This window comes from Pseudonocardia sp. CA-142604, assembly GCF_050948475.1.
Taxonomy (GTDB): Bacteria; Actinomycetota; Actinomycetes; order Mycobacteriales; family Pseudonocardiaceae; genus Pseudonocardia; species Pseudonocardia alaniniphila.
The window spans coordinates 8,007,415-8,063,574 of sequence record NZ_CP192045.1 but is presented as its reverse complement, the minus strand read 5'-3'; the positions used below and the strand labels follow the sequence as shown (position 1 = coordinate 8,063,574).

The 56,160-nt window shown below is 70.3% G+C and carries 56 protein-coding genes, 1 pseudogene and 1 riboswitch (2 of these 58 cut by a window edge); of the genes and pseudogenes, 31 read left to right on the top strand and 26 right to left on the bottom strand.

Annotated elements, in window-relative coordinates; genetic code table 11:
• The 4 genes from ACQPZQ_RS36500 to ACQPZQ_RS36485 all read right to left on the bottom strand — a co-directional run.
• Positions 1–527 carry the start of an ABC transporter substrate-binding protein gene (locus tag ACQPZQ_RS36500; protein WP_433288602.1) on the bottom strand. The gene continues 541 nt to the left of window position 1, outside the view, so the window shows 527 of its 1,068 coding nt (coding positions 1–527); its start codon is at positions 525–527; its stop codon lies beyond the left edge, outside the window.
• Positions 528–566: 39 nt separating this feature from the next.
• Entirely contained in the window at positions 567–1,397 is an 831-nt protein-coding gene (locus ACQPZQ_RS36495) for an ABC transporter permease (RefSeq protein WP_433288600.1), read from the bottom strand.
• 85 nt (positions 1,398–1,482) lie between these two features.
• Entirely contained in the window at positions 1,483–2,256 is a 774-nt protein-coding gene (locus tag ACQPZQ_RS36490) for an ABC transporter permease (RefSeq protein WP_433288598.1), read from the bottom strand.
• On the bottom strand, positions 2,253–3,080 hold the full coding sequence (locus ACQPZQ_RS36485; RefSeq protein ID WP_433288596.1) for an ABC transporter ATP-binding protein: 828 nt from the start codon (positions 3,078–3,080) through the stop codon (positions 2,253–2,255). The genes ACQPZQ_RS36490 and ACQPZQ_RS36485 overlap by 4 nt, the downstream gene beginning before the upstream one ends.
• Positions 3,081–3,195: 115 nt before the next feature.
• On the opposite strand from ACQPZQ_RS36485, the gene ACQPZQ_RS36480 reads away from it, so the two are divergent.
• From ACQPZQ_RS36480 to ACQPZQ_RS36455, 6 genes are all read left to right on the top strand, one after another.
• Entirely contained in the window at positions 3,196–3,807 is a 612-nt protein-coding gene (locus ACQPZQ_RS36480; RefSeq protein WP_433288594.1) for a TetR/AcrR family transcriptional regulator, read from the top strand.
• 102 nt (positions 3,808–3,909) lie between these two features.
• Positions 3,910–4,503: a nicotinate-nucleotide adenylyltransferase gene (gene nadD / locus ACQPZQ_RS36475; protein ID WP_241037695.1), complete on the top strand. Its 594-nt coding sequence runs from the start codon at positions 3,910–3,912 to the stop codon at positions 4,501–4,503.
• 34 nt (positions 4,504–4,537) lie between these two features.
• The gene (locus tag ACQPZQ_RS36470) at positions 4,538–5,386 is read left to right on the top strand and encodes a phosphotransferase family protein (RefSeq protein WP_433288591.1); all 849 of its coding nucleotides are present in this window, start codon (positions 4,538–4,540) and stop codon (positions 5,384–5,386) included.
• Positions 5,387–5,599: 213 nt separating this feature from the next.
• A complete protein-coding gene (locus ACQPZQ_RS36465; RefSeq protein WP_433288589.1) occupies positions 5,600–6,262 on the top strand; it encodes a hypothetical protein in 663 nt (220 codons plus the stop codon).
• 128 nt (positions 6,263–6,390) lie between these two features.
• Entirely contained in the window at positions 6,391–6,840 is a 450-nt protein-coding gene (locus ACQPZQ_RS36460; protein ID WP_433288587.1) for a hypothetical protein, read from the top strand.
• 19 nt (positions 6,841–6,859) lie between these two features.
• Positions 6,860–7,456 (top strand): hypothetical protein, encoded by a 597-nt coding sequence (locus ACQPZQ_RS36455; RefSeq protein ID WP_433288585.1) that lies wholly within the window; start codon positions 6,860–6,862, stop codon positions 7,454–7,456.
• Positions 7,457–7,527: 71 nt separating this feature from the next.
• Here ACQPZQ_RS36455 and dhaK read toward each other — a convergent pair whose 3' ends face one another.
• The 5 genes from dhaK to ACQPZQ_RS36430 all read right to left on the bottom strand — a co-directional run bounded on the left by dhaK (position 7,528) and on the right by ACQPZQ_RS36430 (position 12,791).
• Positions 7,528–8,523, bottom strand: coding sequence for a dihydroxyacetone kinase subunit DhaK (gene dhaK, locus ACQPZQ_RS36450; RefSeq protein ID WP_433288583.1), 996 nt, complete (start codon positions 8,521–8,523; stop codon positions 7,528–7,530).
• Positions 8,524–8,578: 55 nt separating this feature from the next.
• Positions 8,579–9,232 (bottom strand): dihydroxyacetone kinase subunit DhaL, encoded by a 654-nt coding sequence (gene dhaL / locus ACQPZQ_RS36445; RefSeq protein WP_433288581.1) that lies wholly within the window; start codon positions 9,230–9,232, stop codon positions 8,579–8,581.
• A gap of 2 nt (positions 9,233–9,234) precedes the next feature.
• On the bottom strand, positions 9,235–10,038 hold the full coding sequence (locus ACQPZQ_RS36440; protein WP_433288579.1) for an HAD-IA family hydrolase: 804 nt from the start codon (positions 10,036–10,038) through the stop codon (positions 9,235–9,237).
• Positions 10,039–10,041: 3 nt separating this feature from the next.
• Positions 10,042–10,902 (bottom strand): class II fructose-bisphosphate aldolase, encoded by an 861-nt coding sequence (locus tag ACQPZQ_RS36435; RefSeq protein ID WP_433288577.1) that lies wholly within the window; start codon positions 10,900–10,902, stop codon positions 10,042–10,044.
• 71 nt (positions 10,903–10,973) lie between these two features.
• Positions 10,974–12,791 (bottom strand): response regulator, encoded by a 1,818-nt coding sequence (locus tag ACQPZQ_RS36430; protein WP_433288575.1) that lies wholly within the window; start codon positions 12,789–12,791, stop codon positions 10,974–10,976.
• 347 nt (positions 12,792–13,138) lie between these two features.
• On the opposite strand from ACQPZQ_RS36430, the gene ACQPZQ_RS36425 reads away from it, so the two are divergent.
• The 5 genes from ACQPZQ_RS36425 to ACQPZQ_RS36405 are packed head-to-tail and all read left to right on the top strand — an operon-like array spanning position 13,139 to position 18,703.
• A complete protein-coding gene (locus ACQPZQ_RS36425) occupies positions 13,139–14,182 on the top strand; it encodes an autoinducer 2 ABC transporter substrate-binding protein (protein WP_433288573.1) in 1,044 nt (347 codons plus the stop codon).
• Between the two features lie 4 nt (positions 14,183–14,186).
• Positions 14,187–15,752 carry a sugar ABC transporter ATP-binding protein gene (locus ACQPZQ_RS36420; RefSeq protein ID WP_433288571.1) on the top strand — a complete coding sequence of 522 codons (1,566 nt, stop codon included), beginning with the start codon at positions 14,187–14,189 and terminating at the stop codon, positions 15,750–15,752.
• The gene (locus tag ACQPZQ_RS36415; RefSeq protein ID WP_433288569.1) at positions 15,749–16,747 is read left to right on the top strand and encodes an ABC transporter permease; all 999 of its coding nucleotides are present in this window, start codon (positions 15,749–15,751) and stop codon (positions 16,745–16,747) included. The genes ACQPZQ_RS36420 and ACQPZQ_RS36415 overlap by 4 nt, the downstream gene beginning before the upstream one ends.
• Positions 16,744–17,814: an ABC transporter permease gene (locus tag ACQPZQ_RS36410; RefSeq protein WP_433288567.1), complete on the top strand. Its 1,071-nt coding sequence runs from the start codon at positions 16,744–16,746 to the stop codon at positions 17,812–17,814. Before ACQPZQ_RS36415 ends, ACQPZQ_RS36410 begins: the two co-directional genes overlap by 4 nt.
• Positions 17,815–17,836: 22 nt before the next feature.
• Positions 17,837–18,703: a sugar phosphate isomerase/epimerase family protein gene (locus ACQPZQ_RS36405; RefSeq protein ID WP_433288565.1), complete on the top strand. Its 867-nt coding sequence runs from the start codon at positions 17,837–17,839 to the stop codon at positions 18,701–18,703.
• 8 nt (positions 18,704–18,711) lie between these two features.
• On the opposite strand, the gene ACQPZQ_RS36400 is transcribed toward ACQPZQ_RS36405, so the two are convergent.
• The 8 genes from ACQPZQ_RS36400 to ACQPZQ_RS36365 all read right to left on the bottom strand — a co-directional run bounded on the left by ACQPZQ_RS36400 (position 18,712) and on the right by ACQPZQ_RS36365 (position 28,234).
• The gene (locus ACQPZQ_RS36400; RefSeq protein ID WP_433288563.1) at positions 18,712–19,578 is read right to left on the bottom strand and encodes an NAD-dependent epimerase/dehydratase family protein; all 867 of its coding nucleotides are present in this window, start codon (positions 19,576–19,578) and stop codon (positions 18,712–18,714) included.
• Between the two features lie 3 nt (positions 19,579–19,581).
• Positions 19,582–20,871 (bottom strand): mandelate racemase/muconate lactonizing enzyme family protein, encoded by a 1,290-nt coding sequence (locus tag ACQPZQ_RS36395; RefSeq protein WP_433288561.1) that lies wholly within the window; start codon positions 20,869–20,871, stop codon positions 19,582–19,584.
• A 1-nt stretch (position 20,872) separates the two neighbouring features.
• Positions 20,873–21,706 (bottom strand): RraA family protein, encoded by an 834-nt coding sequence (locus ACQPZQ_RS36390; protein WP_433288559.1) that lies wholly within the window; start codon positions 21,704–21,706, stop codon positions 20,873–20,875.
• Positions 21,707–21,742: 36 nt separating this feature from the next.
• Positions 21,743–22,531, bottom strand: coding sequence for an IclR family transcriptional regulator (locus ACQPZQ_RS36385; RefSeq protein ID WP_433288557.1), 789 nt, complete (start codon positions 22,529–22,531; stop codon positions 21,743–21,745).
• The gene (locus ACQPZQ_RS36380) at positions 22,528–24,537 is read right to left on the bottom strand and encodes an ABC transporter permease subunit (RefSeq protein ID WP_433288555.1); all 2,010 of its coding nucleotides are present in this window, start codon (positions 24,535–24,537) and stop codon (positions 22,528–22,530) included. Before ACQPZQ_RS36380 ends, ACQPZQ_RS36385 begins: the two co-directional genes overlap by 4 nt.
• Positions 24,534–25,955 (bottom strand): extracellular solute-binding protein, encoded by a 1,422-nt coding sequence (locus ACQPZQ_RS36375; protein ID WP_433288553.1) that lies wholly within the window; start codon positions 25,953–25,955, stop codon positions 24,534–24,536. The genes ACQPZQ_RS36380 and ACQPZQ_RS36375 overlap by 4 nt, the downstream gene beginning before the upstream one ends.
• A 272-nt stretch (positions 25,956–26,227) precedes the next feature.
• On the bottom strand, positions 26,228–27,415 hold the full coding sequence (locus tag ACQPZQ_RS36370) for a Gfo/Idh/MocA family protein (protein WP_433288551.1): 1,188 nt from the start codon (positions 27,413–27,415) through the stop codon (positions 26,228–26,230).
• A 75-nt stretch (positions 27,416–27,490) separates the two neighbouring features.
• Positions 27,491–28,234 (bottom strand): FadR/GntR family transcriptional regulator, encoded by a 744-nt coding sequence (locus tag ACQPZQ_RS36365; RefSeq protein WP_433288549.1) that lies wholly within the window; start codon positions 28,232–28,234, stop codon positions 27,491–27,493.
• A gap of 440 nt (positions 28,235–28,674) precedes the next feature.
• Here ACQPZQ_RS36365 and ACQPZQ_RS36360 point away from each other — a divergent pair, with 440 nt between their 5' ends.
• The 6 genes from ACQPZQ_RS36360 to ACQPZQ_RS36335 all read left to right on the top strand — a co-directional run bounded on the left by ACQPZQ_RS36360 (position 28,675) and on the right by ACQPZQ_RS36335 (position 34,505).
• Positions 28,675–29,976, top strand: coding sequence for an extracellular solute-binding protein (locus ACQPZQ_RS36360; RefSeq protein WP_433288547.1), 1,302 nt, complete (start codon positions 28,675–28,677; stop codon positions 29,974–29,976).
• Positions 29,977–30,127: 151 nt separating this feature from the next.
• Positions 30,128–30,916, top strand: a complete 789-nt coding sequence (locus tag ACQPZQ_RS36355; RefSeq protein ID WP_433288545.1) for a carbohydrate ABC transporter permease — start codon at positions 30,128–30,130, stop codon at positions 30,914–30,916.
• Positions 30,904–31,788, top strand: a complete 885-nt coding sequence (locus ACQPZQ_RS36350; RefSeq protein WP_433288543.1) for a carbohydrate ABC transporter permease — start codon at positions 30,904–30,906, stop codon at positions 31,786–31,788. The genes ACQPZQ_RS36355 and ACQPZQ_RS36350 overlap by 13 nt, the downstream gene beginning before the upstream one ends.
• A 33-nt stretch (positions 31,789–31,821) precedes the next feature.
• The gene (locus ACQPZQ_RS36345; protein ID WP_433288541.1) at positions 31,822–32,571 is read left to right on the top strand and encodes an SDR family NAD(P)-dependent oxidoreductase; all 750 of its coding nucleotides are present in this window, start codon (positions 31,822–31,824) and stop codon (positions 32,569–32,571) included.
• 45 nt (positions 32,572–32,616) lie between these two features.
• The gene (locus ACQPZQ_RS36340; protein WP_433288539.1) at positions 32,617–33,774 is read left to right on the top strand and encodes a mandelate racemase/muconate lactonizing enzyme family protein; all 1,158 of its coding nucleotides are present in this window, start codon (positions 32,617–32,619) and stop codon (positions 33,772–33,774) included.
• 17 nt (positions 33,775–33,791) lie between these two features.
• Positions 33,792–34,505 carry an RraA family protein gene (locus ACQPZQ_RS36335; protein ID WP_433288537.1) on the top strand — a complete coding sequence of 238 codons (714 nt, stop codon included), beginning with the start codon at positions 33,792–33,794 and terminating at the stop codon, positions 34,503–34,505.
• Between the two features lie 60 nt (positions 34,506–34,565).
• On the opposite strand, the gene ACQPZQ_RS36330 is transcribed toward ACQPZQ_RS36335, so the two are convergent.
• From ACQPZQ_RS36330 to ACQPZQ_RS36320, 3 genes are read right to left on the bottom strand one after another with little or no spacing between them, the layout of a single operon-like run.
• Complete coding sequence (locus ACQPZQ_RS36330) at positions 34,566–34,997, bottom strand: ATP-binding protein (protein WP_241037733.1); 432 nt, start codon at positions 34,995–34,997, stop codon at positions 34,566–34,568.
• Positions 34,998–35,011: 14 nt separating this feature from the next.
• Positions 35,012–35,389 (bottom strand): STAS domain-containing protein, encoded by a 378-nt coding sequence (locus ACQPZQ_RS36325; RefSeq protein ID WP_344726702.1) that lies wholly within the window; start codon positions 35,387–35,389, stop codon positions 35,012–35,014.
• A gap of 25 nt (positions 35,390–35,414) precedes the next feature.
• Positions 35,415–35,591 carry a hypothetical protein gene (locus ACQPZQ_RS36320; protein ID WP_433288534.1) on the bottom strand — a complete coding sequence of 59 codons (177 nt, stop codon included), beginning with the start codon at positions 35,589–35,591 and terminating at the stop codon, positions 35,415–35,417.
• A 190-nt stretch (positions 35,592–35,781) separates the two neighbouring features.
• Here ACQPZQ_RS36320 and rsfS point away from each other — a divergent pair, with 190 nt between their 5' ends.
• The 7 genes and pseudogenes from rsfS to ACQPZQ_RS36285 form a co-directional block, all read left to right on the top strand.
• Positions 35,782–36,195: a ribosome silencing factor gene (rsfS, locus tag ACQPZQ_RS36315; protein ID WP_433288532.1), complete on the top strand. Its 414-nt coding sequence runs from the start codon at positions 35,782–35,784 to the stop codon at positions 36,193–36,195.
• On the top strand, positions 36,192–36,812 hold the full coding sequence (locus tag ACQPZQ_RS36310; protein WP_433288530.1) for a histidine phosphatase family protein: 621 nt from the start codon (positions 36,192–36,194) through the stop codon (positions 36,810–36,812). Before rsfS ends, ACQPZQ_RS36310 begins: the two co-directional genes overlap by 4 nt.
• Positions 36,813–36,831: 19 nt before the next feature.
• The gene (gene octT / locus ACQPZQ_RS36305) at positions 36,832–37,593 is read left to right on the top strand and encodes a diglucosylglycerate octanoyltransferase (RefSeq protein WP_433288528.1); all 762 of its coding nucleotides are present in this window, start codon (positions 36,832–36,834) and stop codon (positions 37,591–37,593) included.
• A gap of 17 nt (positions 37,594–37,610) precedes the next feature.
• Entirely contained in the window at positions 37,611–38,465 is an 855-nt protein-coding gene (locus tag ACQPZQ_RS36300) for a DegV family protein (protein WP_433288526.1), read from the top strand.
• 192 nt (positions 38,466–38,657) lie between these two features.
• Positions 38,658–39,140 carry an Ig-like domain-containing protein gene (locus ACQPZQ_RS36295; protein ID WP_433288524.1) on the top strand — a complete coding sequence of 161 codons (483 nt, stop codon included), beginning with the start codon at positions 38,658–38,660 and terminating at the stop codon, positions 39,138–39,140.
• A gap of 172 nt (positions 39,141–39,312) precedes the next feature.
• Positions 39,313–40,338, top strand: coding sequence for a helix-hairpin-helix domain-containing protein (locus tag ACQPZQ_RS36290; protein ID WP_433288522.1), 1,026 nt, complete (start codon positions 39,313–39,315; stop codon positions 40,336–40,338).
• 80 nt (positions 40,339–40,418) lie between these two features.
• Positions 40,419–42,746, top strand: a pseudogene (locus ACQPZQ_RS36285) (ComEC/Rec2 family competence protein); the annotation flags it as partial.
• Positions 42,747–43,076: 330 nt separating this feature from the next.
• Here ACQPZQ_RS36285 and ACQPZQ_RS36280 read toward each other — a convergent pair.
• Positions 43,077–44,459, bottom strand: coding sequence for an MFS transporter (locus ACQPZQ_RS36280; RefSeq protein ID WP_433288520.1), 1,383 nt, complete (start codon positions 44,457–44,459; stop codon positions 43,077–43,079).
• A gap of 665 nt (positions 44,460–45,124) precedes the next feature.
• Here ACQPZQ_RS36280 and ACQPZQ_RS36275 point away from each other — a divergent pair.
• A complete protein-coding gene (locus ACQPZQ_RS36275) occupies positions 45,125–45,538 on the top strand; it encodes a hypothetical protein (protein WP_433288518.1) in 414 nt (137 codons plus the stop codon).
• A gap of 193 nt (positions 45,539–45,731) precedes the next feature.
• Here ACQPZQ_RS36275 and thrC read toward each other — a convergent pair whose 3' ends face one another.
• On the bottom strand, positions 45,732–47,003 hold the full coding sequence (gene thrC, locus ACQPZQ_RS36270) for a threonine synthase (protein WP_433288516.1): 1,272 nt from the start codon (positions 47,001–47,003) through the stop codon (positions 45,732–45,734).
• A gap of 8 nt (positions 47,004–47,011) precedes the next feature.
• A riboswitch (SAM riboswitch) is annotated at positions 47,012–47,128 on the bottom strand.
• Between the two features lie 128 nt (positions 47,129–47,256).
• On the opposite strand from thrC, the gene holA reads away from it, so the two are divergent.
• On the top strand, positions 47,257–48,234 hold the full coding sequence (gene holA / locus ACQPZQ_RS36265; RefSeq protein ID WP_433288514.1) for a DNA polymerase III subunit delta: 978 nt from the start codon (positions 47,257–47,259) through the stop codon (positions 48,232–48,234).
• Between the two features lie 86 nt (positions 48,235–48,320).
• On the opposite strand, the gene rpsT is transcribed toward holA, so the two are convergent.
• Positions 48,321–48,581, bottom strand: a complete 261-nt coding sequence (gene rpsT / locus ACQPZQ_RS36260) for a 30S ribosomal protein S20 (RefSeq protein ID WP_433288512.1) — start codon at positions 48,579–48,581, stop codon at positions 48,321–48,323.
• A gap of 161 nt (positions 48,582–48,742) precedes the next feature.
• Between rpsT and ACQPZQ_RS36255 the strand changes: the two genes are divergently transcribed.
• Positions 48,743–49,495 (top strand): alpha/beta fold hydrolase, encoded by a 753-nt coding sequence (locus tag ACQPZQ_RS36255; protein ID WP_433288510.1) that lies wholly within the window; start codon positions 48,743–48,745, stop codon positions 49,493–49,495.
• An 18-nt stretch (positions 49,496–49,513) separates the two neighbouring features.
• On the opposite strand, the gene ACQPZQ_RS36250 is transcribed toward ACQPZQ_RS36255, so the two are convergent.
• Entirely contained in the window at positions 49,514–51,403 is a 1,890-nt protein-coding gene (locus ACQPZQ_RS36250; protein WP_433288508.1) for a GGDEF domain-containing protein, read from the bottom strand.
• A gap of 300 nt (positions 51,404–51,703) precedes the next feature.
• Here ACQPZQ_RS36250 and ACQPZQ_RS36245 point away from each other — a divergent pair, with 300 nt between their 5' ends.
• The 4 genes from ACQPZQ_RS36245 to ACQPZQ_RS36230 all read left to right on the top strand — a co-directional run bounded on the left by ACQPZQ_RS36245 (position 51,704) and on the right by ACQPZQ_RS36230 (position 55,409).
• Positions 51,704–52,303: a maleylpyruvate isomerase N-terminal domain-containing protein gene (locus tag ACQPZQ_RS36245; protein WP_433288506.1), complete on the top strand. Its 600-nt coding sequence runs from the start codon at positions 51,704–51,706 to the stop codon at positions 52,301–52,303.
• A 92-nt stretch (positions 52,304–52,395) separates the two neighbouring features.
• Positions 52,396–54,243: a translation elongation factor 4 gene (lepA, locus tag ACQPZQ_RS36240; protein WP_433288504.1), complete on the top strand. Its 1,848-nt coding sequence runs from the start codon at positions 52,396–52,398 to the stop codon at positions 54,241–54,243.
• A 69-nt stretch (positions 54,244–54,312) separates the two neighbouring features.
• On the top strand, positions 54,313–54,744 hold the full coding sequence (locus ACQPZQ_RS36235; protein WP_433288502.1) for a hypothetical protein: 432 nt from the start codon (positions 54,313–54,315) through the stop codon (positions 54,742–54,744).
• Positions 54,744–55,409: an MOSC domain-containing protein gene (locus ACQPZQ_RS36230; protein ID WP_433288500.1), complete on the top strand. Its 666-nt coding sequence runs from the start codon at positions 54,744–54,746 to the stop codon at positions 55,407–55,409. The genes ACQPZQ_RS36235 and ACQPZQ_RS36230 overlap by 1 nt, the downstream gene beginning before the upstream one ends.
• A gap of 74 nt (positions 55,410–55,483) precedes the next feature.
• Here the strand turns inward: ACQPZQ_RS36230 and ACQPZQ_RS36225 are convergent, their stop codons facing one another.
• Positions 55,484–55,900: a MarR family winged helix-turn-helix transcriptional regulator gene (locus ACQPZQ_RS36225; RefSeq protein ID WP_241037769.1), complete on the bottom strand. Its 417-nt coding sequence runs from the start codon at positions 55,898–55,900 to the stop codon at positions 55,484–55,486.
• A gap of 148 nt (positions 55,901–56,048) precedes the next feature.
• Positions 56,049–56,160: the 3' portion of a zinc-binding dehydrogenase gene (locus ACQPZQ_RS36220; protein WP_433288497.1), read on the bottom strand. Its footprint extends 854 nt past the window's final position; 112 of the gene's 966 nt are visible here — the last part of the coding sequence; its start codon lies off the right edge, out of view; it ends in the stop codon at positions 56,049–56,051.

Genomic DNA, 56,160 nt, shown 5'->3' with positions numbered 1-56,160 from the left:
TGGTACTCGATGGGCACGCCTGCCAGCCGCATCGCGGCATCGATGTAGGGCTGCAGGCCCTGCTGGCCGAGCACGCGAGCGCCGACGAGGTCCTTTGCGGTGCGTACGGGGCGGCGCGCCAACGACAGCAGTCCTGCGGGCGTGTTCTCGTACGTCGTGCCGTAGGTGACGAAGTCGTTGCCCGCGTTGACCGCGGACAGGAAGGCCTGCAGGCCCACGGGGATCGCGATCTCGGCGCCGTGTCCGGCGAGGGTCTGGGTCGGATCGGGTGCGTTCGGGCCGCCGGGGAGGAAATCGACGTCGAGGCCCTCCTGTTTGTAGTAGCCGCGGTCGTCGGCGATCCAGAAGCCGGCGAACTCCACGTTGGTGATCCAGCCCAGCGCCACGCGGACGGGGGCGCGTGCACCGTCCCCGCCGGAGGTATCGCCGCCGGTGCCACAGGCGGCGAGCGCGGCGAGGCCCAGGCCGGAGATGCCCGCGGTGCGCAGCAGCCGGCGGCGGGACCAGAGGGTGGGGACGCTGGACATGGGTCTCCTCGGAGTGGGTCGGGAGCCGTGCAGGAAGGCTCAGGTGAACCGGGCGATGCCCCAGCGCTCGACGGCGCGTGCGCCCACGAAGCAGGCGACCGACACGACCGTGGCGACGAGCGCGGTGCCCCAGGCCCGGTCGACCTGGTAGAAGCTGACCGACTGCGCGAACAGCGTGCCCAGGCCGCGTCCGCCCATCAGGTATTCGGCGAGCATCGCGGCGAGCACGGCCGTGGGCGCGGTGAGCCGGAAAGCAACCAGCAGCCCGGGCACGGCATGCGGGAGCAGCAGCAGGCGAAGGACGGTGGAGCGGCCCGCGCCGAGCACCGCCATCAGGTCGGATGTGGCCTTCGGCGCGGCGCGTAGCCGGGAGCCGACGAACACGAAGGCGGGGAAGAACGAGACCACGGATGTGATCACCAGGACCGTCACCCAGCCGTAGCCGAGCACCCTGGCAAGCACCGGGATCATCGCGACCACCGGCACCGACCGCATGACCAGCGCGAGGGGCGTCATCATCCCGGAGACGATCCGCGACGCCCACACCGCGACTGCCATCCCCGTGCCCAGCACCATCCCCGCGACGAGGCCGCCCGCCGACATCGCCAGCGTCCAGGCCAGGTCGGGCAGGTAGGCGCCGAGGTTGCCGGCGACGTCGGTGAACACCAGTGCGGGCGGCGGCACGACGATCTGGTTGAAGCCGCTCAGCCAGGACCACAGCTGCCACGCGACGACGAACGCGGCCACCGTCCAGTAACGGGAGACGACCCGGCCGAGCCCGCGGGTGATCAGCCGCACCGGCGAGGGCCGGGTGGCGTCCGTGTGCTCGACCCGCCGCGACGTGGATGCGGGCAGCACTTCGGTGCTCATCGCAAGTCCTCGCTGCGCTCGATCGGCCCATCGGGAGACGTCACAGGGCACAGGCGCAGTGTCGATGGTGTGCTCGCAAGCTCGCTCACTGGAACCTCCGGGTCACTGCGGCGCGCAGGGCTACCAGCAGCACGTACGCGAGCAGGGACAGGGCGGCCGCGGTGAGGGCGGCGGCCCAGAGCTGGTCGATCCGGACGTTCTGCATGGAACTGACGAGCAGCACGCCGAGCCCGCGGCGCGCACCGAACCACTCGCCGATGACCGCGCCGAGCACCGCGGCCGGCGCGGCGAGGGTGAGGCCGTCGACGATCAGAGGGAGCCCGGCCGGTAGCTGCAGCCGGAGCAGGGTGACGATCCGGCCGGCGCCGAGCACGGCGAACACGTCGCGCTGGGCCTCGCTCGCGGCCCCGAGCGCCGACGTGGCAGCCACGAAGAGGGCGAAGCCCGCGGCCAGCGCGGCGACCAGAGTGGGGGTGGCCTCCCGTCCGGCGGTGGTGATCAGCAGCGGACCCAGGGCGATGAGCGGCACCGCGTGCACGACGGCGGCGAGCCGGTCGAGGCCCGGGCCGGCGGCAGGCACCAGCGCACTGAGCACCGCGACCAGCAGGGCGACGACGCTGCCGAGCAGGAACCCGGCCAGCGCCGCGGTGCCGGTGGCGATGAGAGCGCGCCCCAGCAGCTGCTGGGCGGCAGGCTCGGCGACGTAGCCGAGCACGGCCGTGAGCGGCGGCCAGCCGGACCCGGCCAGTCCCAGACGCCCGATCAGCTCGACGAGCACGAGCAGCGCGACGACCCCGCAGGCGGCGAGCCACGGGCGCCGGGGGAGGGTCGCCGCCGCGGATTCGACGGTGCGGCTCATGCCGGGGCCGCGGCGGGCTCGGGGTCGTCGAGCATCCCGGTGAGCCGGTCGACGAGGGCGTGGAACTCCGGGTCGCGGGTGACCTCGCTGTCGCGCGGGTGCGGGATCTCCACCTGCTGCACGTGGCGCACCCGGCCCGGCCGGCCCGTCATCACGACGACGCGGTCGGCCAGCAGCACGGCCTCGTCGACGTCGTGGGTGACCAGCAGGGTGGTGATCTGCTGTTCCATCCAGATCCGCGCGAGTTCGAGATTCATCCGCCGCCGGGTGACCGCATCCAGCGCGCCGAACGGTTCGTCGAGCAGGAGCACATCGGGTTCCAGGGCGAGCGCGCGGGCGATCGCGACGCGCTGCCGCATCCCGCCCGAGAGCTGGCGGGGGCGCGCGTCCTCGAAGCCGGCCAGGCCCACCAGTTCGAGCAGCGCGTCGACACGTTCGCGGTCGACCGCGCGGCCGGCCACTCGGAACGGGAGGGCGACGTTGTTGCGCGAAGTGGCCCACGGCAGCAGCGCGTGCTCCTGGAACGCCACGCCGAGCCGGTGGGCCGTGATCAGCTCGGCCGGGCTGCGTCCCTCGACGAGCACTTCACCCTCTGTGGGGCTCTCGAGGCCGGCGGCCAGCCGCAGGACGGTGGACTTCCCACAACCGGACGGGCCCAGGATCGCAACGAACTCCCCGTGGGCGATTTCCAGGTCGAGACGTTCGAGCGCACGCACCGCCCTTCCGCGCCGGAGCGGGAAATCCTTCACGATTCCGTGCAGGGCGATGGCGGTGTCGGTCGAGCTTTCGATGGGCATGGGGGTGACGCCGTTTGGTGCTCGCATGTCGGGCTCCGGTGAATCGAGCGGTTCACACACGCTAGGAAGCGACCGTTGCTGCCGTGTTGCGGCTGCGACGCCCGGAGGTAACGGCAGCGGGCCAACGGTAGCGTGTCCGCCCATGGCGAACCCGCGTTCGGAGCGGGACCGGCTGCTCCGGCTGGCCGCCGATCACGTGCTCGAGCAGGGCATAGCCGACATGACGCTCCGCAGCCTCGGTGCGGCGATCGGCACGAACAACCGGATGCTCCTCTACTACTTCGGCTCGAAGGAGAAGCTGATCGGGGAGACGCTGCTGGAGGCGTCCGGTCGGTTCCCGGCCTTCACGGCGGCGATGACCGCCCTCGACGATCCCGGCACCCCGCTGGTCGAGAGGCTGCTGGCGTGCTGGCGCGGGATCGCCGCGCCGGAGAACCTCCCGTTCCTGCGGCTCTTCTTCGAGATCTTCGGTCAGGCGGCCCACAACCCCGGCCGCTTCGACGACTTCCTCGCCAGGGTCGGCCACGACTGGACCAACCAGGTGGCCGCTGCGCTGCGAGTCGAGGGCGTTCCGGCTGTCGTCGCGGGTCGGATGGCCCGCGAGATCGTCGCGCTGTGGCGCGGCCTGCAGTTCGACCTCATTTCCACGGGCGACGCCGACGCCGTGGCGGCGAGCTACGCCGTGACCGCCGCGGCGTTCGCGCAGCGCTGCCGGACCGCGATCGAGGAGCGGGCTGCCCACCCGGCGAGCTGAGGACATGGCGACGCTCTGACGTGCGGGGAACCGTGTGGTTCACAGCACGTTACGGATGCTGGATCGCCCCTGACCACCGGCTCGCGCACTACTGTTCCATTGATGAGTCCCAAGATCGGGGTGATGGGCGGGACGTTCGATCCCATCCATCACGGACACCTCGTTGCGGCCAGTGAGGTCGCCGACCGCTTCGGTCTCGACGAGGTGGTCTTCGTGCCCACCGGTCAGCCATGGCAGAAGTCGGAGCGCGAGGTGAGCGCCGCCGAGGACCGCTACCTGATGACAGTGGTGGCCACGGCGTCCAACCCCCGGTTCACGGTCAGCCGCGTCGACATCGACCGCGGAGGGCTCACCTACACCTCGGACACGCTCCGGGACCTGCATGAACAACGGCCCGGCGCCGACCTCTACTTCATCACCGGCGCCGACGCGCTGGCCCAGATCCTGTCCTGGCAGAAGCTGGACGAGCTGTTCAGCCTGGCGCACTTCGTCGGGGTCACCCGCCCGGGTTACGAGCTGGACGGCCACCACCTGCCCGATGGTTCGGTCACGCTCGTCGAGGTACCGGCGTTGGCCATCTCGTCCACCGACTGCCGGCGCAGGGTCGCGGAGGGCCATCCGGTCTGGTATCTGGTGCCGGACGGGGTGGTGCAGTACATCTCGAAGCGCGGCCTCTACCGCGAAAAGGACGAGTGACCAGCGTCCACCGCTGTAGCCCTACCATCCCCTCGTGGATCCGGGTGGCGATCAGCTCACTCAACGCCAACGGGAGCTCCTGCACGACTGGCTGCCTGGGGCCGAGGTCGTGCAGGACCACAGCTGGGGACTCGTCGGCACCACCGTGCTGGAACTGGTCCATCGCGGCGCCCGCTACGTCGCCAAGGCGGGCGACGCGAAGGACCACCACCTGGCGCGTGAAGTGTGGGCGCACCGCAACTGGCTCGGCCCGTGGACCTCACGCGGGCGGGCGCCGCAACTCGTGCACGCAGACAGCGAGGCCAAGCTGCTCGTGACGCGTTACCTGCCGGGCGAGTTGGTGCAAGGCAGCGAGCACGAGTTCCGTCCGGACATCTACCGGCAAGCCGGCGAGTTGCTGGCACGGTCGCACGAGCAGGTCGCGATCGAGGGCGAGGAGTTCGAGGCCAGAGAGAAGGTGAAATCGCTCGCGTGGCTCGACGGGCCACACCGCATCGCCGCGGACGTGGTGGAGCGGCTCCGTGAGCTGGTGGAATCGTGGCCGACGCCGCCGGCGACTCTCGTGCCGACGCACGGTGACTGGCATCCCCGCAACTGGCTCGTGCACGAGGGCGTCGTGAGCGTCATCGACTTCGGACGGGCTGACCTGCGTCCGGCCTTGACGGACTTCGCCCGGCTCGCAGTCCAGCAGTTCCGGGCCGATCCGGCGCTCGAGTCGGCGTTTCTGGACGGGTACGGCAGCGACCCGCGGGAAGCGGCTGCGTGGCGTCGCAACAGGGTTCGAGAGGCGATCGGTACCGCGGTGTGGGCCTACCAGGTGGGCAACGAGCCCTTCGAGCAGCAGGGGCACCGGATGATCGCCGAGGCGCTGGCGGACGGCTGAGCGGCAGTTCCGACCCGCTCGTTGACGGCCGGGCACCTCGTAGCTTCCTTCTCGCTGCTCATCGCGGTCGGCCAGTGACTCATGGCCGCAGACGTACGCCAACCGGCCCATTCCTCGGACGGCCGAACAGTCCGATCACTGCCGCCGAAAGGGCTGAAGATCATTCAACCTGAGGGATGGGGCAAACTCCACAGAGCGGAAGGATTTCTGCTGGTGACGATTCGCGACATGGTCCTCGGCCTGCTCGATCTGCCGGGCTCGAGGTACTCCTGTGTGGCCGAGCGGGAAAGCGGTCAGATACTGATCGAGTCCGGCGTGGCGACGGTCAACCCGGCCGTTGTGCTGCGCTGGGGGACGGAGGCGACAACCGTTCTCGAGGCGGCAGCCGATGGGGGTTTGGAAGACGTCATCCTGACCTCGGGCTACCTTTATCACCTCGTTCGTCCGCTCGGTGTGTCGCGCTCGTTGCTGGTTTATCTCTGCGTGGACAGGGCACGGGCCAACCTGGCGTCGGCCCGGCGGGAACTGGCCGCCGTCCGGTTCGAGGATCGGGCCGTCACGGTGGCGGCTCCCAGGCCGCCGCCGGAGTCGTTGCAGGGTCTCTCACCTGTGATTTCACGCGCCGCTTCCGCAATGCCGCCCGCGCCGGCCCAGCCCGCCCGGCAGCCGGCCGATGCAACGACGAAACCCGCGGCCGTCTCGGTTCCGCTGCCCCGCAGAGCCGGCCCACGAGCAATTCCGGGCTTTGCTCCGCCGCCTCAGCAGCGGTGGTCGGCCGACCCGGTACTCGGTAGACAATGGGCTAATGACGTCGCGACGATGAGCCGACTGTTGACGGCTCTGCGCGCATGGGGCGACGATGTCGAATCGCCCTGAGAAAACGTTGTTACAACCCCACTGAATGACGCCCTGCAACCTGTACGTTACGGTCTTCCGTACCCGATGAGAAAAGGCTGTCCCACAACTCCCCGACCGTGTGGCGGCCTGCCCTGGAGGCTCTGGCAATGAGCAGTATCGAATACACGCTGGACTTGGCTGCCAACATCAAGGGCGCCTTCGCCGTCGCGATCGTCGACTACGACAGCGGGATGACCCTCGGCTCGCGCGGCGGAAGCCCCGAGTTCGACCTCGACGTCGCCGCGCCCGGCAACAGCGACGTCGTGCGCACGAAGCTCGAGGTCATGCAGAAGCTTGGCTTGCGGGAGTCGATCGAAGACATCCTGATCACCCTCGACACGCAGTACCACCTCATCCGGCCGATCCGCGGAAACGCCGAGGAGAAGCTGTTCTTCTACCTGGTGCTGAACCGGGCGCAGGCCAACCTGGCCATGGCCCGTCGCGACCTGCGGATGATCGAGCAGCAGTTCTACATGACCAACCCGACGCCCGGGCGGCCGGTGCCGAGCCAGCAGGACGGCTCCGCGTACTTCCAGGCCAACGCCGGACACCGCTGATCGAGGTCGGCGACAGGTCGTGGTGCGCCACCGGCGCCCGGTCAACATCCGGGACGACGGTCTTCCTGCCGTCATCGGCCCGCTCGTCACGGCCGGTGGGGTCGATATGGCCGTCGTCCTTGATGTCGACAGCGGGATGGTGCTGGACGCGTGGGTTCGCGGGGGCCTCGGTGATGCGGAGGCGCTCGGTGCCGGGCACGCGGACGTCGTGCGGGCGCTGCTCGCTGTCGCCGGCCACCCGGTGCGGGAGCTGATCCTCTCCGAGGACCGCCACCGTCACCATCTGGTCCGTTGCGTCCCCGACCCGTTCGGCGGGCGGCTGGCTCTCGCAGTCGTCGTCACAGGGTCGTCGAGGATCGTCAGACGGATGCGCAGGCGCCTGCGTGAGCTCCCCGATGCCTGCCTGACGACGGGACCCTGGATCCCGTCGTCAGGCCTCGGGGGTCCGCCGCCCGCACAAGGCGTACCTGTCGAATGGGGTCCCGCGCTCGCGCTGGCCGACACCGCCGTGATCCAGCGGGTCGGCACGGGCGCACCGGCGCCCGCCCCGCGCCGCGGTCCGGCCCCGCCCTCAGCACTCCCGCCCGCTCGTCGGGGCGACGGATGGCCACCGTGATCCGGTGCCTCGTCGAGCACGGCGCGCCGCCGCCGCTCTCAGCGGCACGGCCCAGCTAGGCCTGCCACCGTTCAGAACACCCGGATTGCGATCTCCGCCGGGTCGCCGAGCAGGGACTCGATCTCGTCGTCGAGCCGGACGAGCGTGATCGACACGCCTGCCATGTCCAGCGACGTGCAGTACTCGCCGACGTAGTTGCGCCCCACCGTGATGCCGCGGTCGGTGAGCTGGTTGTGCGCCCGCCGGTAGACGATGTACAGCTCGCTGATCGGGGTGCCGCCGAGGCCGTTGACCATCAGGGCGACCCGGTCGCCGGACTCGAACGGCAGGTCGCTCACCACGGCGTCGAGCAGCTCGTCGACGATCGCGTCTGCCGGCATCAGCTTCACCCGCCGGCGCCCGGGCTCGCCGTGGATGCCGACACCCATCTCGATCTCGTCGGCAGGCAGGTCGAACAGCGGTGATCCCTTCGCGGGTGGCGTGCATGCGGTGAGGGCCATGCCCATCGTGCGGGTGACGCTGTTGACCTTCTCGCCGATCCGGCAGATCTCGTCGAGGTCGGCACCGCGCTCGGCCGCCGCTCCGACGGCCTTCATCACGAAGAAGTTGCCCGCCACACCCCTGCGGCCGACGGTGTAGGTCGAGTCCTGGACCGAGACGTCGTCGTCGATGAACAGCGTGCGGACGGTGATGTCCTCGGCCTCGGCGAGCTCCTGGGCCATGTCGAAGGCCATCCGGTCGCCGGTGTAGTTGTTCACCAGCAGCAGCACGCCCTTGGGCGAGGCGAGCAGCTTGATCGTCTCGTAGACGTAGTCGGTGGGCGGAGCGGCGAACACGTCACCCGGACACGCGGCGTCGAGCATGCCCGTGCCGACCGTCATGACGTGGGCGGGCTCGTGGCCGGATCCGGACCCCTGGATGATCGAGACCTTGTCCTCACGCGGGGCGTCCGTCCGCATGATCAGGTTGTAGTCCGGGACGTAACGGAGGGTGTCCGGATTGGCCAGTGCGAGGCCCTCCAGCATCTCCGGAACGTAGTTCTTCGGGTCGTTGACGAACTTCTTCATCCGGTTCTCCATCGGTCTCGTCGTCGAGGGACTCGCCGTCCCGTCGTCGGGCTGCTCAGGAGCTCACCGACCCGGCCCAGGTCTGCGCGACACGTTCGGCCATCACCGCGACGGCGACAGCACCCGCGTCGGGTGACCCGATGCTGCGCTCACCCGTGTAGCTCGCACGGCCGCGCATCGCCTGCATCGATGTCGTCGCGTCGGCGGCGGCCCGAGCGGCGCCCGCGGCGACCTTCGCGACCTCGGGGGCCGGGGCCGACGGGTCGGCTGCGAGCTGCACGGCGATCGCGTCCGTCATCGGGACCAGCGCGTCCAGCAACGTCTTGTCGCCGACGTCGGAGTTGCCCCTCTTCTTGATCCCCTCGGCGGCTCCCCGGAGCATCGCGACGGCGTCCTGGCCGGTCAGCTCCGTCTTTCCCTTGACCGCCGCGGCCGCACGCAGGAACGCCGTGCCCCACAGCGGGCCGGATGTGCCGCCCACCCGCTTGGAGATCGTCAGGGCGATCTTCTGGAGGAAGACCGATGGCTCGCTGCGGTCGTAGGTGTCCCACTCGGCCAGCACGATCTCGAACCCGCGAGCGAGGGAGTAGCCGAAGTCGCCGTCGCCCACGACGGCGTCGAGCTCACCGAACTCACGCTCGTTGTCGACGGCTGTCTGCGCGATCGTGCGGACGACGAACTCGAGACTCGCTGATGGCGGCGACGTCATGCTCACTCCCTGCTGGACGGTCGGGCCGGGTGCGGCGCAGCCTCGGTGAGGAGCGTCCGGAGGTGGTCGAGGCGGACGAAGGGAGTGGGGTCGAGCGCCAACGGGTCGTCCAGCACGCGCGTGGTCTCCTGCGGATCGCCCAGCGACGACACCACGAGCGTGGCGCCGGTGAAGTCCTCGCCACCGGTGTAGCTGCTCGGGGTGACCACGCAGAAGAGCCCGGCATCGAGCGCGGAGAGCAGCCCGTTGCGGCTGTCCTCCACGACCACGACGGAGCCGGGTGGGGTCCCGATCTCCGACAGGGCGAGCAGGTAGATGTCCGGCGCGGGCTTCTTGTGCGCGACGACGTCGCCCGCGAAGACCGAGAACCGAGGCGTCAGCGCGTCGCCCATCACGTGTTCGAGCACGCTGCGCACCGATGCCTCGGCGGAGGTGGACGCGACGGCGAGCGACCAGCCGGCGTCGGCGGCCTCCTCCGCGATGCGCCGCACCCCCGGCCGCGGCGGGATCGTCCCGCTCGCGATGATCCCGGTGTAGATCTCGGTCTTGCGACGGTGCCAGCGCGCCACGTGGTCGGCCAGCTCGGCAGGGTCGGAGGGGAGCCCTGCCGAGCTGATGAACTCAGGCGTCAGCATCGTCGCCATTCGTTCCTTGCCGCCGCCGACCAGGAGCTTCTGGCCGTACTCGGCCTCGCTCCAACGGACCGGCAGGTCGAACTCCTCGAACATCGCATTGAACGCAGGTAGGTGGCCGTAGCGCTCGGTGTCGGCGAGGACACCGTCGCAGTCGAAGACGAGGGCGGGCACGGGTCAGCCGACTCGGCCGGCGCTGCCGAACAGATCCATCAGTGACCCGGTCATGTCGACGGCCTGCTGACGCACCGAACGGAACAAAGACGGCGGGTCCCATTTGTCCTTGGCCGCCGTCTCCTGCAGGAATGCGAGGCTCGACTTCATGAAGGTCTCCTTGAGAGCGGTGGAGATGTTCACCTTCGCGCAGCCGCGGTCGATGAGATCGCGGAACTGCTCGTCGGAAAGGCCGCTCCCACCGTGCAGCGCGATGGGGATCGGATGGGCCGCGACGATGTCGGAGACGCGCTGAAAATCGAGCGTCGGCGCTGCCTTGTACGTGCCGTGCGCATTGCCGATCGACGGTGCGAAGACATCGACCTGGGTGGCGTCGAGGAAATCGAGTGCGACCTGCAGATCCTGCCTCCTCGCCTCGGTGTCGGAGCCGATCCCGTCCTCCACACCGGTGATCGACTCGATCTCCCCCTCGACGTGCGCGCCGTGCCTGCGCGCTTCCGCGACGACCTCGATGGTCTGCCGGGTGTTCTCCTCGACCGGCAGGTGAGAGGCATCGAACAGCACCGAGTTCCAGCCGCGGTCGAGGCACATGGTGATGACCTCGCGCTCCGGGCAGTGGTCGAGGTGCAGCGTGACCGGGACCTCGATACCCGCGGTCATCGACGTCCACATGGAATACAGCACGTCGACGCCGATCGACTTCACGGTCTTCACCGACGTCTGCACGATCAACGGCGACGACTTCTCGACGGCCGCCGCAAGGACGGCCTCGAGAGTCAGATCATTGAACACGTTGATCGCCGGTACGCCGTACCGTTTGTCGAAGGCGTCGGAGAGGATGTCGTCGAGCGACACGACAGGCACGGTTCGATGCTAGCCAGGTGGTATTGCAATTCCAGGCGTGGTTCTCCCCATCTTCGCCTGGGGGAAATCCCCTACCTCGGGGCTTCGGACAGGTCCGTCCAGCGGGCGAGGGCCGTCCGGTTGGGCGCCCCGGTCTTGCGCAGCAGCGCTCCGACATGCTTCTCGACGGTCTTCGCCGAGATCCCGAGCCGGTCGGCGATCTGCTTGTCACGCATTCCGAGCTCCACCAGCGTGCGGACCTCGCGCTCCCGGCTGGTGAGCCGGTCGTTGCCGGCGCGGTCGCGCCCCCGAACGGCGCCGATCACGCTCTCGGTGAGCAGCGCGTCCCGGCGGGCCGCAGCCAGTACGGCGCGGGCGAGCGCGGCGCCGTCCAGGTCGGTCCCGATACAGCCGCTGGCCCCGGCGTGCACGGCGTCGCGCAGCAGTTCGTCGGAGAGGTCGTCGGTCATCACGAGCACCGAGACGCCCGGTACCGCGGCCCGCATGTAGGAGGTCAGCCGGGCGCCGTCGAGCACCGGCATACGCAGGTCGAGCAGCACGACGTGAGGGTCGAGCACCCGCACGGCGTCGACCACGTCACGGGCGTCGCTGATCTCACCCACGACGAGGATGTCGGGCTCCGCCTGGCCCAGCAGCCGCACGAGGCCCGCCCGCACGACGGGCCGCGCGTCGGCGACGAGCACCCGCCACGGCACGTCCGCGCGTGCCGCGCTGCCCGTGTCGCGCGGCTCGTAGGGGATTCGCGCCCGGATCCGCGTGCCCCACCCCGGCGTCGACTCGATCTCCAGTTCGGCGCCGAGCCGATGCGCCCGGGCGACGATCCCGTGCAGCCCGAGGCCGGACCGGCGGCGATCGGTGAGAACCGCGGGGTCGAACCCGACGCCGTCGTCCTCGACGACGACCGCGACGTCCTCGGCGCCGTACATCATGCCGACCCGCACCGACGCCGCCCTGGCGTGCGTGATGACGTTGGTGAGCGCCTCCTGGACCAGACGCAGTGCCTGCTGGCCGATCTCGGGCTGCAACGCAGGCGGCTCGCCGGTGACGACGAGGTCGGTGCGGATGCTCGTGGTCGAGCGGGCCCATGCGAGCTCGACGGCGATGGCGTCCTCCAGCGAGTGCAGCTCGAGGAGAGCCGGCCCGAGGCCGAGTACGGTGCGCCTGGTCTCGGTGAGCGCGGCGCGGGCCGCCTCCCGTGCGGCGGAGATGTGCTCCGAGCCCGGCTCCTCGGATGCGTCGAGGTGTAGGAGGATCGACCCGAGGGCGCGGGCCACGGTGTCGTGGACGTCACGCACGACCCGCTCCCGCTCGGCGCTCACGGCCAGTCGCCGGGCCCGTTCAGCGGCTTCGGCGTGCAGCCTCGCGTTGACGATGGCGATGGCGGCGTGGGTGGCGAACAGACCCAGCAGGCCGATGTCCTCGTCGCGGAACCGGACCTGCGGGTCGGTGCTGAACACGACGCAGGCCCCGATGATCCGGCCGCCCCACTCGATGGGCACCGCGACGGTCGCGTGCAGCCGGGCCCGATCGGGCGGGGCGACGTGGCCCCCGCGGACCTGGGAGTAGCTGTCGAACACCACCGGCGCCCGGTTGGCGACGACCGCGCCGGTGGCGCCCTCCTCCAGCGGGAAGACCTTGCCCTCCTGGCAGCCGACGCCGAGGTCGACCTCCTTGCGGTAGGTCCCGGCCCGCTCGTCGACGGTGGAGATGGAGCCGGCGTCGCCGCCGAGGAGGACGACTGCACGCCGCAGGATGCGCTCCAGCAGCGGCTGCAAGCTGAACTGGCCCGCGAGGTCTTCGACGGCTCCGGTCAGAGCGTCGACCTGGTCGTGCGGACTGACCCGGGCGCGTCGTCCGTTGGTGACGGCCAGGGCTTCCTCGCTGCTCACCCCGGAGGCCAGGGCACGCAGTGGCGTGAGGCGCGCATGTTCGGATGGTATCCGCGATGACGCCTGCCGACTTCCCGCGAACGGCGGCCGTCGAACGGTCCGGCAGGCGCCTCGGCGCGTTCCGTCTCGTTGACGGGTGCGGGCAGGTTTCCTAGTGTCCGGCGCGGGGTGATCGGGGTCACCCTTCCTAGGGGGTCCAGTGGCGGGCGGCGCGGATGCACGTGCGACGGCGCAACCTCGCCTGCCCAGCCGGCCTCGTCCAGGCGCATGCGGCGTCCGGGCCGGGGGCCGACCGAGCGACACGAACCGCGGTCCGCTCCGGCGGCCGTGGAGAGGGAGCGGGAGCGATGATGCGAACGATCACGGGCGGTAGGCGCTCACTGGCGACGGCCCTGGCCGTGGCACTGGCGGGGATCGTTGCTCTCGCCGGATGCACCCAGAAGAACCCGGACGCGGCGGCGGGCGGGGGAGGCGGCGAGGACCGGGTCACCGTGGCGTTCGTGCCCAAGCTGCAGGGCATCCCGTACTTCGAGGCGATGAACACCGGCGGCCGGCAGGCGGCCCAGGACCTCGGCATCGAGTGGATCTACCGCGGCGGCACCACCGCCGATCCGGGCGCGCAGACCGACATCGTGAACTCGCTGATCCAGCAGCGCGTGGACGTCCTGGTGGTCGCACCGAACGACCCGGACTCGATGGCTCCGGTGCTGCAGGAGGCCAAGGACGCCGGCATCCACGTGATGACCAGCGACACCGACGCCCCCGGCTCCGTCCGTGAGGCGTTCGTGAACCAGGCCACCGCGGAGGGCGTCGGCACCGCGCTCACCGACTCGCTGATGACGGCGATGGGCGGCTCGGGCAAGTACGCGATCGTCTCCTGCGGCCAGACCGCCGCCAACCTCAACTCCTGGATCGAGGTGCAGCGCAGGGTGACCGCGGAGAAGTACCCCGGCGCGCAGATCGTCGACGTCGTCTACGCGGGTGAGGACGAGGCGCGGTCGGTGGCGATGGCGAAGGACCTGATGAACGCCCACCCGGACCTCACCGGTCTCGTCGGGGAGTGCACGGCGTCCGCACCGGGCGTCGCCAAGGCCGTGACGGAGGCGGGCAAGGTCGGGCAGGTCTTCACGGTCGGTCTCGGCACGCCGCAGTCGATGAAGCAGTACCTCGAGAACGGCTCCTCTTCCGCAGCGATCCTGTGGGACGTCGAGCAGCTCGGCTACCTCACCGCCTGGGCGGGCAAGCAGCTCGCGTCGGGCACGCCGTTCCAGGCCACCAACAAGGTCAACGACTCGCTGACCGCGGTGCAGTGGACCGAGAGCGACAAGTCGCTCCTGCTGGGCAACCCGTTGCAGATCACCAAGGACAACGTCGACCAGTACAACTACTGACCCGATGGCCGAGCCCAACGCGGGGCCAGTCGGAGAACACCTCGTCCTGCTCCGGCTGCAGGACGTCCGGAAGCACTACGGCGGGGTACGGGCTCTGCGCGGAGTGGACTTCGAGGTCCGGGCGGGTGAGGTGCACGCCCTCGTCGGCGAGAACGGCGCGGGCAAATCCACCCTGATCAAGATCGTGTCCGGCGCCGAGGTGGCCGACGAGGGCACAGTCGAGGTCGGCGACGAGCCGCTCGCCGGCGGCAGCACGCAGGCGGCGATGGAAGCGGGGATCGCCACCGTCTACCAGGAGCCGCACCTGTTCGGCGAGCTCACCGTTGCCGAGAACGTGTTCCTCGGGCGCGAGCTGCGCACGGGCGGGCGGATCGACTGGGCCGCCCAACGCACGCGGGTCGCCGAGCTGCTGGCACAGATCGGGCTGGACCCCGCAATCGGCGACGTCCGCGTCGCCGACCTGCCGGTGGCCGAGCAGCAGCTCGTCTCGATCGCGAAGGCGTTCGCCCACTCCGCGAAGGTGCTGATCCTGGACGAGCCATCGGCGATCCTCACCGACCGCGAGATCGAGGTGCTCTTCGGCGTGGTCCGCAGCCTGCGCGCGGCGGGCGTCGGGATCGTCTACATCAGCCACCGGCTCGACGAGCTGGCGCAGATCAGCGACCGCGTCACCGTGCTGCGCGACGGCGAGGTGGTGGCCACGCGGCCCACGGCGGAACTGTCCGTCCGCCGGGTCGCGGAGCTGATGGTCGGGCACGAGCTGGGTGCGACCACCGCGGACCGGCCGGCGCCCACCGGTGAGCCGGTGCTGGACGTCGCAGGTCTGGGCAGGGAAGGCGCGTTCGAGGCGCTCGACCTGCAGGTGCGGCCTGCCGAGGTGGTGGCGCTCTACGGGCTGGTCGGCTCGGGCACCGACGCGATCGCGAGGGCGCTCTACGGCATCACTCCCGCCGACAGCGGCACGGTGCGGGTCGACGGCCGTCCCGTGCGGGTGCACAACCCGCGGGACGCGGCGGCCGCGGGCGTCGCGATGCTCCCGGGCAACCGCAAGCAACAGGGCGTGTTCGCCGACAAGTCGATCGCCTTCAACATCTCCAGCGCCCACCTGCGCTACCTCGCCCGGTTCGGGTTCTGGTTCGACCGCGCCCGCGAGCGCAGCCTCGCCCAGGGCTTCCTGTCCCGCATCGCGATCAAGGCCCCCGGCATCACCACGGCCGTCGCGGCGCTGTCGGGCGGCAACCAGCAGAAGGTCGTGCTCGCCCGCCAGCTCGTCCGCGCGCCCCGCGTGCTCGTGCTCGAGGAGCCGACGCAGGGCGTCGACGTGGGGGCGAAGGAGGAGATCCACCGGCTGGTGCTGGAGCTTGCCGACGGAGGCAGCGCGGTTCTCGTCATCTCGACGGACCTGCCGGAGGTGCTGGAACTCGCCAACCGCGTCCTCGTCGTGCGGCGGGGCCGGGTGGTGCGCGAGTTCGGGCGTGGCGCGAGCCAGGCCGAGGTGCTGGCTGCCGCGGCGGGCGACAACGGCGAGGCCACGGCCCCGCTGGGCGCCGACGAGGAGGCACACACGTGACGGCCACAACCACGGCCGTGCCGGTCGCCCGCAGGCGGCCGCGCGTGCGCGCGATCGAGGGGCAGGAGCTCGCGCTCCTCGGCGTGACCGGGCTGCTGTGGCTCGTCCTCGCGCTGACCACCGAGACGTTCCTCACCGCGGGCAACGTGCAGAACATCCTTTTTACGGTCGCGCCGATCGCTCTGATCGGCATCGGCATGACCGCGGTGATCGTGACGGCCGGCATCGACGTCTCCGTGGGCAGCCAGGCCGCGGTGGTGATGGTCGTGATCGCCCTGCTCGTCAGGGACGCGGGGCTGCCGTTCCTTCCGGCGCTGGCGGTCGCCGTCCTCACGGGGGTGGTGCTGGGAGCCGTCAACGGGCTACTCGTGGCCTACGGCGGGATCCACCCGATCATCGTCACGTTCGGCACGCTGAACATCTACCGGTTCGTCGCCCTGCAGATCTTCGGGAACGAGCAGGTCGCGGGGGTGCCGGGCACGTTCGGCCCGATCGGGGGTGGCGCCGAGGGACGGGTGCTCGGGGTGCCCGCGGCGTGGTGGCTCACGGTCGTGCTGGCCGCCGGGATGTGGTGCTACATGCGGTTCTGGGCCACCGGACGCCACCTCTACGCGGTGGGCGGTGACGCGTTCGCCGCGCGGCTGGCCGGCGTGCGTGTGCGGCGGCGGCAGATCAGCGCCTACGTCCTCACGGGCGCGTGCGTGGGCCTGGCGGCCTGCGTGCTCATCGGCAGCGGCGGGCTCGTGCAGCAGAACGTCGGCGCCGGCCTGGAACTGCGGGTCATCGCCGCGGTGGTCATCGGCGGCACCAGCATCATCGGCGGTCGCGGCACCGTTCTCGGGACGCTGCTGGGCGCGCTGCTCGTCGGCACCGTCACCAGCGCCGTCACGCTGCTGACCTGGCCGACCGAGCTGACCCAGCTCTTCATCGGGCTGTTCATCCTCGTGGCGGTCGGTGTCGACCTGCTGCGCGAGCGGCGCAGGAGTGCCACATGACCGACACCCGCACCCCACCGGCGCCGGCCGTCGGACACGGCGAGAGCATCGCGCAGCGGGTGCTGCGGGTGGCGCTCACCGAGAGGGTCGTGCTGCTCGCGGTGCTCCTCGTCGTGGTGGTCGTGTGGTTCCGTCTGCTGGGCAGCGGCGGCTACCTCGTCGCGCCCTACGACCTGCGCTATCTCGGCAACGCGCTCGAGTCGATGGTGCCGTTCGCCCTGCTCGCACTGGCCGAGCTCTTCGTGATCGTCTCCGGCCGGGGTGGCATCGATCTCTCCGTGGGCGCGATCGTGTCGCTCGCCGGGATGGTGTTCGGGTTGATGGTCGGCGAGTGGGGCTGGCCCCTGCTGCCGTCGATCGTCGGCTGCCTCGTCGTGGGTGCCCTGCTCGGCGCGGTCAACGGCACGCTCGTGGCCTACCTGCGGTTCCCGGCACTCATCGCGACCCTGGCCACCTACTACGCCTACAGCTCGCTCGCCCTCGTCGCCAACGCGAACGCCCCGATCTCCACACCGCCGATCGTGGCGCTGCACGACCTCACCCGGAACGTGGAGCTGCCGCTGCTCCCGCCCGTCCCGTTGCACGTGTTCACGATCTTGCTGCCGTGCGCCGTGCTGGCGTGGGTGGCGCTCGCCAGATCGACCTACGGCCGGTCGCTCTACGCCGTGGGCACCAACGACGTCGCCGCCGGGTATGCCGCGCAGCCCGTGACGCGCACCCGGTTCACCGCGTACGTCATCTCCGGCCTGCTCTCCGGCGTGGTCGCGCTGGTGACGGTGGCGCAGTTCGCCTCGGCACGGCCGGACGCGGGCACGGTCGGCAACGGGATGGCGCTGCCCGCGATCACGATCGCCGTGCTCGGCGGCGTCGCCATCCAGGGCGGGATCGGGCGCATCGGCGGCGTTCTCGTGGCGGCGCTGCTCGTCACGTGGCTCAACGCCGGGATGCTGCTGGCGTTCGAGGGGTCGGACGGCAGCCGGTACCAGCTGCTCGCGCTGGGTCTCGTGCTCGTGCTGTCCGCCCTGCTCAACACGCTGGCCCTGCGCCGGTACGGCCGGCTCTCGTGAACGTCGCGCCCCCGGAGGTCCCATGAACCCGCTCGGCATCCACGCGCTCGTCTGGGCCGGTGGGTGGTCCCATGCCGAGTGCGAGCACGCCGTGCGCAGCACAAGGGAGGCCGGGTACGACCTGATCGAGATCCCGGCGCTCGACCCGGCCACCATCGATCCGAGCCACACGAAGGCGGTGCTCGCCGACCACGGCCTGCGCGCCGTGTGCTCGCTGGGGCTCGATCTCGACGCCGACATCTCCTCGCCCGACCCGGAGGTAGTGGCGCGCGGCGAGGCGAAGCTCGCGGACGCGCTGGCCGTGGTGACCGGCATCGGAGGCGACTACCTCGGCGGCGCCGTCTACTCGGCGCTGGCCAAGTACGACCATCCGCTCGACCCCCGCGGCCGCGACAACATGATCGCGAGCCTGCGTCGTCTGGCCCGCGCCGCGGCCGACCACGGTGTGACGGTCGGGCTGGAGCCGGTGAACCGGTACGAGTCGAACGCGATCAACACCGTGGCCGACGCCCTCGCCGTGATCACCGACGTCGGCGAACCCAACGTCGTGGTGCACCTGGACGTCTACCACGCCAACATCGAGGAGCAGGACTTCACCGCCCCGGTCGTGGAGGCGGGGGACCGGCTCGGATACGTCCACATCGGCGAGTCGCACCGCGGGTATCTCGGCACCGGCACGATCGACTTCCCGGCGTTCTTCGCCGCGCTCGCGGCAGCGGGCTACGCCGGGCCGGTCACGTTCGAGTCGTTCTCCCGGGCGGTGGTCTCCGCCGATCTCTCGGACCGTCTCGCGGTCTGGCGCAACATGTGGTCCGACGGGATGGACCTGGCGGCGCACGCGCGCCGGTTCATCGCCGACGGCCTGGCGGCAGCGCGGCGAACGACGTAGCGACCACCTCAGTCCGAGGGTGGTGACTGCTCACCGGCCGACACCGCAGGGTGCTCGTCGTGGGCGTCCCAGCCGAGCTCCGCGAGAGCCTTCGCGGTGGAGTAGAAGCCCGCGTCGCCCGGTAGCGGGGCACGCAGCGGCACCTGTGGGTACCAGCGCCGGGCCAGCTTCTCGGACGGCGTGGTGCTGGCGGTCCGCGTCCCGACGATGTTGTAGACGCCGTGGCCGGGTGCCGGGCGGTGCAGGGCCAGCAGGCAGGCCGCGGCCGCGGAGTCGAACGACGTCCAGCCCCACAGGTGGAGCCGTTCGTGCTGGTCGTCGTTGTCGCCTGCCGCCCGCGCGGCGGTGATGTCCTCGCGCAGTGCGTGCAGCCGCAATGCGGAGAACGGCACGCGGGGCCGTCGTCGTGCGAACGCCGCCATCTGCTGCTCGACCAGCCATTTCGAGAGGCTGTAGGAGTCCTCGCAGTACGAAGGGTGCTCCTCGTCGACGGGGAAGTAGTCATAACGCGGATCGGCGCTGTAGATCCCGCCGATCGCGTTGACGCTCGACGCGATGCAGACGGCGCGCAACCCGTGTTCCTCGGCCGCCACCAGCACGTTGTACGTGCCGCCGACGTTCGTCCGGTGCACCTCGGGCTCCGGGTAGCGGGGGCTGGTGAGCGCGCCCAGGTGGACCACGGCGTCCGTGCCGGAGAGCGCGGCCCGCATCTCGTCGAGATCGGTGAGGTCGGCCGCCCGCCACTCGACGTCGGCGGTCGTCGCCGGGACCACGGCAGGCAGGTCCACGGCGATCACGCCGTGGCCTGCCTTGAGTGCCCGCGCGACGACATAGCGGCCGAGCCTGCCCGCCGCGCCGGTGACCGCTATCCGCACCGCTCAGCTCCAGAGCCGGTCGTGGCTCGACTCGCCGTCCCAGTGCGCCGACTCGGCGAAGAACACGGGGTCGCGCGGGTCGAGTTGCGCCATGAACAGCTCCTCGTTGATGTCGCCGAACCCGAGCCCGGGCGTATCCGGCACGGCGATGTGGCCGTCCTGGATGAGCGGCCGGGGCAGGTCGGTGACGAGATCGCTCCAGAACGGCACGTCGGCGGCGTGGTGCTCCAGCGCGAGGAAGTTCTCCGTGGCCGCCGCGAGGTGCACGCACGCCATCGTCGCGATCGGCGACGCCGCAAGGTGCAGGGCCATCGCGACACCGCGCTCCTGCGCGTAGTCGCCGAGCCTCTTGGTCTCGGTGATGCCGCCGGACGTGGCAGGGTCCGGGTGGATCACCCGGACCGCGCCCGCGTCGAGCAGCGGCTTGAACCCCTCGGTGAGGTAGATGTCCTCGCCGGTACACGTCGGCACCGCCACGGCCTCGGTGAGCTGGCGCCACTGGTCGGTGAACTGCCAGGGGATCAGGTCCTCGATCCACGCCAGCGTGAACGGTTCCAGCGCGCGTCCGATCCGGATGCAGGAGTCGAGCGCGATGTGTCCGAAGTGGTCGGTGGCGAGCGCGACGTCGTACCCGATGACCCCGCGCACGGTCTCCACGTAGCTCGCCAGGTGCTCCACGCCCTTGGCCGTGACCTGGATGCCGGAGAACGGGTGCATCACCGTCGTGGTCTCGCGGGCCCCCGGTGGCGCGATCACCGTGCCAGGGACGTCCCAGAGCAGGTTCACGCCGAGGTCCATCTTGAGCATCGTGAACCCGCGCTGCTTGCGCTCCAGCAGCCGCTGCCCCATCTCGTGCGGGTCGGGCACCGACGGGGTGTCGGCGTAGCAGCGGATCGAGTCCCGGAACTGCCCTCCGACCAGCGCGTACGCGGGCACGCCGTAGGCCTTGCCCGCCAGGTCCATCAGCGCCATCTCGACGCCGGACACGCCGCCGCCCTGTCGGGCGTGGAAGCCGAACTGCTTGATCTTGCGGAAGATCTTGTCGACGTTGCACGGGTTCTCGCCGACGAGGCGGCTCTTGAGCATCAGCGCGTAGGTGGCGCTCGCCTGGTCGCGCACCTCGCCGTAGCCAACGAGCCCCTGGTTCGTGTCGATCCTGATGATCGACGACCGGAACGGGACGCCGTGCAGGTTGGCCACCCGCAGGTCGGTGATGCGCAACGCGCTCGGGCGCGAGGCCGTGCTGACGTGCTCCTCGGTGACGACGGACGCGTCGCTGTTCGTGGTGGTCACCTCAGCGCTCCTCTCCGGCGCGGGCCGCGCACCACTGCTGGAAGTCCGCCTCGATCTCCTCGCTCCACGTGGCGACGTCGATCTGCGCGCTCGTCCAGCGGCGCTCTGACAGGCGTTGCTTGCCGAACACGTCCCGCACGCGGGTGTCCTCGCTCGCCGCGGCCACGTCCGCCGCGAGGTGCGCGGGGATCACCGCCACGCCCGTCGGCGTGCCGAGCACGACGTCCCCGGGCAGCACGGTGATGCCGCCGATGCGGATCGGGATGTTGATCCCGGCGAGCGTGACGCCGCGGATGGGCGTGGGGTCGACGGCCCGGTGGAAGATGTTGACCCCGCCCTCGAGCTGCTGCAGCCCCTGCAGGTCGCGGATGCCTCCATCGATCACGGCGCCGACGCCGGTGCGGGTGGCCACGGCGGTGCCGAGGTTGTCGCCCACCACCGTGCCCTCGACGATCTTGCCGAAGATGTCGACGACCATGATGTCGCCGCTCTCCAGTGTCTCGATCACCCAGGAGTTCTGCCGGTCGCCCTCCAGATGCCCTTCCCGTCTCCCGGCCTCCACCACCACCGCGTCGAGGTCGGGGCGGTGCGGCAGGAACTGCGCTGTGACGGCCCGGCCGACGATCACGGTGCCGGGATGGGTCTCGCGCCACTCGCCCGCGAACTGCCGCACGTATCCGGCCTTGAACAGGAACCCCCACGCCTCCTCGGTGGTGGCGAGGCGCAGGCTGTCCAGCACCTCGTCGGGCACTCGGGGCCGGCCGGAGCCGAAGCGCTCACCTGTCCAGGCCGCTGTGAGCTCTTCGAGGTCGTCCTTGCCGGGTTGGATGCGCACGTCCTCTTCGCCTTCTCTCTCGTCGGGTCGTACGGGTCAGATCAGGTCGGCCACCCGCCGGGCGGTGGCCTGCAGCAGTGGGACGTAACCGAGCAGCTCTGCGCGCTCCACCACGAAGGTGACCGTGGAGACGCTGACACCGCCGCGCGGCCTGCCGGCGCGATCGAGCACGACGGCCCCGATGCACCGCACCGTCAGCTCGTTCTCCTCGTCGTCCATGGCGTAACCGCGCTCGCGCACGAGGGCGAGCTCCGCGTGCAACGCGGCCACGTCGGTGATCGTGGCCGCCGTGCGGGACTCCATCCCGGCCGACATGACGATGGCCTCCACCTCCGGCCGCGGGAGGTGGGCGAGGATCGCCTTCCCGATCGCCGTGCAGTGCAGGCGCAGCTGGTTGCCCACTCGCGAACGCACCTCGTAGGGCTTGTCGCTGTCGACCTTGTGCAGGTAGACGGCGTGGTCGCCGACCCGCACAGCCAGGTGGACGGTGTTGCCGCCCGCTCCCCGCTGCAGCTCCTGCAGCGTCGGCCCGACCCCTGCCGACAGCATCCGGACGATCCTCGCCCCGAGTCCGCCCAGTCGGGTGCCGATCCCGTAGCGCCCGTCGCCGCAGTTCTGGGCGAAACCCTCCGCACCGAGCGTGGCGAGCACGCGGTACGCGGTGGAGCGGGGAACCCCCGCCCGCTCCGCCACGTCCATCAGCCGGTGCGGCCCGTCCTCGACGGCGAGCGCCTCGAGAATCCGCATCGCCTTCTCCACCGAGGTTCCCGCCGGGCTGGACCGCCCCCGTCGCGGCGTCGCCGCCTCGTCCAGCCCGGAACTCATCCCTTGACCGCGCCCGCGGTCAGACCCTCGGTGAGGAACCGCTGCCCGAAGGCGTACATGAGCACCACCGGGATGCTGATCAGCAGCGATGCGGCAGCGAGCTGGCCCTGCGGCACGACGTCGCCGACGATCATCGACTGCATCCCGACCGGCAGGGTCATGTAGTCGTTGCGCGTGATGAACACGAACGCGAAGAGGAACTCGTTCCACGCGTTGGTGAGCGTGAACAGCGCGACGGCCAGCAGCCCGGGCTTCGCCAGCGGCAGCACGATCCGCACGAACGCCCCGAATCGCGTGCAGCCGTCGACGAGCGCTGCCTCCTCCAGGTCGGCCGGGATCGACTTGAAGTAACCGACGAGCAGCCACGTCGCGAACGGCAGCGTGAACGTCGGATACGTGATCACCAGCGCCCACAGCGAGTCGTTCAGCCGGATGCCGCTCATCAGCTGGTAGAGGGGGATGAACAGCAGCGCGCCGGGCATCACGTACGTCAGCAGGATCGTCACCGTGAAGCTCTCCGACCCCCGGAACTTCAGCCGCGCCAGCGCGTAGCCCGCGAGCGCGGCGCAGACCAGCGCGATCACCGTGGAGGCCACCGACACCAGGATCGTGTTGATGTACCAGGTGCCGAACGCCCGGCCCGTGAACAGGTCGGTGAACTGCTCGGTGCTCCACGGAGTGGGCCACAGGTCGTTGGTGCGCATGACGATCTGGTCGTCGGACTTGAACGCCGTGACCGTCACCCAGTAGAGCGGGGCGAGTACGAACGCCAGCAGCGCGACGAGCGCGACACCCGAGCCGACGCCGTTGACCAGCCGGGACGCTGCCCGGTTACCGCGGGCGGCGAGCGTGGACACGATCCGTCCGACGGCGGCGGCGAGCAGCACGCACACGCCGAGCACGAGCGCGGCCTTCCAGATGATGTGCGGGGAGACCCAGGCGAGCACCGCGGTGGCGACGGCGACGATCACCCACGGCATCGCCTTGCGCTGCGCCGGGGTGAGCCGGCTGCGCCCGAGGTCGCCCGTGCCGGGCAGGTCGCTGCGGCGCATCATCCGCACGAGGATCAGCACCAGGATGCCGACGATCGGCACCATCACCAGGGTCACGGCTGCACCCGCGCCCAGCTGCAACTGCTGGATGGCCTTGGAGTAGGCCACCATCACGTACGGGGCGGTGGCATCGCCGGGCCCGCCTTGGGTCATGAGCCAGATGAGATCGAAGTTGTTGAACGTCCAGATGGACGACAGCAACACCGTCACGATCATGACGTGGCGCAGTCCCGGCAACGTCACGTGCACGAACCGCTGCCATGGCGTCGCCCCGTCCACCATCGCCGCCTCGTGGAGGCCGCTGTCGATCGCCTTGAGCCCGGCGAGGAAGGTCACCGCGAAGAACGGGATGCCCTTCCAGACGTTCACCAGGATCACCGCGGGCATCGCGAGCTCCGGATCGGACAGCCACCCCGCAGGCCAGCTGTCGACGAGCCCGATCGCCTCGAGCACCGGGCCGATGCCGGAGTCGGTGAGCAGGACGTTGACACTGCCGAAGATCGGGTCGAACAGCGACCGCCACGTGAAGGCCGTGACGACCGTCGGGACCACCCACGGCAGGAGGATCACCCCGGCGACGATCGCCTTCCCGCGGCGCATGTGGTGCAGCATCAGCGCCGCGATGAGGCCGAGGGTGACCTTGAAGATCTCGGCGTAGGCCGTGAACACGAACGAGTTGAGCACGCCCTTGTGGAACACCGGGTCGTCGACCAGGGCGGTGTAGTTGTCCAGTCCGACGAAGACGGACTCCGCGCCGTGCCGCTCGGTGGTGCTGGTGACGATCGAGCTGACGATCGGGAAAAGGATCAGCGCGGCGATGAGGATCAGGGTGGGGCCGATGAACACTGCGGCCAGGCGCCAGTCGCGCCCGAGCACCCGCTGCGTGCTGGTGAGCGAGGACGACGCACGGGACGCCGGGCGGACGGGTGCAGGCCGGGGGCGCAGGACGGTCACTGCCGATAGCCCTGCTGCTCGAAGATCTGGACCATGCGCTGGTGTGCCGTCGCCACCGCGTCGGCCGGGCGGGTGCCCTGGATGACCGCCTGCATCATGTCGGTCAGCAGGTAGGCCGCGACCACGGCCTGCTGGCCCGGGCTCGGGGGCTGCGGGAACGAGTAGCCGGTCGATGTGGTCAGCGGGAGCGGCGTCCGGGTCTGCTCGCGGATCGCGGCGAAGGCCGGGTCACCGCTGGTGTAGTACGGGTCGGAGTCCCACACCTTGTCCCACGCCGGGTTCACCAGGCAGGGCGCCTCTTTCGCGACGCCGAGCAGGGCGGAACCGCTGACCATGTACTTCGCCACCTGCTTGGCTAGGTCGGGGTTCTTCGCCCCCTTGAACACGACGAAGGAGTTCGACTGGCCGTACGCGAGCGGCTTGTCGATCGCAGGGCCGAAGGCACCGTTGAACGGGTGGGTGTTGTTGTAGACCGGATTGCCCTTGGTCTTCGAGTCGGCGTAGATGCTGTACTGGTTGTTGGTCAGCCCGATGATGCCGGCGAGCCAGTTCTCGTTGTTGCTGGAGTCGGTCCAGCTCTCGATCCCGGGCGGGCGCATCGGTTCGTACTTCGGGTTCGTGTAGATGTCGCCCATGAACGAGACGGCCTCGACGGTCTCCGGCGAATTGAGCACCACCTTCTGCCCGGTGTTGTCCGCGATCGCCCCGCCGTAGGCGTTGATGACGTTCTCGATGAACCCGTTGGCGTCGCCGGAGCGGTTCACGGTGATGCCCCACCCGAAGCGCCGCTTCGCCGGATCGGACACCTCCAGCGCGTTGTCCCGCAGCTCCTCCCAGGAGTAAGTGGGCTTGATCTCGATTCCCTTTTCCTGGTACCAGTCCTTGCGCAGGTACATCCCGGCCGCGATGAAGTGATAGGGGATCGCGTACCAGCGCCCGTCGAAAACGCAGTAGTTGGTGGCCTCCGTGGCCGGCTCGCCGTAGAGCCCGCGCATCTCCTCCACCACGTCGGTGAGGTCGGTGAGGTCGCCGAGGTTGTGGAGCTGGCCGACGAACCGGGAGTCGCTCATGAACGCCAGGTCACGGGCGTTGCCCGCCTTCACCTCGGCGTCCATCTTGGCGACCATGTCGCCGGAGTCGCCCTGCACCAGGTCGTTCTGGATCGTGGTGCCGGTGGCCTGCGCGAACGCCTGGAGCGACCGGTCGAAGGCCGCGTTTGCGGCCTCGGAGTAGAGCTTCTGGGAGAGCGATCCCATCGAGCTGCCGCGGAACTGGGCCGCCGCGTCGATCACCTCCTGCGGGACCTGGACCTGCACCTGCGGGGCAGCGGGCTGACCGCCGCATGCGGTGAGACTCAGGATTCCCAGTGCGCTCGTTCCGAGGAACTTCCTCCGGGACCATTCCGAACGCTGGGCCATGACCACTCCTCCCGCGTCCTGCCGAAGGGGACGCGTGCCGACGGGGCGACGGTGCAACCGACGGGGGCCGGGAGGCGCTGTACCTCCCCGGTCGTGCCACGAACGGGCCCGCATGCAGGGCCCACCGCGCTTTCCCCGAGAACGGACACCGGGTCGGCGCGAGCGCAGCGATCTCCGGCCCCCTTGCCGGAGAGAGCGCTGTGCCATATTTGGGTTTCATGTAGCGGAACGTCGTATCGCGTAATGCGACGCGGATCACAGTAGGAGGGTGATCAGGGACTGTCAACGGTGGAGATCAGCGGGTGGTCGATTCCGGCCGAAATGACCGTGTTTCGCGAGCGATCACCGGGCAGGCCGTCGAACAGCCCCGACGCGCTGCGCGGACGCCACAGCGGGACCCCTCCGGTCCCGTCCAGCTCGTCGAGCGGCATGACCGCGTGCTGCTCGGCCGAATCCAGCGCCCGCAGGACCACCAGCATGTTCGCGACGCTCTGCCGGACGGTGCCCACCACCGGCTCGCCGTGCCGCACGGCGTCCGAGAAATTGCAGAGCTCCGCGTAGTAGCCGTTGTCGATCCCGCGGAACACGTCGGTCTGCGACGTCCCGTCCGGGCGGCTCAGCGTCACCCGCCGCTCCGCCTCCGGGCCGGACAGGACGAGCACGCCCTCCGTCCCATAGAGCCGCATGTCGTTCGGCTCCTCGGGAACGGCGATCTCCGAGTACGTGGACGTGTAGTTGCCGATGGCGCCGCCGGCGAACGCCAGGTTCAACGTCAGGTCCGATGGCGAGTCGATCGTGCTGTTGACCCACTGGACGGCCGCGTGGACGCGGGTGACCTCACCGCACAGCATCCGGATCTGGGCGATGTCGTGCACACCCGCATCCAGGTACACACCGCCCCGATATTGCGGCCGGTGCCGCCACGGCGTGCTGGTGAACGAGCCCTCCCGCGGCACGAGATGCCCGGCGCGGCGCCAGGCCATCAGGTGCAGCTTGCCGATCGCGCCGTCGTCGAGCAGGGCACGTGCGTGGCGGATGTCGTCGCGGTAGAGGTAGTTCTCCCCGATCAGGATCGTGCGGTCCGGATGCCGGTCCTCCAGTGCGAGGAACGCCTGCGCCTGCTCCTCGTCGGTGCCCGTCGGCTTCTCGCAGAGAACGTCCTTGCCGGCCGCGAGCGAGTGTTCCGCCACCTCGTACAGGGAGGGGATCGGCACCGAGATCAGCACCGCGTCCACGTCGTCACGGGCGAGCAGCCGGTGGTGATCGGGAGTGAAGCCGGCCATGTCGACGCCGCTGTAGGACGAGAAGCGCTCGCCCTGAGCGGCCGACCGGTCGGCGAACGCCGTGACGACGAATCGGTCGGGGAGCCGGCGCAGTGCCGGCCAGTGCAACTTCTCGACGGCCAGTCCGGTGCCGATCAGCCCGAGCCGGATCGGCCCTGCCTCGGTCGCTCCCAACATGCACCCGTCCCTCCGCCCCGACGCTGGGGCATCGAAAGGGGACTCGCCGCGGCCTTGCGGTCGAGTCGTCGTCTCCTACCGCTTCGCCGTCCGGGCCTTCGTCTTCTGCTCCTTCTCGGCGAGGATCGGGACGTTCCGCTGCAGGTGTGATCGCATCGCCTCGCGTGCGGCGTCGGGATCCCTCGCTTCGAGCGCCGCGAAGATCCGGCTGTGGGCGTCGGTGGCGCGGTGCAGGCCGCCTGGCACCTCGTTCGTCACACGCCGGCTCGCGGTGCCGAGCCAGCGCGCCGAGTACATGATCCGGTCGAGGATCCGGTTGTTGGCTGCGCGGCAGATCGCCATGTGGAACTCGTGGTCGACCTCGAGGTAGTCGTCCGGCTCGTGCTCGAGGCTCGCCATCCGGTCGATCTCCTCACGGAGCCCGGCGAGTGCCTCCTCGCTGATGTTCACCGCAGCCATCGCGGCAAGCTCGGGTTCGAGCAGCAGCCGCATCTGATGCAGCTCCTGCAGCAGTTCGACGACGTGCTCCTCCGGCAGCCACTCGGCCAGGAGCGGATTCAGGTAGTCCCACTCGGCCTGCGGCCGGACGACGACGCGACGGCCCTGCGCGATCTCCACGATGTCGAGCGACGCGAGGATCTTGAGCGTCTCGCGCGCGACCACGCGGGAGACCCCGAACTCCTGCGAGATGTCGAGCTCCGACGGGGCGCGCTCCTCCTCGAACTCCCCGTTGACGATCCGGCGCGTCAGGTGGGCGGCCACCTGCACCGGGAGCGTGCGGACCTTGACAACGTCCGCGAGCTCTTGTCTCCTAGTCACGTCAGCAGCTTATAGGACAAGCTGACATGCTCATAGCAACCCGGCCATTCCGATGCTCGGTCGTGGTTGCGCCCTGACGGTCCTCGACCGTCGTGCGAGCCAGCGTCGGCGAGCGGAGGAGGGCAAGAGTGCGTGGAGCAGAGCGCGGCTCGGCGTGGCGCGCGGTGACCACCCAATGTCAGGAGCTCCTGTACGGGCCTGGGCGGTCATGGCACTCGCCTGGCATGGCGAGCTGACGCATCTAGCAGGTGCGGCGGACGTCGGTCGTCCGACGCCGCCGCGCGTCCGGGCCGGCGATGTGACCACAGCGCCGGCGATTCCTAGAGTCCGACCACCATCAGGCGAATGCCTTCTCGCCACCTGATCGATGCCTGGGTCACGCGATCCGACACGGCCACTGCAAGGCCTCAACGACGAGGTGCTCACCCCGGGAGGGAAACATGCCCAGTGCCCTGAGCAGGCGCCGGTTCCTCGGCGGTTCTATCGCGTTATTTGCGGGCGCAAGCGCGGTGCCGTTGTTGTCCGCGTGCGGTGGCGGCGGCTCCGGCGGGAACGTCACCGAAATCAACGCGCTGCTCATCACGGGCGGCGACCGCTACCCGAAGTACTGGGAGACGGTCACCAACGCGTTCACTCAGCAGACGGGGGTGACAGTCAACTACGATCTGCTCCAGTTCACGCCGCTCACGTCTAAGGAGATCACTCTCGCGGCGGCGCGGAGTACACAGTACGACGTCTACAGCACGCACACCGCGCAGATCGGTGCGTTCTTTCCACACTTCGAGCCGCTCAATAACTACTTCGGTGCGTCGGACCTGGAGGACTTCTTCCCGGTCGCGATCAAGTACCTCACCAACCCTGCGAGTGGTGAACTTGCCGCGATTCCGCGCAACATGGACTCCCGTACGCAGTACTACCGCACCGACCTGTACGAGCGGAGTTCGCTACAGCCGGCGAAGACCTGGGACGAGTTGATCGACGTCAGCCAGAAGCTCACCGGTGGTGGCCAGTTCGGTCTCGTGCTCCCGGGCCAGGGCGACCCGGCACAGCGCCAGTTCGCCGACTTCCTGTGGCAGGCCGGGGGCGAGTGGCTCGACGACAGCAACAACGTCACGTTCAACTCCCCGGAAGGCGTTGAGGCGCTGACGTTCTACCGTGACCTCATCAAGCGGTTCCAGGTCGTCCCCGGTGATGCAGTCACCTACGGGTGGAATGAGAACTCGGCTGGCTTCTCGAATGGCACCTGCGCCGCCGTGTTCGATTGGCCGGGAGCGTATGCGAGCCTAGGTGACCCGTCGCTCTCCAAGGTGTCCGACACATTCGGAACTGCGCCCCTGGCGAGCCACAAGACGGCCGTCTCGTGCGCGATCTCGCATGCGCTGGCCATCAACAAGTACTCCCGAAAGAAGGACGCTGCGGCGGAATTCCTCAAGTTCACTGTCACCCCGCAGGCCCTGCTCGACCAGTACGCCGAGTTCAAGAACTATCCAAGCCGGATGTCCACCGCCGAGGAGGTGATCGCAAAGGCCCAGGGCAAGGAGCAGCAATGGCTCACGGACCTGCGCACGACGATCCAGAACGGCAGGGAGTGGCCGAAGGTGCCAGGCTTCGACAAGGTCTCGACGGTCGTGCAGACCGCCGTCCAGAACGCGTTGAGCGACCAGATGAGCCCGAAGGTCGCGCTTGACGGCGCGGCCCAGGAGAGCACCCGGATTCTGCAGCAGGCCGGGGCGCTGCGCTGACATGGCGACGATCTTGAAGGCTCGGCCGCCCGGCTCAGCCGCTCGTCGGTCTCGCATCACACCTCAATGGATCACCGGCTATGCGCTCGCTGCGCCTGCGCTGGTGCTCATGCTTGTGATCTTCCTGTACCCGCTCGGCCACTCGTTCGTCATGAGCTTCTTCCGCTGGGACCTGAACTCGGTGGAAACCCCCTTCGTCGGCCTCGGCAACTACATCGACGAGTTCACCGGCAGCTCGTTCGCCCAGACGCTGCAGAATCAAGTGGTCTTCACCGTGGCGTCGATGGTCGTCGAGGTGGTGGGGGGCATGGCGATCGCCGTGCTGCTCAACAGCAAACTGCGTGGGCTCCGGCCCGCGCGGACGCTGTTGCTGATCCCGCCGATGGTCGCCCCCGCTGTGGTCGGGCTCAACTTCCGCTGGCTCTTCAACGAGCAGTACGGACTGATCGACGGCGTGCTGTTGAAGCTCGGCTTGCCGGCGATCCCGTGGTTGTCCGACCCCGGCTGGGCGCTGGTGGCTGTGATCATCGCGAGCGTCTGGCAAAACACACCGCTGCTGGTTCTGTTGTTCCTTGCCGGGCTTCAAGCGATCCCCAGAGAGCCCCTAGAGGCCGCGGCAGTGGACGGCGCGTCGGCGTGGCGGACGTTCTGGTCGATCGTGCTGCCGCTGATGCGGCCGGTGATCGTGATCGCGCTGATGATCCGCATCATCGACCTTTTCCGCACGTTCGACGTGGTCTGGCTGATGACTCAGGGCGGGCCGGGCAACGCCTCCAACCTGCTCACGGTGGAGGCCTACAAGCTCGCGTTCCAGAGCGTCGACTTCGGCCATGCGGCGGCCGTGTCCTACGTGGCGTTGGTTCTTTCCCTGATCGTCCTGGCACTCCTCTACGGGATTCCCCGTCTGGTGGCACGGAGGTCGGCGACATGGCAGAGCTGATGCTCGACCGGACGGTTCGGACAGCGCACGTGCATCCTCGCCGCACTGGAGCGGTCATCGGGCTCGTGGCCCGGTACGTCGTGCTCGTCCTGACCGTGCTCGTTTCGATATTCCCGCTGGTGTGGCTCGTGCTGACCTCACTGCGGACGTCCGACGAGCTCTTTGCCGTGCCGGTGCAGCTCCTGCCGAGTTCGGTGACGCTGGACCAGTACGTCACCGTCTTCACCGAGTACAGCATGGCGGGCTACTTACAGAACTCCGTGGTGGTGTCGCTCGCCACCGTGGCGCTGGTGACGGTGCTCGCACTGCCGTGCGCGTACGTGCTTGCTCGGTTCCGCCTCCCGGGCGTCAAGGTCGTCGTCACGGTTCTGCTGCTGATGCGGATGATTCCCGTGATCGCTCTCGCAATCCCGCTGTTCGCGGTGTTCTCGCAGCTCGGGCTGCTGGACTCGGTATTCGGGCTCATCCTGACCCACACGGCGGCGAAGCTTCCCGTGGCGATCTGGCTCCTCATGGCCTTCATCCAGGATCTGCCGAGGGAGATCGAGGAGTCTGCCGAGATCGACGGTGCGGGGGTGTTCCGCAAGCTCATCCAGGTCGTGGCGCCGCTGATCGGGCCGGGGCTCGCGGCGAGTGCGGTGCTGACTTTCCTGTTCACCTGGAATGACCTGCTGATCGCGCTGACGCTGACGTCCAGCGAGGCCGCCCAGACGCTGCCGGTGGGCCTGACCAACTTCGTCACGCAGTTCGGCATCGACTGGGGCCCGATGTCGGCCGCCGGTGTCCTGATGGTCGTCCCGACTCTGCTCTTCGTCTGGTTCGCGCAGGGCTACCTCGTCAAAGGACTAGTAGCCGGCGCCGTTCGAGGCTGACCCGGCATCTCTCCGGAACGGATGTGAGGACTGATGGATCTCTCGCTCGACGGCAAGGTGGCGCTCGTGACGGGCGCCGCGTCCGGTCTGGCCAGGGCGGTCACGACCACGCTCGCGGCCGAGGGCGCGCGGGTCGCGGGCGCCGACCTCAACGAGGCAGGCGTCAAGTCGGTGATGGAGGAGCTGAGCGGCGGCCGCGGCTACAGGCTCGACGTCTCGCAGCGCGACAGCTGGAGCGAGCTCGTCCGGACGGTCAGGGCGGACCTCGGTGAGATCGACATCCTCTGCAACATCGCAGGTCCCGCGCCGGCATCCCCCAGCGGCCACCTTGACACCGACGACGACGAGTGGCATCGCCAGATCGACGGGCACCTGACCGGCGTCTTCCTCGGCTGTCAGTCCGTTCTGCCGCAGATGATCGAGCGTCGATACGGAAAGATCATCAACATGTGCTCGTTCACCGCACACGGGGTGAGCGCGAACATCCCCGGCTACGACGCCGCGTTCGGCGGGATCCTCGCCTACACGAAGGACCTGGCGAGATTTGCGGCGCCGTACAACGTCAACGTCAACTGCGTGTCGCCCGGCAACATCGAGACGCCAATGACCCAGGGCTGGATGTCGGAGCCCGGGGCGTACGAGCGGGTCCGCGAACGCACGCTGATCGGCCGCGTCGGTCAGCCCGACGACGTAGCCAACTGGGTGGTGTTCCTGGCGTCCGATCGCGCCCAGCACGCCGTCGGCATCGAGATCAACGTGTCCGGCGGCCAGCTGATCGCCTGACCTGCAGGATTCCCGTCACCGGGCCCGTGGGCCGGAAGGAGACACATGAGGATCGTCAACGTCACGACGGCCGTCGTCCGCTATCACGGCGAGGCAACGCTGGTGCGGATCGACACCGACGAGGGCATCAGCGGTTTCGGCGAGGCCAATCCCGACGCCGGTGCCGGGGGCGTCGTCGGAATGATCAACTTTCTGAAGGCCCTTCTGATCGGAGAGGACCCGCGCAACGTCGAGCGGTGCTGGGAGAAGCTCCGGCGCAGGAAGGTCTTCGCCGGTCCGCAGGCGGGCGTGTTCGTGATCGCCCTGAGCGGCATCGAGCTGGCGCTCTGGGACATCGCGGGCAAGGCCGCGGGCCAGCCCGTGTACCGGCTGCTGGGCGGCAAGTTCCGTGACCGGATCCGGCTCTACGCCGACTGCGGCGACGGCGACGACCCCGACGGTTCGGTGTCCGGCTGCGTCGACCGGGCCCAGCGGATGGTCGAGGAAGGCTTCACCGCGATCAAGTTCGACATCGACGACCTGCAGCACCCGGCGAAGTTCGACGAGTTCAACCACACCGTCAACGCCGCCGAGCTGCGCTCGATGGTGGAGCGGGTGGCGGCCGTCCGGGAGGCGATCGGTCCGGACGTCGACCTGGCCATCGACCTGCACGCCCGCTACGACGTGCCGAGCGCCTGCCGGATCGCCTGGGAGCTGGAGCCGTTCAACCTGATGTGGCTGGAGGAGCCGATCCCGGCCGAGAACATCGACGCGCTCGTCCGGGTACGTGCTCAGACCCGCACGCCGATCTGCGTAGGCGAGAACCTTTACCTACGTTGGGGTTTCCGTGAGCTGCTCGAGCGCGGGGCGGTCGACGTGATCGAGCCCGACGTGCCGAAGTGCGGCGGCCTGGCCGAGGCCAAGAAGATCGCCAACCTCGCCGAGATGCACTACGTGCCGTTCGCGCCGCACCTCGTCTCCACGCCGCTCGGCACGATGGCCACGGCCCACCAGTGCGGCGCGATCCCCAACTTCCTGGTGCAGGAATGGCATGCGCTGGAGGAGCGCGAGGTCTGGGACAGCTACGTCACGGCGCCCGACGGCAGCGGCTCGATCGTCAAGGACGGGTACATCACCCTCCCCGACAGCCCTGGCATCGGCGTCGAGCTCGACATGGACGGCGTCCGCGCGCACGCCGTACCCGGCTACGGGATCTTCGAATAAGAGGGGGAACGCACGACATGACGAACGGAACCGCACGTCCCGATCCGGCCTGGGTGGCGCAGACCGCGAAGCGGCTGAAGGCGCTGTACTCGGCTGTCGTCTACGACATCATGGACGAGATGGGCCTGCCCCATCAGTGCCTCGACCTTGCCATCGCGCCGCTGGACCGCTCGATGCAGGTGGCGGGCCCCGCGTACACCGTCTCGGCCGGCCCCGACATGCGGGAGCGCGCCGAGATGCCGCCGAACACGAAGCTGGCCGACTTCGGCGTCTTCACGCAGATGTACGACGGCTGCGTCGTCGTGGTCGCCGCAGCGGGCGAGCGCCAGAGCGGCATCTGGGGCGAACTGATGAGCAACGCGAGCCGAGCCCGTGGAGCCACGGGCGTGGTCATCGACGGCGGCATCCGCGACGGTCGGCTGGTGCGTGAGATCGACGGACTGTCCGTCTTCGCGCGGTACACGTCGCCGATCGAGTCGCTGCGCCGCTCGCGGATCCACGACCTCGAGGTGCCGATCTCGATGACCGGCACGATCAGCAGCCAGGTTCGCGTCGACCCCGGCGACTGGATCTTCGGGGACGAGGACGGCGTGCTGGTGATCCCGAAGGACGCGCTGGACGAGGTGCTGGCGAAGTCCGAGGAGGCGAAGGACATCGAGGACAAGGTCCGCGAGGAGGTCCAGTCGGGTGTTCCGGTGATCGACGTCTACAACAAGTACGGGCGCCTCTGAGAACAATCTCCCACCGCACACCTCGCGGCGCGTTGTCCGTGGGGTGTGCGGTGCCGGGAGCTACGCCTCGCGGGGCAGCGGGGGCACCTTCGCGCTCGTCATCATCATCGTGATGCCGTCGTGTTCGCGGCTCACCCCGACGTCGTCCATGCACGAGTGGATCATCAACAGGCCCTGACCGCGGAAACCCGCAGGCTCGGGCCGCCACAGCTTGCCGCCCGCCACGGCGACGAGCACGCGCCTGCCGCCGTCGGGCTCGGCGTACTGCCGGGCCGCGACGCGCACCTCCGCGCCGATCTCCGACGGGTGGATCTGCTCGATGGCGTTCGACACCGCCTCGTTGACGGCCATCACCACGTCGTCGATCTCCTCGTCGGGCCAGCGCAGGTTGCCCAGCCATCGACGGAACCGCTGGCGTACGACCGACAGCGACACCGGATCAGCCATGAGCACCATGGAGATCACGGCGTCGAGGTCTTCGGAGTACACCATCGCCCGTGCGCCGATCAGGCCGTGAGGGCCTCGTCGAGGGAGCCGAACAGCGAGAGCACCTCGTCCAGCCCCATCGTTCTGATGGGCCTGATCACCGATCGCGTCTCGTCGACGACCACCCGCAGCGGGGTACGTGTAGCGCGGCCCTCGTCGTGCAGCGCGACGAGGAGCCCCATGCCGGACGACGACAGGAAGTCGACGCCGGAGAGGTCGAGCACCACAGGCCGTCCCGCCGCCTGCTGGAGGGCCTCGCTGCCCGCCTCGAGCAGCCGGCCACCGGTGCTCAGGTCCACTTCCCCCTGGACCATGAGTACCAGGCAGCCGTCCCGGTCGTCACGGTTGAGTGTCATCAGCTGCTCGGCCGGCGGCATCCCGCCCAGGAAGCCGTTCATGTTGGCGCAGCGTACAGATGGTCCGTCAGGAGTCACCTCCGTGAGGTACCGCAATGGTGTTCGTTCGCCACTGCGTGTCGCAGAGGACCCGCTTGGCCAGGGCGACGATGTCCTTGAGGCCGCGGCGGTCGAGCAGGCGCGCGACGTCACGGGCCGCCGCCTGGGCGACCTCGTCGAGCTCGGCCATCGTCGGCTCGCGCACCGTCGATTCCTGCCCCATCGGCCCCCCGGCTGCCCTCGTCCCCACACCCATTGATCATGCCGGTACCCATTCGATGGCGGAATTCAAACCTCGGTCGTGCCGGCCGAGGTGGCCGACTCCTCGCGTCGCTGCGGCGGCTGGGACAATGTGCGTGACGAGGTGGGCCGAGGTCCGCCGGGAGAGGGGAACGGTGACGGCGACCGACGAGGCGCTCGACATGGCCCGTGTGGCGGTAGCCGCTGCAGCCGACAAGAAGGCGCAGGACATCGTCGTGCTCGACGTGTCCGACCAGCTGGTGATCACCGACTGCTTCGTGATCGCCTCCGCGCCCAACGAACGGCAGGTGCAGGCCATCGTCGACGAGGTCGAGGAGAAGCTCCGCGAGCACGGAGCGAAGCCCACCCGCCGCGAGGGCACCCGCGAAGGGCGCTGGGTGTTGCTGGACTTCGTCGACGTCGTGGTCCATGTGCAGCACAGCGAGGAGCGCGGGTTCTACGGGCTCGACCGGCTCTGGAAGGACTGCCCGCGGATCGCGTTCCCCGAAGCCGAGGTCGGCACGGACGGTTCCGGGCCGGGCGGCCTCGACGGGGACGGCATCGGGTGAGCCTGCGGCGACTGGTTCTGTTGCGGCACGGCCAGACGGACTACAACGTCGCAGGCCGGATGCAGGGCCACATCGACTCGATGCTCACCGAAACGGGCGTGGCCCAAGCTGCCGCCGTCGCCCCGGAGATCGCCCGCATCGCCCCGGATCGCCTCATCAGCTCGGATCTGCGGCGGGCTGTGGACACCGCCGACGTCGTCGGCGCCGCGTGCGGCCTGCCCGTCAAGTTCGACTCGCGGCTTCGTGAGACGCACCTCGGTGAGTGGCAGGGCCGCACGGTGCCGCAGATCGAGGAGGGCTGGCCAGGCGCCATTGCCGCCTGGCGCTCCGATCCCGCGTGGCGCCCGCCCGGAGGCGAGTCGCGGATCGACGTGGTTCGCCGCGCGCAGCCCGTGGTCGACGAGCTGGACGAGGAGTACGCCTCGGCGCCGGACGCCACCGTGGTGCTCGTCGCGCACGGAGGCCTGATCGGAGGCCTGGTCAGCGGGCTGCTGGCATTGCCGACGTCGTCATGGCCCGCAATCGGCGGGATCGGCAACTGCCACTGGGCCGTGCTGGCCCGCCGCGCCGACCACCCACGCTGGCGGCTCGCCGGCTACAACGTCGGCACGTCGTGACCGGTCCCGACGACCAGGGATGACCGGAGCAGGCTCCGGGGCCGGCCCGCTCCTCCTGATACTCGGCGACTCGCTCACCTTCCACGGCCCGCAACGCGCCGAGCCGGCCGATGAGCCCAGGCTGTGGCCCAACGTCACGGCGACCGCGCTCGGTGGTCGCGCGGAGCTCGTCGCAGGGATCGGATGGACGGCCCGCCACGCCTGGCACGCGCTCATCAACGACCCCCGCGTGTGGGCGGTCATGCCGAGGGTCGACGCGCTCGTGCTGGCCGTCGGCGGGATGGACAGCCTGCCGTCGCCGCTGCCCACCGCGCTGCGCGAGCTGATCCCGGTGCTGCGTCCTGACGGGCTGCGCCGGGCGGTGCGGGCCGGGTACCGCACGGCCCAGCCCGGTCTTGCCCGCGCGTTCGCCGCGACGGTCCCCGGCGGCGGGCCGGTCGCGCTCCCGCCGCGGTTGACCGTCCGCCACCTGGAGCGCTGCCGGCAGGCTGTGCTCACGATCCGGCCGGGGATTCCCGTCGTCGCGATGCTGCCGTCAGTGCACCGTGCCGCGGCCTACGGGGCGGTGCACGCCGGTCGGGCCGCGGCCGAGCGCGCCACCCGCGGATGGGCGCGCGAGTGCGGGGTGGCGCTCGTGGACGTGGCGGCCCTGATCGGTGAGCACGTCCTCGGTGGCCACGGCAATCCCGACGGGATGCACTGGGGATGGCAGGCGCACGCGACGGTCGGCGCGGCCTGCGCCGACGCGCTGCGTCCCACGCTGGGCCGCGCGCGAGCGTGACCATAAAGTTCCTGGTTGTGCCCGTCGCTGTCGTGACCGACTCCACCGCCTACCTGCCTCCGGGAGTTGCGGAGGAACGCGGGATCCGGGTGGTGCCGCTGGAGGTCCGGCTGGGACAGCGCGTGGGGCGGGAGGGTTCCGACATCGACACCGCCGAGCTGTCCGCCGCGCTCGCCGACCGGCACCTCGACGTGCAGACCTCCCGGCCGGCGCCCGCCGACTTCGCGGACTGCTACAGCGGAGCCCTCGCCGCCGGTGCGGACGGAGTCGTGTCGGTACATCTGTCCCGAGAGCTCTCCGGCACGTGGGACGCGGCGCGGCTGGCAGCGGAGCAGGTTTGCCGGCGGCGCATCCGGATCGTCGACTCCCGAGCGGCTGCCATGGGACTCGGTTTTGCGGTGCTGGCCGCCGCGGACGCGGCGGACACCGGCGGCGACATCGAGGTCGTGGAGGAGGCGGCAGCCGACGTCGCGGACCGGTGCCGCGTCTTCTTCTCCGTCGACACCCTCGATCGGCTGCGCCGTGGTGGACGGATCGGGCCCGCGGCGGCGCTCGTCGGTACGGCCCTTGCTGTCAAGCCGTTGCTCCACGTGGCGCAGGGCCGCATCGTTCCGCTGGAGAAGGTGCGGACCACCGCGCGCGCGGTCCAGCGGCTCGTGGAGCTCGCGGTGCGGGCCGCGGGTGACGGGCCGGTGGACCTTGCGGTGCATCACCTCGGCGCAGCCGCCCGCGCGGAGGAGGTGGCCGCGCTGTTGCGCGAACGGCTGCCCCAGGCAACACGGCTGCTCGTGTCGGAGGTGGGCGCAGTGATCGGGGCGCACGTCGGGCTGGGGCTGCTCGGGGTGGTGGTGGTACCGAAGGGCGATCGGTGATCACGCCGGGCAGCCACCGGCATGGTCGTGCGTAACCAGATCGGATGATGCAACCTGGGTCTCGGCCGCGACCCACCTCTACGCACGGTATTCGAATCGGCCTGCTGAACCCGGTGGTCGAGTGAACCACCTCTGCCAGGTGAACATTGATTCCTTGGCGTTGAACACGGTCGTTACTTGTGCATGACAAGCATGGGCACCAGATTCGGTTACGGGTTGGGGCGCCGCCGCGTCGTGTTGGCGTTCATAGCGCTTTCTGCTCTGCTGGCGTTCGCGCCGCAAGCTTCCGCTCAGCCTGCAGAGTCGTCAACGGTAGCGGGGGCATCGCCTTCGGAGGCGACCGTCGGGGAGCGAGTCGTCTTGATGGCGACAATCACCTGTCCAGGATCACCCGAGGGTGGGCTCGGCGTAACTTTTTGGGACGGTTCGGATCTGCTGGCCACCGCGCCGGTCGATGCCGAAGGGAATGCAGAGCTGGCGACTTCATTTGTCACTACCGGCACCCACACGATCACGGCTGCCTACAACGGCAACGACATCTGCTCCGCATCGAACGACGAGACGACAGTGGAGATTTCGGACGCACCGCCGCCCACTCCGCCGTCCGGTGGTCTGATCAGTTTCGATCGTTTCGCCAATGGCAACACCTTCAACAACATCGGCAACAACTACTAGCGGTACCCGTTCCGATGATGTTTGGGGTGTGATGGCCGCCGCCCGGGGCGGTGGCCGACAGATCACAGCAGGCGAGGTGGTGGTGGGGGCGAGTTGTCCCCATCACCGGCCGGCTGTCCACAGGTTCGGAAGTCGTCCGGGCCAGGCGCCATTCCGGACCTAGCGTCGATCCGTGGCCCGACCCGACCCTCCCTCCCCGCCCGCACGGTTGGCGGCCGTGCTCGCCGCTCCGCACGAGGCAGCGCGTCAGGGGGCCGGGGCCTACGGGCCGGGTGATGCCGGGCGGGCGTGGAACGCGGGTCAGACCGGCGAGCCGCCCACGGTGCCCGTCCCGTTGGCAGGGCCCGTCGAGCCGCACCCCCCGCCGGACGACCGCCGCGCAGGCGGAGCGCTGCGCCGCCTGTTGCCCGCCGGCTGGCAGGGCGCGCGGATCGATCCGGGACGGCCCGGAGCCACCGCGTTGGCGCTCATCGCGGCAGCGGCGGCGGTCGTGGCCGCCATCGGCGTCTGGGTGGAACGGCCGCGCGCGGACCCCGTCGGCGCGCCGCCGGGGCTGGCCGTGGTCAGCGACGAGGCCGCCGGCGAGCCGCCCGATGAGCGGGCCACCGAGCCGATCGTTGCCGAGCCGATCGTTGCCGAGCCGATCGTTGCCGGGTCGATCGTCGCCGGGCCGCCGGCCGGGGCCGAGCCGGGCGCCCCGGCTGGTCCGGCCCCGGCCACCGGTGTGGGCCCACCGCAGCCGCCTGTGCCGCTCGTCGTCAGCGTCTCGGGCCGGGTCCAGCGGCCGGGGCTCGTCGAGGTTCCCGCGGGCGCCAGGGTCGCCGACGTCCTGCACGCGGCGGGCGGCGCGCTCCCGGGCACCGACCTGGCCGGGGTCAACCTCGCTCGGCGGGTGGTCGACGGCGAGCAGGTTGCCGTCGGGGTCCCGCCGGCGCCGGATGCCGTGCCCGCAGCCGGTGCCGGCGGCCCGGTGCCGCCCGGCCCGCCGCGTCCTGGCGTCCCGCCCGGCCGGGTGGATCTCAACACCGCCACGGTGGAGCAGCTCGACGTCCTGCCGGGAGTCGGGCCCGTCACCGCCCAGCGCATCATCGAGTGGCGCACGCGCCATGGCCGGTTCGCCCGCGTGGAACAATTGCGGGAGATCGAGGGCATCGGCGAGCGTCGGTTCGCCCAGCTGCGCGAGCTGGTCAAGGTCTGATGCGCGCCCGCGATCCCGGCGAGCCCCGGCGCCCGCCCGATCTTCGGCTCGTGCCCGCTGCCCTGGCGGTGTGGGCCGTCATGCTGATCGGGATCGGATTCGGGCCCGTCGTCGCTCTCGGCGCCGGTGCAGCCGCCGTGGTGATACTCGCCGTCTTCGCGATGCCGGCGTTGCGACCGAGGCGTGGCGCACCCGCCGTGCTGGCCGCCGCGGGCTGTGCGGCAGCCGCCGCTGTGGTGGCCACCGCGCACACCCTGCTCCTCGTCCAGCATCCGCTGCGGGAGCCCGCAGAGCGGGGAGCGGCGGCGACGCTGCGGGTGGTGCTCCGCGACGACCCGCGGGCGATCCGCACCGAGGCCTACGGTTCCAGCCCTGGCACCGCCGGGCAGGTCCTGATCCCGTCCGTGCTGGCCGGGGCGCAGGTCGATGCCGGCCACTGGAGCGCCGGCGGGAGGGTGCTGCTCATCGCACCCGCCGAGGGGTGGGCCGGGCTGTTGCCGGGACAGAGCGCCACTGCCGAGGGCCTGCTGGCCCCCGCAGGGCGCCGGGATCTCACGATCGCCGTGTTGCGGGTGCGCGGGCCGCCCCACGAGGTCACGCCGGCGCCGTGGTGGCAGCACGCGGCCGGCGGGCTGCGCAGCGGCCTCCGCGAGGCCGCCGCCGCCGTGCTGTCGCCTGCACCGGCCGGGCTGCTTGCCGGGTTGGCGGTCGGCGACACCGCCGGTCTCACCTCCGAGGTGGAGGCCGACTTCAAGGCTGCGGGTCTCACCCACCTGCTGGCGGTGTCCGGCGCGAACCTCGCCATCGTCGGGGGCGCGGTGCTGGCCCTGCTGCGGCTGCTGCGAGCCGACCCCCGGCTCGCCGCAGCGCTGAGCGCCGTGGCGATTGCCGGGTTCGTGGTGCTCGCCCGGCCGTCGCCGAGCGTGGTGCGAGCCGCCGCGATGGGCGCGGTGGTGCTGCTCGCACTGGCGCTCGGGCGGGGCCGCTCCGCGCTCCCAGCGCTGGCCGTGGCCGTGCTGGTGCTGTTGCTGGTGGATCCGGCGCTGGCCGTCGACCCCGGGTTCGCGCTGTCCGTGCTGGCCACCGCCGCTCTGGTGCTCCTCGCACCCGGCTGGAGCGACGCACTGCGTCGGCGGGGCGTGCCCACATGGGCGGCGGAGGCGCTCGCGGTCCCCGCCGCGGCGTTCCTCGTCACGGCGCCCCTGGTGGCCGGGCTCAGCGGAGCGGTCAGCCCGATCGCGGTGGTCGCCAACCTGCTCGCCGTGCCCGCGGTCGCCCCGGCGACCGTGCTCGGCGTGCTTGCCGCGGTGCTGTCGCCGCTCGGTTCCGCACCGGCGCAGGCGTGCGCCTGGCTGGCCGGGCCGGCGGTGGGATGGCTCGTCCAGGTCGCCGACCGAACAGCGGCCGTGCGGGGTGCCGTGCTCCCGTGGCCCGACGGGCTCACAGGTGCCCTGCTGCTCGGCGGACTGGTGATCGTGCTGCTCGTGCTCGGCCGGTCGCGGCGGTGGAGAGCGATGCTGCTCGCGGTGCTCGTCGGGCTGGGGCTCGTCTTCGTGCCTACGCGGCTCGTTCCGCCGGGATGGCCGCCTGCCGGGTGGGCCGTGGTGGCGTGCGACGTCGGACAGGGCGACGCGGTGGTGCTCGCCACCGGCCGTCCGGGCTGGGTGGTGCTCGTCGACGCAGGCCCCGGTGATGGACCGGTCGATGCGTGCCTCGACCGGCTCGGCGTGGAGGGCATCGCCATGGTCGTGCTCAGCCATCTGCATGCCGACCATGTCGGTGGCCTGGCGGGAGCGGTGCGCGGGCGGCCGGTAGGGGCAGTCGCTGTCGGCCCGGTCCATGAGCCGCACTGGGCGTTGCGGACCGTGGCGCGCCAGGCAGCGGAGGCCGGCGCACCTCTCGTGGCGCTGACGGCGGGGCAGCGTCTCCGGTGGCCAGGGCTCACCGTGGACGTGCTCGCTCCCCGGCATCCGGCTGCCGGTGTGGATCCCGACGACGGCACGGCGGTCAACGACGGCTCGCTCGTGCTGCGGGCCACCATGCCGGCGGCCACCGCGTTGCTCACCGGCGACGTCGAACTCGCAGCTCAGGCCGACCTGCTGGTATCCGGAGCCGACCTGCGCGCGGACGTGCTCAAAATGCCACACCACGGCTCTCGCTACACGTCGGGCAGCTTCCTCACCGCCGTCGCTCCGCGCACGGTGCTGGTGAGCGTCGGTGCGGGAAACCGGTATCGGCACCCCGATCCCGGCCTGCTCGGCGGCCTCGAGCAGAGTGGAGTGGCGGTGCGGCGCACCGACCTCCATGGCGACATCGCAGTCGTGGCCGGCGTGGCAGCGGGTGCCGGCGCCGCCGAGCGCGCACCCCTGCAGGTCGTCAGCAGGGGCAGCCCGTTGCCCGCTCCGCGCCGTGGCCCGTCATGGCGTCCGCCGCTCCGCCCCGTGCCCCGCCCGCAGCGCTGCGCCACCGGCGTTCCCGCCGATGCCGGCCGGCGGGGCCGCCGGCGCGTCGGGTGGACGTGCCGCCGGCGCCGCCGGGATGCAGCCCCCGGCCAGCGTGATCCCCCCGGGGCTGCGTCCACCAGGCCAGGGCCAAGGCTCGGTAATGGGCCCAGGGACCGCGCTGACCACCGCTGCCCGGGCGATCGTGTCGGGGCGCACGGGCGCACCACCTCCTCGCGTCCGGAAGCGACGGCTCAAGCCCACGGGGGGTCTACTCGCCGGGGTCGGGTAGGGAGGTCAGGTGAGGCCTCCGAGTTCGGCGGCGGGTACCTCGCCGGGCTCGACGCCGACGCCGAGGCGGAGGCAAGGGAGCGAGACCAAGCTCGTCACGGAGATCCCGACGACCCAGACCGCCACGGCGAGGCCGTTGCCACCGCCGACGGCCAGGAGAGCCGTCGAGGCGATGGGGGTGAGCGCGCCGCCCAGCACGGACGAGATCTGGAAGGCGACGGACGCTCCGCTGTAGCGCACCTGCGCGGGAAACAACTCGGCGAGCAAGGTGGCCTGCGGCCCGTTCACCGTGCCGACGGTGAGACCGGAGACCGCATACGCGATCAGCGCCGCCGGGTACGAACGGCTGTCGAGGAGGAGGAAGAACGGGATCGCCCAGACCACCATGGACACCAGCCCGAGCACGGTCAGCGGTCTCACACCCAGGTGTTCGGAGATCCTGGCGGACACGAGGACCCCCAGGAAGAACGTTATTCCGAACATCCCGGAGAGCAGGAGCATCGCGGTGGGGGAGAAGCGCAGGACCTGCTGTCCGTACGGGATGAGGTAGACCGAGAGCAGCAGCCCAACCGCGGGGGACGCGGTGACGGCGAGGGTGCCCGCAACGAGTGCTCTCGGGTGCCTGCGCACGAGTGCCCCGAGGGGGAACCGCACGAGCTGTCGTGACTCGCGCACGCGATCGAACGCCGCGCTCTCACGCAGGCACAGGCGCACGATCACCCCCGCGACGACCAGCGTGATGCTCAGGAGGAACGGAATTCTCCATCCCCACGCCTGGAACTGCTCCCTCGATATCAGCGTGCTGCAGAGCAACGTGATCGCGGTTGCCAGAACCAGGCCCGCCGGGTTGCCCAACTGGGGGAGTGAGCCGTAGACGATCCTGCGGTTCGGCGGTGCGTGCTCGACAGCCATGAGCACAGCGCCGCCCCACTCGCCGCCGAGGCCGACGCCCTGGATGATTCGGCAGACCACGAGCAACACGGGTGCCGCCACGCCGACGTCGGAATAGGTGGGCAGCAGGCCGGTCACGAACGTCGCGCCGCCCGCGGTGACCAAGGAGACCACGAGCAGGCGCTTGCGCCCGATGCGGTCACCGAAGTGGCCGAACAGGACGGCGCCGACCGGGCGCACCAGAAAGCCCACCAGAAACGTGCTCAGCGATGCCAGCGTCCCGGCGACGGGCGAGAAGGACGGGAAGAACCGGCTGGCGAAGACCAGGCCGGCGGCCAGCCCGTAGATGAAGAAGTCGTAGAACTCGATCGTCGTGCCGATGAGACTTGCGGCGGCGGCGCGGGCCTGATGCGCGGAGCGCGAGTGTCTATCCGGAAAGCGCGGAGTTCCGCTGTCGGATACGGAACTGTAGGCACATTTACCACTCCCGTCGGCCACGGCGAGCCCTTCTGTCGTTGGCGCTGCGCTACTGGGATGACGCTCTGTCGGACGCCGGAATCGACCTCTATGCCGGTTGGCTTCGGTGATCCGGGTGAATCCGATCGGTCGGATGAAAATCGTTGTGGCAAACACACGGTACTGACGCGGGTATGTTGCGATTGAATGTTCTGGATCACACTCGGGAAGGCGTCCCGGTCGTCCTCCGGGGTCGAACCGGGCGGTTTGCTCTGCTTCGTGACGCCTGGGGACGCGTCGTCGTGCCGTCCGTCTGCGGAGCCGGCCGACCGGCCGGATCCTTCGTCGTCCATCGGGTTACCCGCCGAATGCGTGCTTCTGTGGCTTCGTCTCCGGTCTGAGCAGCGCGGTGGCGACCGGCGCTGTGCTCGGCAAGGGTCGGCCGAAGCCGGACGGATCTTCGGTGGGGAAGGCGAAACGCGGCCGCTCAGTTGTTGTTTCGAACTGCGGATCCGCCGCGTGCGACAGGAGCGCGAAGTGACCTGGTGCAGTGGAATGCGGGCACTCGTGAGTGGGTCGCCGCTGTTCTTCGTCGGGGTCGTGATCCATGGAATTCGCTGAGCGTGAACGAGCACACCACGTCCGCGGCCGCCGAACCGGAAGCCACTGAACAAACCAGGGGCTGTGCAGCCTGCGGGACTGTCGCCGTGGGACGCCCGCTGCTCGTGGCGAGCGTGGTGAACATCCTCGATCCGGAGGAACCCGGGCAGGACCTCGCCACGTTCGTGCTCGTGAGCCCGGCGTGGATCGTTCTCGACGCCTGCTACGCCGAGATCCGGGTGTCGCGGGTGCGCCGGGCGCGGCGGGGTGACCAGCGGTGGCCGGAGCGGCTCGCCGGCCGGCGGACGAGCTATCTCATCACTCTCGCTACCGCGATTACCTTGCGCGGCGGCGGCGTCGACGTCGTCCTGATCGAGGGTGACGGCGACGTGGTCACGGTGCTTCTCGCGTCGGCGATCCTGCACCCGATCTACGCGTTACGCCCAACTCCACCCTGCTGCCGAAGCCGTTCTCCGTTCCGGGCACGCCGAGGCCGACGCTGCTCTACTTCGCCCGGCTGAAGGCGACTTGGAGCGCTCACCCTTGCGGGTCGTCAGCAAGGGCAGCCCGTTGCCGGCTCCACGTCGCAGCCCGTCATGGCGTCTACCGCTCCGCCGTGTTCCCCGCCCGCAGCGCTGTCCGGGTGCAGCCCCCGGGTCAGCGTCCCCCGGGGCTGCGTCCTGCGGCCAGGGGCCCAAGGCCCGGCCGGTGGGCTCAGAGACCGCGCTCGGCGAGGGCCTCGCGCACGGCCTTGCTGGTGGACGGGACCGTGGCCGACGGGCCGATCTGACCGGCCACCGCGTCGAGGGTCTTGAGACCGTCGCCGGTGATCAGCAGCACGGTCTCGGCGTCGGGGTCGAGCGCGCCCGACTCCACCAGCTTCTTCGTGGTGGCCACGGTGACTCCACCGGCGGTCTCGGCGAAGACACCCTCGGTGCGTGCGAGCAACCGGATGGCGTCCACCACCTCGGCGTCGCTGACGTGCGCGATCGCGCCACCGGTGCGGCGCACCGCGTCAAGGACGTAGGGGCCGTCGGCGGGGTTGCCGATCGCGAGTGAGCGGGCGATCGTGTCGGGGCGTACGGGCTGCACCACGTCGTGGCCGTCCTCGAACGCCTTGGCCACCGGCGAGCAGCCCGTGGCCTGCGCACCGAACACGCGGTAGGGCGTGGCATCCACCAGGCCCAGCTTTCCGAGCTCGGTGAAGCCCTTGTCCACCTTGGTCAGCTGCGACCCCGACGCCACGGGCACCACGACCTGCTGCGGCAGCCGCCACCCGAGCTGCTCGGCCACCTCGTAGCCGAGGGTCTTGGAGCCTTCGGCGTAGTACGGCCGCACGTTGACGTTGACGAACGCCCAGTCCTCGTGCTCGGCGGCGAGCTCGGTGGCCAGCCGGTTCACGTCGTCGTAGTTGCCCTCGACCGCGAGCAGCGTGCCGTCGTACACGGCGGTGGTGAGCACCTTCGCCGTCTCCAGGGACGACGGGATGAGCACCACCGAGTCCCACCCGGCACGGGCCGCCGCGGCCGCCACGGCGTTGGCGAGGTTGCCCGTGGACGGGCAGGCGAGCACCGAGAAGCCCAGCTCGCGCGCGGCGGCGAGCGCCACGGCCACCACGCGGTCCTTGAAGGAGTGGGTGGGGTTGCCGGTGTCGTCCTTGACCCAGAGGTTGCGCAGGCCCAGAGCGGCGCCCAGGCGATCGGCCTTGATCAGGCGGGTGAGGCCGGGCTCGGTGTTGGGGTGCTCCTGCACGGTGGAGGGCACGGGGAGGAGCTGCCGGTAGCGCCAGATCGACTTCGGGCCGGCCTCGATGGACTCGCGGGTGACGGTGCCGAAGTCGTAGGCGACCTCGAGCGGCCCGAAGCACTGCGGGCACGCGAACTCCGCGGCGAGCGCGATCTGGTGGCCGCACTCGCGGCAGGAGAGGGCGCGGGCAGGCCCGAGGTCGTACGAGGTGGTGGCCGAGGCGTCGGCAGTCAAGGTCATGAGAAGTCTCCTCATCTTTCCCGCATCGTGCGGGTCGGAATTGGCACCGTGATCGAACGCGTGATCGCGCATCGCCGGTTGCCGGGGCTTCGCCGGGCCGTTCCCTCTGCCCCTCTGGATGAGCCATGTGAAGTTGTGTCCGGCAGTTCGGACCGCCGGATGCAAGACACGTTACGACACGATCGACTCGAATCCCAACCCGTGGCCCACGATCTGGGAGCCGGCTCACGCGTTGTCGGTGCCGTGCGCGAGCATGGACGACGTGCCCGCGCCATCCGCACCTGCGCCGCTGCACCTCGTCCTCGGCGAGGAGGAGCTGCTGGTCGAGCGCGCTGTCGAGCAGGTGGTGGCCGAGGTCAGGGTCGGCGAGCCCGGCGCCGAACTACGCCGGTATCGGGCGGCCGACCTCACACCGGCCGACCTGGCCGACAATCTCAGCCCGTCGCTCTTCGCCGAGGGCCGGGTGATCGTCCTGCAGGCCGCCCACGAGGTGGGCAAGGATCTGGCGGCGGCGATCGTCCAGCAGTCCGCCGATCCGGCCGAGGGCATCGTGCTGGTCGTGGTCCATGCGGGGGGCGCGCGCAACAAGCCGCTCGCCGACGCGCTGCGCAAGGGCGGCGCCGTCGTCACCATGTGCAACAAGATCACCCGCTCCGACGAACGGGCCGACTTCGTGCGGGCCGAGGCCCGGCGGGCCGGCGGTCGTATCGCGCCGGACGCCGTGGGCGTCATCCTCGAGGCGGTGGGGTCCGATCTGCGGGAGCTCGCCGCCGCGGTGGGCCAGCTCGTGGCCGACACGGGCGGCAAGGTGGACGAGCACGCGGTGCGCCGCTACCACCGGGGCCGGGCCGAGGCGTCGGGGTTCACGGTGGCCGACAAGGTGATGGCGGGCGACCGGGCCGGGGCGCTGGAGGCCCTGCGGTGGGCGATGGTGCTCGGCGTGGCGCCGGTGCTGGTGGCCGACGCCCTGGCCGACGGAGTACGCACGCTGGCCAAGGTGGGAGCGGCAGGCCGCGGCGATCCGAACCGGCTCGCGGGCACGCTCGGCATGCCGCCGTGGAAGATTCGCAAGGCCCAGTCGCAGGTTCGAGCCTGGCAGCCGGAGTCGCTCGCACTGGCCTTCGAGGCCGCCGCCGAGGTGAACGCCGACGTCAAGGGCGCGGCAGCCGATCCCGGCTACGCCCTTGAACGGGCAGTGCTGCGCATCTGCGCGGCGCGCGAGAGCCGCTGAGCGCGTCCCTCAGGGGGCGGCCGGCGAGTTGTCGAGCACACCACAACGGCGCCGCCCCGAAGGGCAGCGCCGTTGGGAGAGCCTGATCAGAGCGCGGCGACGCGCTTCGACAGCGCCGACTTGCGGTTGGCCGCCTGGTTCTTGTGGATGACGCCCTTGCTGGCCGCCTTGTCCAGGGCTCGGGCCGCCGAGCGCTGCAGCTCGATGGCCTTCTCGTTCTCGCCGGCCTCCACAGCCTCACGGAAGCGCCGCACCGCGGTGCGCACGGAGGACTTGACCGACTTGTTGCGCTGGCGGCGCTTCTCGTTGGTCTTGACCCGCTTGATCTGGGACTTGATGTTGGCCACGCGAATGCCTCGAGTTCTTCTTCGCCTTGTTCCGGTCGGCACCGGCGGCGGGGGATCGTGCGTTCACGCCGGGCGCTCAGCGGTCCATGCTACAGCTCGGCGACGACCGGTCGGAAATCGGCCCGGGCCCCCGCACCGAGAGTGACGCCTAGGCTACGTGCGTGACTGTGGTTCTGGTGCATGGCAACCCCGAGACCGAGGCGATCTGGGACCTGCTGAGCGAGCGGCTCGCCGCCCGCGGTCGGACCGATCAGGTGCGGTTGTCGCCGCCGGGCTTCGGCGCTCCGGTGCCGGACGGGTGGACGGCGACCGTCGACGAGTACCGCGACTGGCTGGTGGCCGAGCTGGAGAAGATCGGTGAACCGGTCGACCTGGTCGGTCACGACTGGGGCGGCGGCCATGTGCTCAACGTCGCGATGAGCCGTCCCGACCTGCTGCACAGCTGGTGCTCGGACGTCATCGGCATCTACGACCCCGACTACGTGTGGCACGACCTCGCGCAGGTCTGGCAGACACCCGGCGAGGGCGAGGAGGCGATCGAGGCTCGCCTCGCCATTCCCGTCGAGGAGCTCGCTGGAGGCCTGGTCGACCTCGGTATGGACCCAGGGGTGGCGCGGCGCGTCGCTCCGGGCTTCGACGCCGAGATGGGGCGGTGCATCCTGGCGCTCTACCGCTCGGCTGCCCAGCCGGTGCTCCGCGAGCTCGGCGCCCGGCTGCCGGACGCAGCAGCGCGCCCGGGCCTCGCTCTGACCGCCACCGAGGATCACTTCGTGGGTACCGATGAGCAACGCCGGCGCGCCGCGGCTCGGGCGGGGGCTCGCGTGGGGGTGCTCGACGGGCTCGGACACTGGTGGATGGCCCAGGATCCCGACCGCGGCGCCGCCGTGCTCACCGAGTTCTGGGACTCGCTGTGACCAGCAGGCGTCTGCCGGCTACTCGGACCGGACGGTAGCTGCGCTCGGCCGTCCCGCTCTCGAGCTGACCGTCGCCGGTGTCACGGTGTTCGACGCCGCCACGGACGTGGACGTCAGGGTGGACATGACGCGGTTGGAGTGCACGGGCCCGGACTCCGCCGCGGTGGCTGCGGCCGGGGCGACCGCGCCGGAGACGACGGTGTTGCCGCCTGCGTGCTTGGCCCGGTACATCGCGGCGTCCGCGGCCGCGAGCGCCGCAGCGGGGTCGCCGTCCAGCGGGGCACGCACCACGCCGACCGACATCGTGACGCCGGCGGCGACCTCGACCGGCAGCGCTGCCACGGCGTCGGCGGCACGCTGCAGCGCCGCTCGCGCCTCCGCGGGTGGGGTGGCCGGCATGACGACGACGAACTCGTCGCCGCCGTAGCGGGCCACCAGGTCGTGCGAGCGCAGGATCGTGCGCAGGCACGTCGCCACCTCGCGGAGGACGGCGTCACCGGCGGCGTGCGAGCGGTCGTCGTTGACGTCCTTGAACCGGTCGAGGTCGATCAGGGCGACGGCGCACGGTTGGGCGGACGGCGTGGTGACGGCCTCGGCGAGCCGCAGGTCCAGGGCACGTCGGTTGGGCAGCCCCGTGAGCGGATCCTGCATGGCCTGCGCGGCCACCGCGCCGTGCTCGAGGGCGAGGCGGTGGTGCTCGGAGTGGCTGCGCAGGGCCGTGAGCCGTGCCTCGCGCAGCGCCCAGAGCTCGGACTCCAGGGCCTCGGCGTAGCGGGCGAGGGCGTCGGGCCGCCGGGGTGCGCCGTGGGCGATCCCGTCCATCTTCGCGAACTCGCGGTGCAGGGCGAGGGTGAGCACCGCATCCGGGGTGGCGATGCGCAGCTCCCGCTGCAGGGGTGCGAGTGCCGCGGCCGCGGCTGCGGGACGGCCCGCGACCAGCAAGCAGCGCGCCGTGGCGATGGCGAGCATGATGCGGTCCTCGGTGAAGTGGGTGGTCGCCTCCAGGGAGACGAGCAGGTCGATCTGGTCGGGTGTCGGCTGCTTCAGGGCGTAGGCGGTGCTGATGATCGAGCAGCCCTTGATGGCCGCCGACCCGTCGTCGTGGATCCCGTGCGCGGGGCCCCAGAGCTGTGCGGCCGCGTGGGCGGCCTGTGCGGCCCCGACGAAACGGGTGGCTGCGGCGGCGTCCCGCCCACCACGCTCGAGGCGCAACGCCCACGACAGTTGCAGCCGCACGCGGTTGAGCTGGTGGATGAGGCGGTCCATCGCCGGAACCCCGCCGCTCTCGGTCACCGCGATCCCCTGTTGCGAGACCTCGTCGGCCAGCTCGTGCGAGCCGAGCTTGAGGAGCAGGAGGACCAGCCCGTTGAGGCTCCGCGACAGCAGACGTGACCATTCCTTCGGATCCTCGCCCGGCATCGGGGCAGCGAGATCGGTGAGGATGGCGTGCGCCGCCGCGGTGTCGGCGAGGGCGTTCTCCCCCTGGCAGAAGGTGCTGGTGCGAAGTGCGCGCAGAGTGGCCGCTTCGCCGAGCCTGCGGGGGTCGTTGTCGAGCTCGGCGAGCTCCGTGTACTCCTGCAGCAGCGTCTCGACCTCCGTCCGCACGGTGTCGGCCTCGCCGTGGCCCGGAATCGTGAGGCCGGGGTCGTAGATCCGGATCATGATGCACATCCGGAGCAGTTCGGACACCAGCGTGGACGGTCGGTCGTGACGGGCGGCGACGAGCAACGCGTCGAGCCCCACACGCGCGGCGGCTCGCCCCTCGGCGGCCGCCCGCTGCTGCCAGCGAAACTTGTCGGTGGCTCGGACGATGAGCTCCTCATCGGTGAGCCCGTGGGCGTCCTGCGAGCACCGGCAGCTGGGCTCACCTGCCACAAGGGCGCACTCGCTCGGGGCAGTGATCGCCACGGACGAGCGCGATATCACAGATCGCTCCCCTGGAGGGCCATCGGGTTGCTCGGATGAACGCCGGAGCTGGGGTTCCGGCGCGCGTGAGGCTCGGGAGCTCCTCCGTCGCTCCGCGACCGCACGATCTCGCCATGGTGGCACGTGATCCGCTCGAGCGGGGAGTTCGGGTTTCGGCCGTGCTGCACTCTTCGCGGAGAGTGATCGAAAAACAGCCGATCGTCGTAATCCGGCGGTACTCCTGGTGCAGATGAAACGGGTGGTGATGATCGACCGGATCGATATGCCGGATACGTTCCGGTCGTGGATGCGACGGACCTGAGGGAGGCGGCGGCGGTCTGCGCTGCCGTGCTCGGCGAGACCAGGGGCCAGGACTGGTCGGGACCGGCAGGTGACCTTCGGATGAGCGTCGCCGAGACCGTGGCGCACGTCGGGGACACACTGCTCTGGTACGCCGCGGATGCGGCGGCGGGGCCTTCCGAGCTGTCGACCATGGACCTGCGGGTGCGCCCGGAGACGCCGCCCGCCGGGCTGCTCGCGACCGTGCAGGCCCACGCGGCCGTGCTTGCCGCCGTCGTCACCGTGACTCCCGCGTCGGAGCGGGGCTGGCATCCGGCCGGGCTCGCCGACGCGTCCGGCTTCGCCGCGATGGGGTGCGACGAGATCCTGGTGCACACCGCCGATGCCGCGGCCGGGCTCGGCGTGCCGTTCGCGCCGGACCCGGCGCTTGCCGCCCGCGTGGTGCACCGGCTCTTTCCGTGGGCCCCCGGCCACCCCGATCCGTGGGCCGTCCTGCTGTGGTGCAACGGCCGAGCACCGCTGGGCGAGCGGCCGCGGCGCGAGGGCTGGCGATGGCACTGCGCGCCCCTCGACGAATGGGACGGGAGCGACCCGGCGGCGTAGCCGGACCGTCGGCGCCGTCGCGCTGACCGGCACCGCCGTGCCCGCCGCGCCGCATGGGACGATAGAAGGACCCGTACTGAATGGATCCGTGAGTGAGCTCGTTCGCCGACCAGACCTTCACGCCTCCGGAGCTGATCCGGAACTTCTGCATCATCGCCCACATCGACCACGGCAAGTCCACCCTGGCCGACCGCATGCTGCAGCTCACCGGTGTGGTCGAGGAGCGGGCCATGCGCGCCCAGTACCTCGACCGGATGGACATCGAGCGCGAGCGCGGCATCACGATCAAGGCGCAGAACGTGCGGCTGCCGTGGCAGGTCGACGGGCAGAACCATGTCCTGCACCTCATCGACACCCCTGGCCACGTCGACTTCACGTATGAGGTGAGCCGGGCGCTGGAGGCGTGCGAAGGGGCGATCCTGCTCGTCGACGCCGCGCAGGGCATCGAGGCCCAGACTCTCGCCAACCTCTACCTGGCGCTGGAGAAGGACCTCACGATCATCCCGGTCCTCAACAAGATCGACCTGCCCGCCGCCGATCCCGACCGCTATGCGGCGGAGATCGCCCATATCGTGGGCTGCGAGCCCGGTGACGTGCTGCGGGTGAGCGCCAAGACCGGGCTCGGCGTGCGTGAGTTGCTCGACGAGGTGGTCCGGCTGGTTCCGGCGCCGGTCGGCGACGCGGATGCCCCGGCCAGGGCGATGATCTTCGACTCGGTCTACGACACCTACCGCGGCGTCGTCACCTACATCCGCGTGGTCGACGGGAAGATCACCCCGCGCGAGCGCATCAAGATGATGTCCACCGGCACCACCCACGAGCTGCTCGAGGTGGGCATCGTCTCGCCGGATCCCAAGCCGAGCGTCGGGCTCGGGGTCGGCGAAGTGGGCTACCTGATCACCGGCGTGAAGGACGTTCGCCAGTCGAAGGTGGGCGACACCGTCACGAGCCAGCGGGGCGGCGCCACCGAACCGCTCACCGGCTACCGCGAGCCCCGGCCCATGGTCTACTCCGGGCTCTACCCGGTGGACGGCTCGGAGTACCCGGACCTGCGCGAGGCGCTGGACAAGCTGCAGCTCAACGACGCCGCGCTCACCTACGAGCCGGAGACGTCGGCCGCGCTGGGCTTCGGCTTCCGCTGCGGCTTCCTCGGGCTGCTGCACCTGGAGATCACCCGCGACCGGTTGGAGCGCGAGGCCGGCCTGGACCTCATCTCCACCGCGCCGAACGTGGTGTACCGGGTGATCAAGGACGACGGCACCGAGATGACGGTGACCAACCCATCGGACTGGCCGACGGGCAAGGTCGCGCAGGTCTTCGAGCCGGTCGTCAAGGTGACGGTCCTGGCCCCGTCGGAGTTCATCGGCACGATCATGGAGCTGTGCCAGGGCAGGCGTGGCCAGCTCGGCGGGATTGACTACCTGTCGGAGAGCCGGGTCGAGCTGCGCTACACGATGCCGCTCGCGGAGATCATCTTCGACTTCTTCGACGCCCTGAAGTCGCGCACACGCGGCTACGCGAGCCTCGACTACGAGGAGGCGGGCGAGCAGGAGGCCGACCTGGTCAAGGTCGACATCATGCTCCAGGGAGAGCCGGTTGACGCGTTCTCGGCGATCCGCCACAAGGACGACGCCTACTCCTACGGCACGGCAATGACCACGAAGCTGCGCGAGCTGATCCCGCGCCAGCAGTTCGAGGTGCCGATCCAGGCGGCGATCGGGTCGCGGATCATCGCGCGCGAGAACATCCGGGCGATCCGCAAGGACGTGCTCGCCAAGTGCTACGGCGGCGACATCACCCGCAAGCGCAAGCTGCTGGAGAAACAGAAGGAGGGCAAGAAGCGGATGAAGACCATCGGACGGGTCGAGGTGCCGCAGGAGGCCTTCGTGGCGGCGCTGTCCACCGACTCCGCGGGCGACGCGAAGTCCGGGAAGAAGTAGCACCTCCCCCCGAGTTCGGGCCCTGAATACTGATCGTCGCTGATCAACGATCAGCCTACGATGGGCGCCATGACGGATGCGCCGGTGTTCCCCGGCGGGGGATCACCGGGCGTCGCGGGGCTCGTGCTGGTGCTCGTGCTGCTTGTCGGGGTGGTCGCCGGACGCACGAAACGGCGGTGGGCGCTGTTGCTCACCGGGCTGCTCGGGGTGCTGGTGTTCGGTGTCCTTGTCATCGCGGTGGCCGGGGCTCCCGATCCGGCGGTTCCCGGCGATCGGGCTGCCGAGATGACGGCGTTCTATACCGTGGTGGTGCCGCTCCTCGTGGCGTTTGCGGCTGGATGGCTGTGCGGGAGGGCCGGCTGGATCCAGCGTGTGGTCGTGGTCGGGGTGGCGGCGCTGATCGTCGCGGCGTTCCCGTATACCGCAGCGGGCCGGATCACGGCCGACACATTGCCCGGTGCGCCGGTCGGAGTGCCGGGAGGAGAACAGGGGGGACCGTGATGACGACATCGACCGCGCCGGGGGAAGGCCGTGTCGAGTCCGTGAACCTGGCCGTCGTGCGCACCGGCGAGTGGACGATGCAGAAGGGGCGATCCGGCATCGACAAGCGCCCCGTGGATCGCTCGGTGCTGCTCGCCGCCGACGGCGTCGAAGGCGACACCATCTGTGATCTCGAGCACCACGGTGGGCCCGACCAGGCCGTCTACGCCTATTCGTGTGACGACCTGGCGTTCTGGACGGCCGAGCTCGGACAGCCGCTGTCGCCGGGCGCGGTCGGGGAGAACCTCACCCTCTCCGGGGTGGACTGTTCCGGAGCCGTGGTGGGCGAGCGCTGGCAGGTCGGCGCCGCCGTGCTCCAGGTGCGCGGTCCACGCATCCCGTGCCGGGTGTTCGCCGGGTTCCGCGGCGTGCCCGACCTGGTGAAGCGTTTCATCGCTGCAGGAAGGCCGGGCGCGTACCTGGCCGTCCTACAGCCCGCAGCGGTGAAGGTGGGCGACACCGTGCGTGTGGTCGACCGCCCCGCCCACGGCGTCACCGTGGCCCACATCCTGGCGGCACGCACCGGCGAGCGAAGTCTCCTGCCGCAGGTGGCAACCGCCCGCGAGCACCTAGGTGCTCGTGGACGAGCTTGGCTGGACAGGACGCTCGAAGTGACGAGGACCTGATCGGGGCTGTTGGGGAAGCGGTGGGGCGGGGAGACGGTCGATGGGGGGAGGCTTGCGGGGGGCGAGGGGTCTGATCAGGCTGTGACGCCCTGGCTTGCCAGGGCCTCGAGGAGTTCGGCGAGCTGGGCACGTTCGGGCGTGTGGGGGGAGCCGAGTGCTTCACCTGCGCGGCGTTCCACTCGCCCGCAGACCCGCTCGACCACTGCCCGTCCGTCCCCCGCGAGGTGGACCAGGACGCGGCGGCGGTCTACCGGATCAGTGCGCCGGTAGGCCAGCTTGGCAGCGACCAACCGATCCACGACGCGGGTTGCCGTGGGCGCCGGCAGAGCAGTGTGCGAGGCGATCTCGCCCATGCTCCGGCCGCCGCCACGGGCCAGCATCAGCAGCACTCGCCAGCCGTCACGGCTGACGCCCTCCGCCGAGGTGACCGGTGACAGCGCGGCAGCAACCGCACGGTCCAACCGGTCGAGTAGCTCGACCAGACCTGTCACTCGTGGCACCGGGATGTACACGGACCCCGGCGCCATTCGACTTGGTGGCTCAGACACGGTTACTTACTGTACGTCCTGAGAGGGCCAAGCGGGTCTCTCAGAAACCACTTGCCGTAGACGAGCGGCTGATCCAACGCGACGGATGGCGTCATCGACGGAAGACGATCTTGCCGGAAGTGTCTCCTTCGAGCATTGCCCGGAACCCCTCTTCTGCCCGTTCCATCGGCAGCTCGAGCCCGATTTCGGGGCTGATTCCCGCG

Excerpts from the sequence above, each read along its gene's own strand:
- ACQPZQ_RS36345 (WP_433288541.1), top strand. The coding sequence starts at position 31,822 with ATGGATCTCTCGCTCGACGGCAAGGTGGCGCTCGTGACGGGCGCCGCG.
- ACQPZQ_RS36420 (WP_433288571.1), top strand. The coding sequence starts at position 14,187 with ATGGCCGAGCCCAACGCGGGGCCAGTCGGAGAACACCTCGTCCTGCTC.
- nadD (WP_241037695.1), top strand. The coding sequence starts at position 3,910 with ATGAGTCCCAAGATCGGGGTGATGGGCGGGACGTTCGATCCCATCCAT.
- ACQPZQ_RS36485 (WP_433288596.1), bottom strand. The coding sequence starts at position 3,080 with ATGCGAGCACCAAACGGCGTCACCCCCATGCCCATCGAAAGCTCGACC.
- ACQPZQ_RS36480 (WP_433288594.1), top strand. The coding sequence starts at position 3,196 with ATGGCGAACCCGCGTTCGGAGCGGGACCGGCTGCTCCGGCTGGCCGCC.
- ACQPZQ_RS36495 (WP_433288600.1), bottom strand. The coding sequence starts at position 1,397 with ATGAGCACCGAAGTGCTGCCCGCATCCACGTCGCGGCGGGTCGAGCAC.
- thrC (WP_433288516.1), bottom strand. The coding sequence starts at position 47,003 with ATGACCTTGACTGCCGACGCCTCGGCCACCACCTCGTACGACCTCGGG.
- ACQPZQ_RS36230 (WP_433288500.1), top strand. The coding sequence starts at position 54,744 with ATGACGACATCGACCGCGCCGGGGGAAGGCCGTGTCGAGTCCGTGAAC.
- ACQPZQ_RS36235 (WP_433288502.1), top strand. The coding sequence starts at position 54,313 with ATGACGGATGCGCCGGTGTTCCCCGGCGGGGGATCACCGGGCGTCGCG.
- ACQPZQ_RS36385 (WP_433288557.1), bottom strand. The coding sequence starts at position 22,531 with ATGAGTTCCGGGCTGGACGAGGCGGCGACGCCGCGACGGGGGCGGTCC.
- ACQPZQ_RS36405 (WP_433288565.1), top strand. The coding sequence starts at position 17,837 with ATGAACCCGCTCGGCATCCACGCGCTCGTCTGGGCCGGTGGGTGGTCC.
- ACQPZQ_RS36335 (WP_433288537.1), top strand. The coding sequence starts at position 33,792 with ATGACGAACGGAACCGCACGTCCCGATCCGGCCTGGGTGGCGCAGACC.
- ACQPZQ_RS36295 (WP_433288524.1), top strand. The coding sequence starts at position 38,658 with ATGGGCACCAGATTCGGTTACGGGTTGGGGCGCCGCCGCGTCGTGTTG.
- ACQPZQ_RS36340 (WP_433288539.1), top strand. The coding sequence starts at position 32,617 with ATGAGGATCGTCAACGTCACGACGGCCGTCGTCCGCTATCACGGCGAG.
- ACQPZQ_RS36325 (WP_344726702.1), bottom strand. The coding sequence starts at position 35,389 with ATGAACGGCTTCCTGGGCGGGATGCCGCCGGCCGAGCAGCTGATGACA.
- ACQPZQ_RS36360 (WP_433288547.1), top strand. The coding sequence starts at position 28,675 with ATGCCCAGTGCCCTGAGCAGGCGCCGGTTCCTCGGCGGTTCTATCGCG.
- ACQPZQ_RS36350 (WP_433288543.1), top strand. The coding sequence starts at position 30,904 with ATGGCAGAGCTGATGCTCGACCGGACGGTTCGGACAGCGCACGTGCAT.
- holA (WP_433288514.1), top strand. The coding sequence starts at position 47,257 with ATGGACGACGTGCCCGCGCCATCCGCACCTGCGCCGCTGCACCTCGTC.
- octT (WP_433288528.1), top strand. The coding sequence starts at position 36,832 with ATGACCGGAGCAGGCTCCGGGGCCGGCCCGCTCCTCCTGATACTCGGC.
- ACQPZQ_RS36425 (WP_433288573.1), top strand. The coding sequence starts at position 13,139 with ATGATGCGAACGATCACGGGCGGTAGGCGCTCACTGGCGACGGCCCTG.
- ACQPZQ_RS36330 (WP_241037733.1), bottom strand. The coding sequence starts at position 34,997 with ATGGTGTACTCCGAAGACCTCGACGCCGTGATCTCCATGGTGCTCATG.
- ACQPZQ_RS36375 (WP_433288553.1), bottom strand. The coding sequence starts at position 25,955 with ATGGCCCAGCGTTCGGAATGGTCCCGGAGGAAGTTCCTCGGAACGAGC.
- ACQPZQ_RS36460 (WP_433288587.1), top strand. The coding sequence starts at position 6,391 with ATGAGCAGTATCGAATACACGCTGGACTTGGCTGCCAACATCAAGGGC.
- ACQPZQ_RS36355 (WP_433288545.1), top strand. The coding sequence starts at position 30,128 with ATGAGCTTCTTCCGCTGGGACCTGAACTCGGTGGAAACCCCCTTCGTC.
- dhaK (WP_433288583.1), bottom strand. The coding sequence starts at position 8,523 with ATGAAGAAGTTCGTCAACGACCCGAAGAACTACGTTCCGGAGATGCTG.
- ACQPZQ_RS36490 (WP_433288598.1), bottom strand. The coding sequence starts at position 2,256 with ATGAGCCGCACCGTCGAATCCGCGGCGGCGACCCTCCCCCGGCGCCCG.
- ACQPZQ_RS36410 (WP_433288567.1), top strand. The coding sequence starts at position 16,744 with ATGACCGACACCCGCACCCCACCGGCGCCGGCCGTCGGACACGGCGAG.
- ACQPZQ_RS36370 (WP_433288551.1), bottom strand. The coding sequence starts at position 27,415 with ATGTTGGGAGCGACCGAGGCAGGGCCGATCCGGCTCGGGCTGATCGGC.
- dhaL (WP_433288581.1), bottom strand. The coding sequence starts at position 9,232 with ATGACGTCGCCGCCATCAGCGAGTCTCGAGTTCGTCGTCCGCACGATC.